Annotated in this window: 53 protein-coding genes and 1 pseudogene; 29 read left to right on the top strand and 25 right to left on the bottom strand. The window is 41.6% G+C overall.

What is annotated here, in order from left to right; translation table 11 throughout:
• Positions 1-59 precede the first annotated feature (59 nt).
• The 5 genes from RMZ95_RS23550 to RMZ95_RS23530 all read left to right on the top strand — a co-directional run bounded on the left by RMZ95_RS23550 (position 60) and on the right by RMZ95_RS23530 (position 3,752).
• Positions 60-518 (top strand): phosphate-starvation-inducible PsiE family protein, encoded by a 459-nt coding sequence (locus RMZ95_RS23550; RefSeq protein WP_322700234.1) that lies wholly within the window; start codon positions 60-62, stop codon positions 516-518.
• A gap of 142 nt (positions 519-660) precedes the next feature.
• Positions 661-1,113: a nitrate reductase associated protein gene (locus RMZ95_RS23545; RefSeq protein ID WP_322700233.1), complete on the top strand. Its 453-nt coding sequence runs from the start codon at positions 661-663 to the stop codon at positions 1,111-1,113.
• Positions 1,114-1,330: 217 nt separating this feature from the next.
• A complete protein-coding gene (locus RMZ95_RS23540) occupies positions 1,331-1,933 on the top strand; it encodes a DJ-1/PfpI family protein (RefSeq protein ID WP_322700232.1) in 603 nt (200 codons plus the stop codon).
• A 187-nt stretch (positions 1,934-2,120) separates the two neighbouring features.
• Positions 2,121-2,246, top strand: coding sequence for a hypothetical protein (locus tag RMZ95_RS23535; protein WP_322690690.1), 126 nt, complete (start codon positions 2,121-2,123; stop codon positions 2,244-2,246).
• A 123-nt stretch (positions 2,247-2,369) separates the two neighbouring features.
• Positions 2,370-3,752 carry a PrsW family glutamic-type intramembrane protease gene (locus RMZ95_RS23530; protein WP_322671513.1) on the top strand — a complete coding sequence of 461 codons (1,383 nt, stop codon included), beginning with the start codon at positions 2,370-2,372 and terminating at the stop codon, positions 3,750-3,752.
• A gap of 334 nt (positions 3,753-4,086) precedes the next feature.
• Here RMZ95_RS23530 and RMZ95_RS23525 read toward each other — a convergent pair whose 3' ends face one another.
• The 4 genes from RMZ95_RS23525 to RMZ95_RS23510 all read right to left on the bottom strand — a co-directional run bounded on the left by RMZ95_RS23525 (position 4,087) and on the right by RMZ95_RS23510 (position 10,070).
• On the bottom strand, positions 4,087-4,734 hold the full coding sequence (locus tag RMZ95_RS23525; RefSeq protein WP_322700231.1) for a hypothetical protein: 648 nt from the start codon (positions 4,732-4,734) through the stop codon (positions 4,087-4,089).
• 146 nt (positions 4,735-4,880) lie between these two features.
• Positions 4,881-6,455 (bottom strand): CHAT domain-containing protein, encoded by a 1,575-nt coding sequence (locus RMZ95_RS23520; protein WP_322671515.1) that lies wholly within the window; start codon positions 6,453-6,455, stop codon positions 4,881-4,883.
• 344 nt (positions 6,456-6,799) lie between these two features.
• Positions 6,800-9,061, bottom strand: a complete 2,262-nt coding sequence (locus tag RMZ95_RS23515) for a protein phosphatase 2C domain-containing protein (protein ID WP_409883587.1) — start codon at positions 9,059-9,061, stop codon at positions 6,800-6,802.
• A gap of 649 nt (positions 9,062-9,710) precedes the next feature.
• On the bottom strand, positions 9,711-10,070 hold the full coding sequence (locus RMZ95_RS23510) for an NAD(P)H-quinone oxidoreductase subunit M (RefSeq protein ID WP_322671517.1): 360 nt from the start codon (positions 10,068-10,070) through the stop codon (positions 9,711-9,713).
• Between the two features lie 866 nt (positions 10,071-10,936).
• On the opposite strand from RMZ95_RS23510, the gene RMZ95_RS23505 reads away from it, so the two are divergent.
• Positions 10,937-11,221 carry an Npun_R1517 family heterocyst differentiation transcriptional regulator gene (locus RMZ95_RS23505; protein WP_094350942.1) on the top strand — a complete coding sequence of 95 codons (285 nt, stop codon included), beginning with the start codon at positions 10,937-10,939 and terminating at the stop codon, positions 11,219-11,221.
• Between the two features lie 635 nt (positions 11,222-11,856).
• Here the strand turns inward: RMZ95_RS23505 and RMZ95_RS23500 are convergent.
• The 4 genes from RMZ95_RS23500 to ctpB form a co-directional block, all read right to left on the bottom strand.
• Positions 11,857-12,552: a response regulator gene (locus RMZ95_RS23500; protein WP_409883585.1), complete on the bottom strand. Its 696-nt coding sequence runs from the start codon at positions 12,550-12,552 to the stop codon at positions 11,857-11,859.
• A 362-nt stretch (positions 12,553-12,914) separates the two neighbouring features.
• Positions 12,915-14,900 (bottom strand): putative bifunctional diguanylate cyclase/phosphodiesterase, encoded by a 1,986-nt coding sequence (locus tag RMZ95_RS23495; RefSeq protein WP_409883583.1) that lies wholly within the window; start codon positions 14,898-14,900, stop codon positions 12,915-12,917.
• A gap of 558 nt (positions 14,901-15,458) precedes the next feature.
• Complete coding sequence (locus RMZ95_RS23490) at positions 15,459-16,448, bottom strand: glycosyltransferase (protein WP_409883581.1); 990 nt, start codon at positions 16,446-16,448, stop codon at positions 15,459-15,461.
• A 148-nt stretch (positions 16,449-16,596) separates the two neighbouring features.
• Entirely contained in the window at positions 16,597-17,937 is a 1,341-nt protein-coding gene (ctpB, locus tag RMZ95_RS23485) for a carboxyl-terminal processing protease CtpB (RefSeq protein WP_322671521.1), read from the bottom strand.
• Between the two features lie 312 nt (positions 17,938-18,249).
• On the opposite strand from ctpB, the gene RMZ95_RS23480 reads away from it, so the two are divergent.
• Positions 18,250-18,948, top strand: coding sequence for a YdcF family protein (locus RMZ95_RS23480; RefSeq protein ID WP_322690863.1), 699 nt, complete (start codon positions 18,250-18,252; stop codon positions 18,946-18,948).
• A gap of 1 nt (position 18,949) precedes the next feature.
• Here RMZ95_RS23480 and RMZ95_RS23475 read toward each other — a convergent pair whose 3' ends face one another.
• Positions 18,950-19,198, bottom strand: a complete 249-nt coding sequence (locus RMZ95_RS23475) for a Txe/YoeB family addiction module toxin (RefSeq protein ID WP_322671560.1) — start codon at positions 19,196-19,198, stop codon at positions 18,950-18,952.
• A gap of 57 nt (positions 19,199-19,255) precedes the next feature.
• The gene (locus RMZ95_RS23470) at positions 19,256-19,498 is read right to left on the bottom strand and encodes a type II toxin-antitoxin system Phd/YefM family antitoxin (protein ID WP_409883614.1); all 243 of its coding nucleotides are present in this window, start codon (positions 19,496-19,498) and stop codon (positions 19,256-19,258) included.
• A 102-nt stretch (positions 19,499-19,600) separates the two neighbouring features.
• Between RMZ95_RS23470 and RMZ95_RS23465 the strand changes: the two genes are divergently transcribed.
• Both RMZ95_RS23465 and RMZ95_RS23460 read left to right on the top strand, forming a co-directional pair.
• Positions 19,601-19,894: a type II toxin-antitoxin system RelE/ParE family toxin gene (locus RMZ95_RS23465; protein ID WP_322701613.1), complete on the top strand. Its 294-nt coding sequence runs from the start codon at positions 19,601-19,603 to the stop codon at positions 19,892-19,894.
• 13 nt (positions 19,895-19,907) lie between these two features.
• On the top strand, positions 19,908-20,213 hold the full coding sequence (locus tag RMZ95_RS23460) for a HigA family addiction module antitoxin (protein ID WP_322690859.1): 306 nt from the start codon (positions 19,908-19,910) through the stop codon (positions 20,211-20,213).
• A gap of 131 nt (positions 20,214-20,344) precedes the next feature.
• Here the strand turns inward: RMZ95_RS23460 and RMZ95_RS23455 are convergent, their stop codons facing one another.
• Complete coding sequence (locus RMZ95_RS23455) at positions 20,345-21,547, bottom strand: 3-dehydroquinate synthase (RefSeq protein WP_409883578.1); 1,203 nt, start codon at positions 21,545-21,547, stop codon at positions 20,345-20,347.
• A 473-nt stretch (positions 21,548-22,020) separates the two neighbouring features.
• Here RMZ95_RS23455 and RMZ95_RS23450 point away from each other — a divergent pair, with 473 nt between their 5' ends.
• The 9 genes and pseudogenes from RMZ95_RS23450 (at position 22,021) to RMZ95_RS23410 (ending at position 31,828) form a co-directional block, all read left to right on the top strand.
• On the top strand, positions 22,021-22,884 hold the full coding sequence (locus RMZ95_RS23450; RefSeq protein WP_409883576.1) for an EboA family metabolite traffic protein: 864 nt from the start codon (positions 22,021-22,023) through the stop codon (positions 22,882-22,884).
• Positions 22,885-22,896: 12 nt separating this feature from the next.
• The gene (locus RMZ95_RS23445; RefSeq protein ID WP_409883573.1) at positions 22,897-23,994 is read left to right on the top strand and encodes a TatD family hydrolase; all 1,098 of its coding nucleotides are present in this window, start codon (positions 22,897-22,899) and stop codon (positions 23,992-23,994) included.
• Between the two features lie 88 nt (positions 23,995-24,082).
• Positions 24,083-25,015, top strand: coding sequence for a UbiA-like protein EboC (gene eboC / locus RMZ95_RS23440; RefSeq protein ID WP_409883571.1), 933 nt, complete (start codon positions 24,083-24,085; stop codon positions 25,013-25,015).
• A 149-nt stretch (positions 25,016-25,164) separates the two neighbouring features.
• Complete coding sequence (eboE, locus tag RMZ95_RS23435; RefSeq protein WP_322701618.1) at positions 25,165-26,391, top strand: metabolite traffic protein EboE; 1,227 nt, start codon at positions 25,165-25,167, stop codon at positions 26,389-26,391.
• Between the two features lie 121 nt (positions 26,392-26,512).
• Positions 26,513-27,886 carry an alkaline phosphatase family protein gene (locus tag RMZ95_RS23430; RefSeq protein WP_322701619.1) on the top strand — a complete coding sequence of 458 codons (1,374 nt, stop codon included), beginning with the start codon at positions 26,513-26,515 and terminating at the stop codon, positions 27,884-27,886.
• A gap of 354 nt (positions 27,887-28,240) precedes the next feature.
• Positions 28,241-29,734 carry a catalase gene (locus RMZ95_RS23425; protein WP_409883568.1) on the top strand — a complete coding sequence of 498 codons (1,494 nt, stop codon included), beginning with the start codon at positions 28,241-28,243 and terminating at the stop codon, positions 29,732-29,734.
• Between the two features lie 464 nt (positions 29,735-30,198).
• Positions 30,199-30,624, top strand: coding sequence for a hypothetical protein (locus RMZ95_RS23420; RefSeq protein WP_322690851.1), 426 nt, complete (start codon positions 30,199-30,201; stop codon positions 30,622-30,624).
• Between the two features lie 197 nt (positions 30,625-30,821).
• A pseudogene (locus tag RMZ95_RS23415) lies at positions 30,822-31,045 on the top strand (DUF433 domain-containing protein).
• A 231-nt stretch (positions 31,046-31,276) separates the two neighbouring features.
• Positions 31,277-31,828 carry an opioid growth factor receptor-related protein gene (locus RMZ95_RS23410; protein ID WP_322701621.1) on the top strand — a complete coding sequence of 184 codons (552 nt, stop codon included), beginning with the start codon at positions 31,277-31,279 and terminating at the stop codon, positions 31,826-31,828.
• A 142-nt stretch (positions 31,829-31,970) separates the two neighbouring features.
• Here RMZ95_RS23410 and crtR read toward each other — a convergent pair whose 3' ends face one another.
• Positions 31,971-32,870 (bottom strand): beta-carotene hydroxylase, encoded by a 900-nt coding sequence (gene crtR, locus RMZ95_RS23405; protein WP_409883566.1) that lies wholly within the window; start codon positions 32,868-32,870, stop codon positions 31,971-31,973.
• 372 nt (positions 32,871-33,242) lie between these two features.
• Here crtR and pyk point away from each other — a divergent pair, with 372 nt between their 5' ends.
• Positions 33,243-35,012 carry a pyruvate kinase gene (gene pyk / locus RMZ95_RS23400; protein WP_322671537.1) on the top strand — a complete coding sequence of 590 codons (1,770 nt, stop codon included), beginning with the start codon at positions 33,243-33,245 and terminating at the stop codon, positions 35,010-35,012.
• A 131-nt stretch (positions 35,013-35,143) separates the two neighbouring features.
• Here the strand turns inward: pyk and RMZ95_RS23395 are convergent, their stop codons facing one another.
• Positions 35,144-36,925, bottom strand: a complete 1,782-nt coding sequence (locus RMZ95_RS23395) for a M61 family metallopeptidase (RefSeq protein WP_409883563.1) — start codon at positions 36,923-36,925, stop codon at positions 35,144-35,146.
• 426 nt (positions 36,926-37,351) lie between these two features.
• Here RMZ95_RS23395 and RMZ95_RS23390 point away from each other — a divergent pair, with 426 nt between their 5' ends.
• Both RMZ95_RS23390 and RMZ95_RS23385 read left to right on the top strand, forming a co-directional pair.
• Positions 37,352-37,822 (top strand): AAA family ATPase, encoded by a 471-nt coding sequence (locus RMZ95_RS23390; RefSeq protein WP_409883561.1) that lies wholly within the window; start codon positions 37,352-37,354, stop codon positions 37,820-37,822.
• A 130-nt stretch (positions 37,823-37,952) separates the two neighbouring features.
• Positions 37,953-38,084: a hypothetical protein gene (locus RMZ95_RS23385; RefSeq protein WP_409883559.1), complete on the top strand. Its 132-nt coding sequence runs from the start codon at positions 37,953-37,955 to the stop codon at positions 38,082-38,084.
• 358 nt (positions 38,085-38,442) lie between these two features.
• On the opposite strand, the gene RMZ95_RS23380 is transcribed toward RMZ95_RS23385, so the two are convergent.
• From RMZ95_RS23380 to RMZ95_RS23355, 6 genes are all read right to left on the bottom strand, one after another.
• Entirely contained in the window at positions 38,443-40,482 is a 2,040-nt protein-coding gene (locus tag RMZ95_RS23380) for a hypothetical protein (RefSeq protein WP_409883557.1), read from the bottom strand.
• Between the two features lie 109 nt (positions 40,483-40,591).
• On the bottom strand, positions 40,592-41,275 hold the full coding sequence (locus tag RMZ95_RS23375; protein WP_322671542.1) for a Crp/Fnr family transcriptional regulator: 684 nt from the start codon (positions 41,273-41,275) through the stop codon (positions 40,592-40,594).
• A 189-nt stretch (positions 41,276-41,464) separates the two neighbouring features.
• Complete coding sequence (locus RMZ95_RS23370) at positions 41,465-42,733, bottom strand: pilus assembly protein PilB (RefSeq protein WP_409883555.1); 1,269 nt, start codon at positions 42,731-42,733, stop codon at positions 41,465-41,467.
• Between the two features lie 275 nt (positions 42,734-43,008).
• Positions 43,009-44,196 carry a HetZ-related protein 2 gene (locus RMZ95_RS23365; protein ID WP_322671544.1) on the bottom strand — a complete coding sequence of 396 codons (1,188 nt, stop codon included), beginning with the start codon at positions 44,194-44,196 and terminating at the stop codon, positions 43,009-43,011.
• A gap of 1,111 nt (positions 44,197-45,307) precedes the next feature.
• Positions 45,308-45,655, bottom strand: coding sequence for a carbon dioxide-concentrating mechanism protein CcmK (locus RMZ95_RS23360; RefSeq protein ID WP_012409276.1), 348 nt, complete (start codon positions 45,653-45,655; stop codon positions 45,308-45,310).
• A gap of 81 nt (positions 45,656-45,736) precedes the next feature.
• Positions 45,737-46,048: a BMC domain-containing protein gene (locus RMZ95_RS23355; protein WP_322690840.1), complete on the bottom strand. Its 312-nt coding sequence runs from the start codon at positions 46,046-46,048 to the stop codon at positions 45,737-45,739.
• Positions 46,049-46,425: 377 nt separating this feature from the next.
• Between RMZ95_RS23355 and RMZ95_RS23350 the strand changes: the two genes are divergently transcribed.
• Positions 46,426-47,319: an alpha/beta fold hydrolase gene (locus RMZ95_RS23350; protein ID WP_409883552.1), complete on the top strand. Its 894-nt coding sequence runs from the start codon at positions 46,426-46,428 to the stop codon at positions 47,317-47,319.
• A 360-nt stretch (positions 47,320-47,679) separates the two neighbouring features.
• On the opposite strand, the gene RMZ95_RS23345 is transcribed toward RMZ95_RS23350, so the two are convergent.
• From RMZ95_RS23345 to RMZ95_RS23335, 3 genes are read right to left on the bottom strand one after another with little or no spacing between them, the layout of a single operon-like run.
• Positions 47,680-48,069 carry a tautomerase family protein gene (locus tag RMZ95_RS23345; RefSeq protein ID WP_409883550.1) on the bottom strand — a complete coding sequence of 130 codons (390 nt, stop codon included), beginning with the start codon at positions 48,067-48,069 and terminating at the stop codon, positions 47,680-47,682.
• A 28-nt stretch (positions 48,070-48,097) separates the two neighbouring features.
• Complete coding sequence (locus RMZ95_RS23340) at positions 48,098-48,739, bottom strand: hypothetical protein (RefSeq protein WP_322671548.1); 642 nt, start codon at positions 48,737-48,739, stop codon at positions 48,098-48,100.
• Between the two features lie 2 nt (positions 48,740-48,741).
• The gene (locus tag RMZ95_RS23335) at positions 48,742-49,374 is read right to left on the bottom strand and encodes a ParA family protein (RefSeq protein WP_322671549.1); all 633 of its coding nucleotides are present in this window, start codon (positions 49,372-49,374) and stop codon (positions 48,742-48,744) included.
• Between RMZ95_RS23335 and RMZ95_RS23330 the strand changes: the two genes are divergently transcribed.
• From RMZ95_RS23330 to RMZ95_RS23315, 4 genes are all read left to right on the top strand, one after another.
• Positions 49,361-49,609 carry a hypothetical protein gene (locus RMZ95_RS23330; protein ID WP_322706638.1) on the top strand — a complete coding sequence of 83 codons (249 nt, stop codon included), beginning with the start codon at positions 49,361-49,363 and terminating at the stop codon, positions 49,607-49,609. The genes RMZ95_RS23335 and RMZ95_RS23330 overlap by 14 nt on opposite strands.
• A 52-nt stretch (positions 49,610-49,661) precedes the next feature.
• Positions 49,662-51,053 carry a cytochrome P450 gene (locus RMZ95_RS23325; protein WP_409883547.1) on the top strand — a complete coding sequence of 464 codons (1,392 nt, stop codon included), beginning with the start codon at positions 49,662-49,664 and terminating at the stop codon, positions 51,051-51,053.
• A 51-nt stretch (positions 51,054-51,104) separates the two neighbouring features.
• A complete protein-coding gene (locus RMZ95_RS23320) occupies positions 51,105-51,878 on the top strand; it encodes a hypothetical protein (protein WP_409883545.1) in 774 nt (257 codons plus the stop codon).
• A 72-nt stretch (positions 51,879-51,950) separates the two neighbouring features.
• Positions 51,951-52,358, top strand: a complete 408-nt coding sequence (locus RMZ95_RS23315) for a type II toxin-antitoxin system HigA family antitoxin (protein ID WP_409883543.1) — start codon at positions 51,951-51,953, stop codon at positions 52,356-52,358.
• A gap of 199 nt (positions 52,359-52,557) precedes the next feature.
• Here the strand turns inward: RMZ95_RS23315 and RMZ95_RS23310 are convergent, their stop codons facing one another.
• Together RMZ95_RS23310 and RMZ95_RS23305 are read right to left on the bottom strand one after the other, a co-directional pair.
• On the bottom strand, positions 52,558-53,250 hold the full coding sequence (locus RMZ95_RS23310) for a PD-(D/E)XK nuclease family protein (RefSeq protein WP_322701625.1): 693 nt from the start codon (positions 53,248-53,250) through the stop codon (positions 52,558-52,560).
• A 200-nt stretch (positions 53,251-53,450) separates the two neighbouring features.
• Entirely contained in the window at positions 53,451-53,624 is a 174-nt protein-coding gene (locus tag RMZ95_RS23305) for a hypothetical protein (protein WP_322701626.1), read from the bottom strand.
• A 169-nt stretch (positions 53,625-53,793) separates the two neighbouring features.
• On the opposite strand from RMZ95_RS23305, the gene fxsT reads away from it, so the two are divergent.
• Positions 53,794-56,439 (top strand): FxSxx-COOH system tetratricopeptide repeat protein, encoded by a 2,646-nt coding sequence (fxsT, locus tag RMZ95_RS23300; protein ID WP_409883541.1) that lies wholly within the window; start codon positions 53,794-53,796, stop codon positions 56,437-56,439.
• 77 nt (positions 56,440-56,516) lie between these two features.
• Here fxsT and RMZ95_RS23295 read toward each other — a convergent pair whose 3' ends face one another.
• A complete protein-coding gene (locus tag RMZ95_RS23295; protein WP_409883539.1) occupies positions 56,517-56,825 on the bottom strand; it encodes a hypothetical protein in 309 nt (102 codons plus the stop codon).
• 34 nt (positions 56,826-56,859) lie between these two features.
• Between RMZ95_RS23295 and RMZ95_RS23290 the strand changes: the two genes are divergently transcribed.
• Positions 56,860-57,114: a hypothetical protein gene (locus RMZ95_RS23290; protein WP_322695856.1), complete on the top strand. Its 255-nt coding sequence runs from the start codon at positions 56,860-56,862 to the stop codon at positions 57,112-57,114.
• A complete protein-coding gene (locus RMZ95_RS23285; protein WP_409883535.1) occupies positions 57,102-57,548 on the top strand; it encodes a type II toxin-antitoxin system VapC family toxin in 447 nt (148 codons plus the stop codon). Before RMZ95_RS23290 ends, RMZ95_RS23285 begins: the two co-directional genes overlap by 13 nt.
• The last annotated feature ends 123 nt before the right edge of the window (positions 57,549-57,671 follow it).

Below are 57,671 nucleotides of genomic sequence, written 5' to 3'. Positions count from 1 at the left end.
TTCCAATCCTTTAGATTTATCTATGGGATTTTCTTTTATTTGAGAATTGGGTGCAGCAGATGAAAAAGCTAATGAAGCGAATTCTAAGAGCTACCACAGATGAGAACTTCATGCACATCATTGAAAATATAGAAGTGCTAGTTTCTAAAGTTCTATCTATTTTTATGGTGGTCGTAATTTTGGTAACGATCGGAGATTTAGGAATTTTTATTTTTAAAGAGTTATTTACAGTTCCTTATGGGAAATTTAACTCAACCTTGTATAAAATTTTCGGTTTATTTTTAAATATTTTAATTGCTTTAGAAATCTTAGAAAATATTACCGCCTATCTCCGACGACATGTTTTTCAGGTTGAATTAGTTATTGTCACTTCTTTAATAGCTGTCGCCAGAAAAATTATTATTCTTGACTTAGAAAAAGTTCCAGGAATTGATATAATTGGCTTAGGTATAGCTATTCTTGCTTTATCAATTAGTTATTTAATAATTCGTCTCAGTAATTCTAAAGATGCAAGCTAAATAAAAAGCCTAACAAACTATAGCGGTTCTCAATTGCGTGGAATACAAACCACTTTTAAAGGTACAGCAATTTTGGGTTTGTTAAGCAACAATATAAATTATTAATTTTGAATGCGTGAATTTTGATTCGGAGCGAAGCGACGTGACAGATTTCTTTCAATTTGAAGCAGACTTTGTTGATTCTCTGCGTTGCATCCCCATGCAGGTGCGTTGTAAATTAGATACTTGTGGCATCAAGCTAAAATTGCCTGATTGGAATCAAATGACGACAGATGAGCGTCAAGCTTTAGTGGAATTACCTTGCACTACAGAAACAGAAATTCACTCTTACCGCGAATATATCGAGCAATTAATCATACAACGCACAGGTGTACCAGCGGCAAAATTGCCCATCGAGCCTCATCCTGCATGGCTAGATTCTGCCACTGTACCAGCTAGCCTTCAGGGAAAAGCTCAAGAAATAGGTGTAACCCTGACACCGCAACGTTGGGCAGCTTTAACACCCTTACAGCGTTTTGCTTTGATTAAACTCAGCCAGCCAGGACATGAAAACAAAAATTTTCCGAGAGCGATCGCAGAATTTAATCTGCTTTAATTTGCGATTCGATCGTAATCGTTGAATTATCGTCGTGTTCCTGTAGAATGTATTAATTTTTGTTAATTTGCAACTCTGAAATGATACATGACACCACAGTGATTGATGTTATGTATCAAAAACTCGTATATAAACTAACCCCGAAAAAAGCTGACTCTAAATTAATATTTACTTTATAAACAACTATTGATGACTAATAGGTAAGGGTAACAAATATATGGCTGCAAAGAAACTTTTGATGCTTGTTGGCGACTATGTAGAAGACTATGAAGTGATGGTTCCTTTCCAGACATTGCAAGTACTGGGACACACTGTCCACGCAGTTTGCCCCGACAAAAAAGCTGGCGATCGGGTGCGGACAGCAGTTCATGATTTTGAAGGAGACCAGACTTACAGCGAAAAACCCGGACACAATTTTACTTTAAATGCAACGTTTGCAGAAGTAGAAGCCACAACCTACGATGCCTTAGTCATTCCTGGAGGAAGGGCACCAGAATATCTCCGCCTCAATCAGCAGGTGCTAGAAATCACTCGTCACTTTGCCCAAGCGAATAAACCGATTGCTGCCATTTGCCACGCCTTGCAGTTATTAGCAGCTGCTGATGTACTGCAAGGCAAGAGATGTACTGGCTACCCTGCTTGTAGCCCAGATATCAAGAGTGCTGGAGGAATCTATGTTGATATCCCTGTCGATCGGGCAATAGTTGATGGTAACTTAGTGACAGCACCAGCTTGGCCTGCTCACCCACATTGGCTAGCAGAATTCCTCATAGTACTTGGAACTAAGATTGAACACCTAGAATTGACTACAGTTGTTTGAGACAAGATACTAGAAATCTTTTGGTTCACTTCATAACAGTTTCTTTCCCTACTCCCTACTCCAAAAGAGCTTTGCCAAAAACAACTGACAACAGACGACTAATAATTATATATTTTTGAAATGGAACTAAATGCAGTAAAAAATACTATTTTTTAATAAATTGCAGTGGGTTTAATTTGCAGCTACGATGTCAAAAGTACAGCATCAAGACAATCTGATTGAGCCGCCAAACAAGCCAGTTTTAGGGCAAACTCTCAGCAGATGGAATACTTCTTTACATGAGATGAAACAATTTGAAATTTTGCACCAATAATTTTAAATTTCTTAGCAGTAAGTGAAGCTATAGTGGATTTAGCAATGCTGCTGCTAATGTGGCTAAGGTTAGTCCTGCTGCCAAATTATGTGAAGAATTAGTTTAGAAACGTACTTCTTATCGATGACAGGCAAAAACGCAAGACATAATGCATTTCTGCGGCTAGTGTCTGGTAATGGGGCAGCTTTGGGAGCAGAATCTCGCTACTCGCTGCCCCCCAGTAAAGAGATGGTAATTGGACGCGACCCCAGCTGCCAAGTTGTCTTGGATGCCATGATGTACCGAATGGTATCTCGTCGTCATGCAGTGGTTCGTCCCCTCTCTCTATCCCCAGATAGCAAATTTAGCTGGGTGCTTTGTGACTTGAATAGTGCTAATGGCACTTATTTGAATGGACAACGTTTATATGAATGTCAGGAATTGCACCCAGGCGATCGCATTTCTCTAGGTGCTGATGGCCCACAATACATTTTTGAATGCGAGTATACCTCACTGACTCCGGCGACGACAGTCAACCAAGTTACACCACTGCCTTCAGCGACGGACTACCACAACCACACGCAATTAAAGCAGCCAGATTCTGTTAGCTTCACCCAGCTTTTTCCAATTATTTCCACTGGTAAAGATTTAACTAGTAAAGCTTACCTCGTACCGGGAATACTGACCGTAATTTTTGTGGTGCTGATGTTCGCTACAGTCGGTCGCCCTCAAGCTAATCAAGTGATCGTCGCAAGTTACATCGCCTTTGCTGCCTACTATTTTGTTTACCAACTTTGCGGAAAACAAAAACCTTGGTGGGTGCTAATGGCTACGTCATTGGGGACAATCCTGATTTTGCTCAGTCCCCTGTTGGATCTATTTATTTTCGTATTTCGCGGCATCCTGCCTGGAAGCTTGCCCACACCCCAAGAATCTATCACCTTCACAGAGTTACTGGTGCGGATGTTTTTTGGCGCGGGGTTGATGGAGGAATTACTCAAGGCATTACCTGTACTAGGGGCTTTTGCCATCGGTAGAATGTTGTCTTCACCTTGGCGAGAACGCATCGGCATCTGGGAACCTCTAGATGGTATTCTCCTGGGTACGGCTTCTGCTGTAGGCTTCACTCTCTTAGAAACCCTCGGTCAGTATGTGCCTGATATAACTCAAAATGTCACGCAACAGGTGGGTATAGGGGCTGCTGGTCAACTTGCAGGTTTACAACTGCTAATTCCGCGAATTTTAGGCTCTGTAGCCGGACACATGGCTTATAGTGGCTACTTGGGTTATTTTATCGGGTTGGCTGTCCTTAAACCGAGTAGAAGTTGGCAAATTCTGTCTATTGGTTATCTGAGTGCTTCTGCGCTTCACGCTCTCTGGAATGCTACAGGGTCAATCAATGCCTTGCTGTTGGTAGTTGTTGGAGTGTTATCTTACGCCTTTTTGATGGCGGCAATTCTCAAGGCACGGGCGCTGTCACCAACGCGATCGCAAAATTTTGCTACCCGATTTCTTGGCCCAAAATAGAAGAAGCAGGGGAGCAGGGGAGCAGGGGAGCAGGGGAGCAGGGGGGAAAATAAGCAATTTGAGTATTTACCTCTTAGGATAGATGTCCTAATTTAAAAATCAGCGTACTGTTAACTTATTATGGGGTAAATATACTTACAAAAATAAAAATCATTAAACTTTTTCTTGCAAAAGTGTTGATTTTCGACTCTACATCTTTGCGTAAGGGAAACCAACATCTTTGCAAAAGACACCTCTTAATAAGGTGAACGCAAAGCGCGGGTTAGACGAACACAACGTGTAATGAAAACTTTTCTTATTCCCTACTCCCTACTCCCTACTCCCCATTCCCCATTCATAGTTCTGGCTGAGACTTGTTAAGTTCAGTAAAAGCATAAGAAGCGATCGCTAAACTAACTTTTGCTTTATCTACTTCTGATAAAGATGTCCACTCGCTATTTTGAAGATTACTGAGTGCGGATGCCGCATTTTGCGATTCGCTACTTCGCATAGCGTAAGCAAAAGGACGAGCCAAAACGATCAGATCCTCTGTTCCCCAAGCTGGTAGTACTGTCTGAACGCACTCAACCAGTTGCTCGCTGATTAATTGGCGAGCAGCAAATATCTCAGCAGCTTTGGTGGCGATGGTGTTGAGCAATATTTGGGGGACACAGACAGAAAAATTTGTACGTAATGTTTCTTGAAGGTTAAGCACTACTGCCTGTTGTCGGTTATAATTGTGGTCAGGTGTCGGAGTAATACTAGACCAAAGTGTATCTAGATGTCCGTAAAAATCTTGCGATCGCCTCATTAGTTCAACACCTTGCAAATCTTCCATTCCGAACTGTTGTTCTAGTTCTTGAAAATAAGCTTCGGAATCTTGATCACTTGGATTCCAGGGATAGTTAGCATCCTCTGGTTCTAGTAACGCTTCTAATAACTCTAAATCTACTTGAGATGGCAAAGATGAGAAAGTGTCTGAGCCATTAATTTTGTGAGCCATATTTTCTTCCCTCATGATTATTTGGTGGTATTGACAGCTACAAGTTCTCAGAGGAGATTTCCGCAAAAAATGTTGATTTTTTCTCCAAAAAAACAGATTTTAAAAGCTAATGCTAAAGACTCAAATTCATTTATGCAATAGCTCTGCTAGGAGTCTTCAATTACAAACTCCCAGGTTTCACCTCTGGCACTTCCAAACTTTAACTGCATCCCCGATTTCAAAGGGACTTCCTCTCGGAGGATTTGTTGCCAGCCATTAGGGCCTAAAAACCAGGTTGTCCCATAGGTGGAAAAATCTTGCAAGTAATAAGTTCGCATCAGTGTAGCATCTGTAAGAGTATTGCGGCAGAAGATTTCGGCGTGGCGTTTGGATACAGATGGTTCGGGGATGACAATATCATTATCTTTCGTGCGGCCGATGCGGGTAACTCCATAACGCAGTAACCAGGTTTTACCTTTTGGAGTCAGCGATCGTAAACTTGCAGTCGGAAGCGAGGAACCGACCTCAGGAATGGCTGTATCTGGAAGTTCGGTAATACCTTCATCCAGATTCTTAATAAGTTCGCCATTAAAATCTGGATGCAGGTAGAGAACAGGCAAAGTCCAAGCAGGTTGATTAAATTTATACAGTGTTAACAACTCTTGCCTAGCTTGTGCTACGGCTTCATCAATTGGCTTGTGCGATCGCAAAGCTTCGGTAAAGGCTTGAATAAAACTGTGGCTTTCATGGTCAGCGATTTCATCGCGCATCCCCAAAACCGCAGGTACACCATGACGAATCAATACTTCTGCTAAACTGCTGGCAGGGATAGCTTGACGATCGACAGCAGCTGGTTGTGCGCCCCAACAGGCGTTGAAAACTGCTAGTTTCACACCTGTACGAGTCAATACTTGCGCCAATTCTATGCCATTGAGGGGCATATCTGGTCGCAAAAACAGTAACCCTCCGTCTGGGTCTGGCAAACCATGTCCAGCGTAAAAGAAAACATTGTATTCTTTGGTTTCTAATTCATCAATCAATTGTTGTGGAGTTGGTTGAATGAGTTTATTCACTACACAAGGCGCATATCTTTGGGAGTTACCAGGCGTATCTGCAAGAGCTTGTTGTAAGATAGCGGCTTCTTGTTCTAGTTGCAGCTTGTCATCATGACCTAAAACCAGCAAAATACTTAAAGCTTGGTCAGTTCGCAAATACGGTAAAGCGTCAACTTCAGTGCTGGTGCGACTAAATAGCAAATCTTGTGAGAGAGACATCGCCGATTGACCAGGCTCACGCTGCATAATTTCCCAAGGGAAAGCGATCAGATCCGGGTCGCGAATTTCTAGTCGAAAGCGCAAACGTGTATGCTGACCCATCGCAATACCGCGACTGCGTTCTAGACTACCAAGAATTTGCCCGTCAAATACCCAGCGCCATAAATTCATTCCCAAGTATTGCATCAGACGACTGCTGTAGGGGCCAGTAGGTTGACCTGAAGGAGGTGAAATCCAATCTATGGGGAATGGGTTGCTCTTTTGAGATGTTGAGTTTGGGGAAATATCTAGGCGACCATGACCAGCAAACATTTGCTGCCATTCTTGCCAGACTTGGGTGAGTTCAACAGGCCATACACAGTCGTGTAAAACGTAGCCACTGGGATATGGAGCCTTGACCACCCAAATGGCGAAGTTGTCAGTGCCAGTATTTACGAGACGGGCGATCGCCAAATTCAGGGATGGCATGGATTCATTAAACTAAAAGCTAAAACAAATAATTTCAAGAGAAGAAAACAGATACGCCAGAATTCAGAATTCAGAATAAATGAGTGAGGGATTTAAACCCGACATTAATTGTGTTGCACCAAATTAGAGAGATGGTAGAGGTTTTGAACTCGGTTATTCATCCACCAGTAGTACATAATTCATTCTGAATTCTGACTCCTGACTCCTGACTCCTGACTCCTGAATTCTGTTTTGATAACAATTCTCCAAGGTGAAAATTTTCTATTTTTTTGACCTTGTAAGTTTTTTACTCTGATTGTTACCTGTTATTATTCCAGGTTTTTACCAGTTTATCGAGTATTTGATTAACTTGGGCTGGTGTCAGATGGTTCGGTAACTGGCGGTTGCGTCACAGTTCTACATGGATTTGGTGCGTCTGATTGTAAAACAACGCCAAAACGGTTGACTTGGGAGGAGTTTAGCAATACTGTTGCTGGCAAAGGTTTTGAATTTGGGGGAACTGAGGTAGTTACAGCTGGGTTTTTAGGATTAGCTGGAGTTTGGGTACTTTTATTGGCACAGACTCGCATAGACACCAAAAAACTGCCAGAAGCAGGATTTGGATTTGATTTTTTCTCAATAACTTCTAAAAAAGTCCCACGGGGGAGTGATTGGTTGTTTCCCAAGGATATGTCATTATTGGTTTTAATTACCCAACCAGAAGAAAGATTAGCTAGCGATCGCGGCGGTGCGGGTGTCGTTTCAATGCCAGGGTTTTGAGTTTGTAAGGGATTGGAAAAAATTGGAGAGGTTCCTCGCAGTTGCTTGACGAACAATCCTAAAAAACCTGCTGCTACCACAAATATTAATGGAACTATCCACTGTAGGGGAAATTGACGAGTTTTAGCCTGTTCAGTGTCTGGAATCACCTGAGTTTTGTGGTTTGGGCTGCCTAAAAGTGTCGCATCTGTCGCCTTGGATGCTAAATCAACAGTTTTGGCAGAATAGCTCTGGGGAATCACTGCTTGGATGGTGATTTCTGGTTCCCAATATTGGACTTGATAGTGAACTAAAGCGACGGTGACATTATCGTGTCCATTTTTAGTATTAGCAATTTCGACTAATCTATCGGCAACAGTTGCTATATTGGCTTCCCCAGCTAAAATCGGCAAAATTTCTGTTTCCCAGTACTCCTCTACGCGATCGAAGTCACTCAAACCATCGGATGTGAGCAGAAAAACGGCATCTTCATCGAGCATAAACCGTCCCGATGTGGGATGCAATGAAGTGCTAGAACCCATCCCCAAAGCTTGGACTAGAGAGCCAGCAGCACTTTGTTGTACTGCCTCGCGGTAAATGGCATAACCTAGCCGCACTTCGCGGGAGGCAACATCATCATCGAGAGTAACTTGATAACAGCCGTGGCGTGTAATCCAGTAGGCACGACTATCGCCGACGTGGGTAATGTACATTTCATGAGCAACAGGCAATGCCATGACTAAAGTCGTGCCCATGCGTTGACGCCCTTGGCGATTTTCGCTGTCATTGCGTTGACTGATTTTGTCATTGGCCATTGCCACTGCCTTATCTAGGTCATTCAGCAGCATTGCAGGGTCTATGTGGTCGTAGGGAACCTTTGTTAGTTGCTGTACCTGCTGCTGGATTGTTTCAATGGCTAAATTTGAAGCGACATTGCCACCCTCGTGTCCACCGATGCCATCACAGACAATTGCTAAGGCTGTTGGCTGGGGTGGTTTGCTCACTGGAGTTCCACTGGGAGGACTACAGGCATCTTCGTTACGTTGACGACTTGGCCCGGTGTCGGTTTTGGTGATAATTTGGATCGTGGGTGTTTGCGATCGCCCTAACCCAGCCAGTCCCCGATCTAAAACTCCGATTAATTGATCGGTTGAATTAATCTCTCCCTGAATTAAAGCCAGGCTAACGCGATTAACAAATTCCGCGATCGCTGGTTTGGCAGTGCTGACCAACTGCTGCCAAAATTCACCTAATTGCGGCAATTCTGGTGATGTGGCGCTGTCAAAACGCAATTCCAATAACCGGACTAACGATCCTTCTACCCGTAATACATTAGAGTCAAGTAAGCTAGAGGCGACACCTTCACTTACTAAAGGTTGCCACAGATGAGCTATTTGCCACAACCAATTTAGTTGGCGCATTGATGTTGCATTACGCCAAGCGGTGGTTAACTCGCTGCCCAAATGAACTTGTTGGATAGTGTCATCTACTAATAGTGGCGGTTTTTCTAAGAGTAATATTTCTCGGTGGAAAGACCCGTCAGCAACAAAAAGCACTCCATATACCTGCGGTACGTGTAAACGGTAGGGAATCAGTCTCAGGTAGGCTTTTAGAGGCTGCAAATTATCTAACTCAGGCGTTAGCGCTAATAAACCAGGCTTCGTATCTAAAAGAACAAATTTATCAACGATTAAATAGCGATCGGCTAATATTTCTCCAGGGCTACCCACGCTTGGGCTATCTACCACAGCCCAGAGATAATTTTTGGGTAGAGGCGTCGAACATCGCTGGCAAAACTTATGAGTCAGGGGGTTGGCAGCCTGACAATTTTCGTTTGGACAGTAGAGCGTTGCCGCGTCATTTTCCATAGTTTTCGCACCGATCAGCGATTGGCAATTTCTTTAATAGCATTAGTAGGGACAATCTAGACCGCTCATCTTTCTTAAACTTGACATACCAAGACTTTAGATGATGATTTTAGCTGGCGGATATCAGCAGGTGCTAATACAAAACTTATCCAAAAAATACGCTCCTAACTCAACCCTACAGCCTAATCATAGCTTCTATTGCCCTGTGACTCTCCATCGCCAAAGCAACTAACTCCAACCCTGTCACCACAGCATAACCCAAGCATAACTGCACGATTTGCTTTTGGTAAATTACCCCATCATCAACAGGCAGATAATGTTGGTATTTATTTAGTTTATAAGTAGGATAGCAAGATTTAACTTTAATTTAATAATTAAGAATAGCAAATATTAATTTTGGCAAAAGTACCCGATCGATGCAGTGACTTTAAATATTTCTTTCGGACTGCTGTTAGTGGCAGGGGGAGGTAGCCAGTGCTGAGTTAAGCAATACAGATAATCGTAGGGGCACAAACATGTTGTGCCCCTAACCATGTACTTCATTTACCTGAAATACGCTGGATGAATTTTTCCACTTTCAGCCGAGACACTTTTAACTCAGCACTCTTTGTAAAGAAGGGTTCAGGCAGCCCGCTACCAACTCATTGGCTTATTGCTTGTCGTCAATGGCAACTTGAGGGATTCCCATGCTGTAATTAGTAACACGGGCAGAAAGATTGTAGCTGACTTCGCCGAGTTGCAGAAGCGATCGCAGATAATGCTCTAAATCTGATCCTACACGGCGCAAGTTATAGTCTGTGAGGTCTGCGCCACTAGATGCTTCTACTAGTTCATCAAATTTTCGATAAATTTTTTGTAGTGCATCTTCATTCCAATTAAATTCGTTATCTGGGTCAACATCTAAGGTTAAGACTTGTTGACTAGGAACTAGATCGCCATCCCGGTCAATTTCACCTGCAAAAATGCGGATATGCCGGGTTGTGGACTTGAGCAGCATCGGGTTATCCATAAAAAGGTGTAAGATTTGCGTGAATTACACTGAAATTATTGTAGACGTTATATCCGAGCTTGAATGCTCTCAATTTAAAAGCTTTGAATGCTGTTTTCAAAGGGTACATTGAATGGTCATAAGTAAAAATATCACCTTTACTGATGAGTTTGCTACTACTGTTATGAGTTGAAGATATATTTAACTGCTAGTACTGACAGTAGTCGAATTATTTTTCTGTAAAAATTAATTGATAAAGTATTTTCATTTAGTCTATAAATCTGACTTACTGCTAAGATTTTTAGATTCAATTAATCCCAAATGGCAGTAAAACAAGGTACTCAGCAGGAATAATTTGATCTGTGTACTTTTTTTATGAAGAACAAAAGTTTTGACATTAATAATTATGCCGAGCAATTTATCCTGAATTTTCTATTGCAAAAAACGTACATCAAGTAATTTCACGCAATAGCGCTACATCGACCGCTGGCTGTAATAAACTCCAAAAATTTCAGCGGTTTTACTTACGTATAAACACTAAAATTTGAGTAACAAGTCAAACTGTTATTGACGTTCACATAAAGTTGATGTAAAAACCTTTAAAAAGGTTGAACAACTTCTTACAGAAACTTTATTGTGTAGAATCTTAAAAACTGAATAATAGTTATGGCTTACCATAAGCTACATCTGGCACAGAAACCTGAAAATCTAGACACTGAAAATCTAGCTTGAAAATACACCACAGGAGAGTGAAATGGAATACAAAGGTGATTGATGAAGAAAAATTCTTAATTCAAGCACTTTGGATTCAAAAGAGATATAAAGAATTTTGCTGGACATCTACCTCCTTACCCTCATGACAACCAAGTAAAGGAATCTCAATAGTTATGAACTCCAAAGCATTACCACGCCAGATAAATAATCTCGAAGTAGGTGTTTATGAGTGTGAAATACATCTCAAATTCCGGTTGATTGAGGAAAAGAGTCTATTGAGCGATCGCGAGCAACTCTTACAGGTGCTACTTGATGCTTTAACCGAAGGTTCTGATGACTTTCTAGAAACGCTACAAGCGTCCGTTAAAGCCCAAGAAGTATCGGAGTTTAAAGCCTCGCCTCAAATGCGACGTCAGCTAATGCGCTTGCGTAATGTCGCGGAAAATTCTCCAACCTAAAGGTGTAATTTCAGTAGTTAAAAACGTGAATTGGGCATCAAATCAAATGTTGATCCCATACCCCCGTTGCCATAAAAACTGAGCAGTCAGTAGATTTCATAAAATATTTTGATTTCTACCTTGTGAAAGTCTTATTTAGCAACAGAAAGTCCCAGGAACAGTTTCCGCTATTAAAAACTTTGTAGCAAAGAATACTGGTAGAATCTGAAAGCAAATTCAGCCGGGTGCATTTTACCGAGTTTTTATCAAAACATTGCAGAATAATAAAACCTTGTGTCTTTACAGATGGGGAATTGGACAACAGGCGCAAATCAAATGAAAACCTAAAAGATAAAAGTAAAAATAATAACCTTTCTTTTAGCTTTTTGCTTAAGCTAAGTGCCTGATTTGCTAAAAGACTTATGTTTTATCTATTACTGGTAATAGGTCACGGTTTAGCAGCCAGTTACCTATTACCGATTACCCAGGAGTAGGGGAGCAGGGGAGCAGGAAAGTGAGGGAGAAGAATTAATAACCAATTACTAATGCCCCATGCCCAATGCCCCATGCCCAATGCCCCATGCCCAATTACGAGATCCACCACCAGGAAATTGGGGTAACAGAATGCCCAATGCCCAATGCCCCATGCCCAATCCCTATTTAGCAAGACCGTGTTCTAGAGCAAAACGAACTAACTCTGTACGGCTATTGGTACCGGTTTTACTAAATAAACGGCTGACGTATTTTTCTACATTGCGGACGCTGGTTTCTAAGCGACGGGCGATTTCTTTGTTCATTAACCCTTCTGCGACCAAATTTAAAACACTTTGTTCTCTGGGAGTCAAATCAATTTTAAAAGGGGCTGGCGATTGGGAAATAGCATTTCTTTGAGTTAACAATGCTTTAATTTGGGAAATCTGATTGGCTAGTTCAGCAAGATCGGGGGTTTCAGCTTCATCTGCCGAACTCGCAGCCTTAGCGGCGCGACGGGCTAGCAAATTTTCGACTATAGCCACTAACTCGTCTGGGTCGAAGGGTTTGGGTAGATAGGCATCAACACCAGCGTGATAGCCTTGAATGCGATCGCCTGTCATACCTTTAGCAGTTAAAAATACTACTGGGAGTGCTTGGAAACGGGGGTCTTCCCGTAGTTGCTTCAGGAATTGATAGCCATCTACTTGAGGCATCATCACATCAGAAATCACTAAATCAGGTGTATTCAGCTGCATCCATTCCCAACCTTCAAGGGCGTTACTGGCGACTTGAACGCTGAAACCGCTCTCTTGCAAATAGTCTTTCACGGCTTCCCGTATCCCTGGTTCATCATCCACCAGTAACAATTGTGCTGACATTTAAAATTCCCTTGAGTTTTCCTTTTTCCAATTTAGCGAAAGTTGGTAAGCATTGAGCAACTTGAATTCACCTCTACCGCCTCAAAAGCTTTTAAAGTTCACAGCTGTGCCTCCATCAACTCTGCTGCTGCATTAACGATTGTGCCTTCATAAGGACGGGGTGTCCGCAAAGTTTTTCAACATTCCCCTATAGCAAGATCCCAACAGTTGATGGTTTCATGTTGGCTACCGCTAAGGAAAGTTGGCTCGTCTTGAATCAAACTAAGCCACCATGTAGTAAGGCAGTCTCTAGTAGCTATGATTCATGATTGCTATGAGAATAAAAAAAGCGTTCTTCTCAATTACGAATTTTTTAATAACCCTTACCATTGAGGATTTTCCATAATTAATGCTTCTGCTGCCGAGCTATTTAACGGAACTGAGAAAAAATGTCCTTGGACATATTGACAGTTTAACTTTCTTAGAACTAATAGTTGCTCTTTTGTCTCTACCCCTTCGGCAAGCACATCCACACCTAGCTTGTGTGCCAAAGTGACAATTATCTCAATAATTTCTAAATTCTTACTATTAGTGCCCATCATGCTGATGAAAGAACGGTCAATTTTCAACACACTAATCGGAAAGTTATAAAGACCACCTAATGAAGAGTAGCCTGTACCAAAGTCATCAATTGATAACTCAATGCCCATCTCTCGAAGTTCTAAAATTGCGGCAGTTACCTTATCGCCATTTTCCACAATTGCCTTTTCAGTAATCTCTAGGATTAGAGTACCAGCATCCAGGCCAGTTGAGTGCAAAATTTGCCCAATCTGCTCTATCAAGTCCGGCTGAGAAAATTGCTTGACGGAGAGATTAACACTAATTTTCTTTAGTAATTTAGAACGATGACATTCCCGCCAAACTTGCATCTGGCGGCAAGCTTCATGCAAAGCCCATTTGCCAATGGAGAAAATTAGTCCAGTTTCCTCTGCTAGGGAAATAAAATCTGCTGGATTAAGTAGACCACGCTCTGGGTGCTGCCAGCGCAATAGAGCCTCAAAACCTAAAATAGAGCCATTAGCGAGCGAAACAATCGGTTGATAATAAACCCGAAATTCTTCGCGTTCAATTGCTCGCCGCAAATCAGTCTCTAACTGCAATCTCGCTAGAGCATCAGCATACATATCTGAGTTGAATAGCTCATAACGCGCTCTGCCTATCATCTTGGCTCGATACATTGCTGTATCTGCATCCCTCAACAGTTCTTCTGGGTGTTGATAGTCTACTGTCGAACTCAACGCAATGCCAATACTTGCCGTGATGAAGACTTCTTGTCCGTCAAGTTCAAAGGGTAATGCCAGTTCCTTCTGAATCCGTTCAGCGACTTTGATAGCATCTGACATATCCTGGATTCCTTCAAGCAGGATTGTAAATTCGTCTCCCCCAAGCCGTGCTGCTGTATCTATGGAGCGTACACATATTTGTAGTCTACTTGCAACAGCAAGCAGCAATTGGTCTCCATTTAGGTGTCCAAGGCTGTCATTGATCACCTTAAACCGATCTAGGTCGATAAATAGTACAGCATATAGATAATCTGAATGCCGTTTTGAATAATTTATCGCATGTTTTAGGCGGTTCATAAATGCAACGCGGTTTGCCAGACCCGTCAGTGTATCGTGAAAAGCAAGGTGCAGTAGTTGTGACTCGACTCTTTTACGTTCTGTAATTTCATTTAGCAATTTCTGATTTGCTTTTACCAGTTCCGCTGTCCGTTCCGCTACCCGTATTTCTAACTCACTGTAAGCTCGGTACAACATTTCTTCAGCTTGTTTGCGTTCACTGATGTTGCACAACAGCCAACGCCACCCAAGGTAATTAAACTCAAGATCGTATACTACAGACGCTTTCACATTAGCAGGGAAAGGCTTTCCTTTCCGTGGCTGTAAGTGAATTTCCCAGTTCAGTATCTCTTGCAAATTGTTTATTTGATAGTTAAAGGACTGGCGGTCTTGTTGAGCAATAAAAAGAATTAATGGTTTACCTACTAAATATTTTTGTTGGACACCGAGCAAAGTTGCTGCTATGTGGTTAGCCTCTTGGATTATTCCGTCAGTATCAGTTACCAAGTAACCATCTGGAGCAAACTCGAACAAATCTTGGTAACGCTGGCGCTCTTTCTCTACTGCCGCTCGTGTTACCTTTAACTCCTCGGAAGCTGTCAATAGTTCTTCCATTGCGGTGTTAAGTTCCTCGAAAGCTTCTGTTATCATCTCCGGTTGTGAGTTCAGCTTAGTTCCATAGCATTTTAATAGTTCCTGTATCTGTGAGTACAATTTATCTATCTGTTGATTAAATCCATCCACTTTCATGTTGCTCAACTCACAAAACTATAAAGCGTAAGTGTGAATGAAGAAAGCAGTGAAAGCAAACTCCATGCTTTCTTCAAGACTTCAGACGCTATTGAGCAGGCAAGGAGAGAAGGTTACTTGAAAGAGCGGACACTCTATAAATAAATATTAAAGAAGTTGGTTTTTTGATTTACTAATTTATCTTTCAATAATCACGAAGCAATCAAATTTGTGCAGCCTCAATCAACTTTTAGCCTTATTTAGTGCCAACCAGCCCTACCTAGTGAAATTTTTATTTTATTAAATACAAGGTACTAAAGTTCAAAGATTAATAACAGCATATTTGCTTTACCTACTTTTGAAAATACTTCTTAAGATACATTCGCTTTTGTGAGCTAAAGAAAGCATAAGGTTCTCAGTCAATGCTTCTAGACTGACAAGAACGTTTTTGCTCAGGTGTTACTGAATTCAGCTATGAAAATGATTTTGCGTAATTTCAAAACCTTTGTAGAGACCAGCAATTGCAACGTCTTTATACCAAAATTTACACATCTAAATCAGCAACGCCTTTTTTCTTAATTACAGTCGAGCAATTATCTTGGCATTCTCTGGTAGCTTGGCCTCTCTTTGTCCAGCAGTACGCGCCCTAGCTGTGAATAAACCAATGGGGGTATTTAATAAATCTACAAGGCTGGCTTGACTAGCGATGCCTGCGACGGGCTTCGCCAAAGCCTTTTTAATATCTCTTGGTACTTCCTTCAATAACCAACGTGCCAAGCGATAGCCGTATTCTCTGGGTGTCATCTCTCGCATTAAATCTACACCGTACAGTTCGTGCAGATAGCGATTTGAACGTCCATAACGCCGCCATTGACTTTGCAGTTCTTGAAGTGTAGCGCGGTGGCGGTGCTGAACGATCGCACTTGGAGCAAATTCCAAACGCCCGATGTTTTCTGCCAAAATCCGCCAACAAATATCAGCATCACCACCAGTAGTTAGATAGGGACGAAATAAACCCACTTTTTCAAAAGCAATGTGCCGAATCGCCAAATTAGCTGTTTGACCATAGGGACGAAAGGAATGGTTAAGGGTATGTTTTTGCGATAAAGTTTCTTGACGGTCTGCGTGTTGTTCTAACAAAGTTGTGCCTGGTAGTGCCAAAATTTCACCAGCAACAATTACTACTTCTGCGTTAACAAAAGGCTGAATTAGTGTGTCTAACCATTGCGGTTGTGGGCGACAATCTGCATCGGTAAAAACCATAATTTCACCCGTAGCGGCGCGAATCCCGGTATTACGAGCAGCGTAAGAGCTTTGAATTTGGGTTTCGCTTAAGGGGCGAATTGTAATTGGGGAATTTTCGGCAGATGTTTTCAGGATGGTGAGAGTGCGATCGCTACTGTTGTTGTCCACCAACAAGTATTCTACCCGGTCTTTTGGGTAAGTTTGAGACAACAGACAATTGATTAACTCTGGTAAATCTGCCTCACCGTTATAAATAGGAACAACCACCGATACCATTGGTAAAAAGCTGGTGGCGGTGGTTGCATCAACTGGTTGATGATTCATAAATCTGAGATTTTGGAGATGGGATTAGTAGTTAGTATTCCCAAACCAAAATCCTGGAACGGCATATCAAGCAGTTTTCATAACTCCAAAAATCTGGATTTGGGAATACTACTATATAAACACCTGGTAACAAATCATTCGCGTCAATTTAAAATTTCAGGTTATCGGCGCGGCTCATGGGTCGAGTCGGTTGATTTGCTGGTGGCTGGGCAAAGTTATTATTTGATAGAATTGCGATCGCTCGAGCATATTGGGGATCGCTCTTAGTTCCAATTAAATTGGGATTAGAAGCCAATTGACGCTCTTGTGCCTCTGTCAAGTCTAGCTTGATATCAGGTGTAATTCCTTTGTGGTTAATATCCGTTCCTGCTGGGGTGTAGTAATGGGCAATGGTGACAGCCAAGCCGGAACCATCTGCGAGTTCATGAACTGACTGGACTAAGGCTTTGCCAAAGGTTTGACCCCCCACGACTACCGCCCGTTTATTATCCTTGAGTGCCCCTGTAAGGATTTCACTAGCACTAGCTGAATTGCCATCCACTAAGACTGCCAAAGGACGATTTGTTAGAGCAGTGCGATTGGCTTTAGTTTCTTCGCTGCTGCCTACACGGTCTATTGTCTTGACAATTCCGCCGTTGTCATACCACATCCGAGCAATTTCAATGCTTGCCTGCAACAAACCGCCAGGATTTCCCCGCAAATCCAAGACATAAGAATCAACTTTCTTAGTGTTCAAATCGCGGATGGCTCGTTGCATTTGGTCTGCGGCGTGGGCGCTAAATTCCCGCAAACGGATATAGCCAACGCGGCGATTCCCTTCTTGTCTGAGGGTATAGCGTACCGTTGGGACTTCAATACTTGCCCTTGTCAGCTTCAAATCAAAGGCATTTTGGCCTGCGCGTCCTAATCTTAGCTTAATCGGAGTACCCGCTTTGCCACGGATGAGCTTAGAAGCATCATCCACTTTCATTTTGAGAGTGGATTTGCCGTCAATTGCTAAAATTTGATCGCCTGCTTTGATTCCAGCTTTCAGCGCCGGAGAGTTTTCTATGGCTTCGACAACGGTGAGCTGCTGAGTTTTTTCGTTCACTTCCATCCGAATGCCGATACCAGAGACTTCCCCAGATGTTTGGCTAGTTAGAGCTTCAAATTGTTGGGGGTCCATGAACCGAGTGTAAGGATCTCCTAACTTTTGTAAAGCTTCGCGGATGGCAGTGTATGCTTCTTCCTTAGAAGAGTAGTCTTTGCTCAACAAGCTTTGCCTGGTTGCTTGCCAATCTTGTTGATTAAATTTGCCATCAACATATTCATGATTTACCAGTTGCCAAACTTGGTCAACTATCACTTTTGGGCTGTCTTGGAGGGCTAGAGCAGCACGGACACCACGAGTCCAAGCGGGGCCGAATACAGACATGGTAGCAGTTGTGGCGATCGCTCCACCAATCAAGGCTACTTGGAGCGGTGAGTAACTTTTCGCAGATTGGTTCATGTATACTTAGCTGGAATAATTGTGTTGTTGACAGTTTAGCAATCAGGCTTTCCAGAAATTTTTAAGTTTTTATACCCCAGAATCAACTATGCTCCTTCATCATTTTTATCCTTAAATGATGCCCAAAATGCCGCATTAGTTATTAACAATCATTTCTCAGTTTGTTAGTCTACTCCGGAAGGCTATACTGAGCGTGTGACACTTTAATTAGCGTCATATTTGCATTCTAGATTACTTTTATAAGATAGCACTTTGCTCACTGAATTGCAGTACTGTTATACAGCAATAAAATCAGTTTTTCTTACTTAAGTCATGAAACGCAAATTTACCAACAAATCATTAATTTCTATTAAAAAAAAATCTGCTAATCTGTGGCAATTGTTACAAAAACTCAGTGGTGGATTGTACGTTGTCCTGGGTGTTTGGCTGATTTTCACTACTATAACCTTAGTTTTTGCTTCTTCGCAGCCAGTAGATGCGTTCTTTGTGCTTGGTGGCAGTATTCGTCGAGAAACTTATGTTGCCCAACTAGCAAAACAATACCCGCAAACCCCAATTTTAATTTCTCATGGTTCCCCAGATCCCTGTATACGGTTAATTTTTGAGGCAGAATTAGCAGAGTTACAAAACGTTTGGTTAGAAAAATGCGCGAATTCTACCTTTGAAAATTTTTATTATGGTATTCCAATTTTGCGCCGTTGGGGAGTGCATAAAGTCATGTTGATTACCTCGCCAAGTCATTTACCCAGAGCTAAATGGATGGCACAGGTTCTTTTTGGCGCTCATGGTATTTGGGTTGAGCCAGAAATTGTTCAGGAGTCGGGTATTCCTGGTAATCGGGAATCTTGGACAAAAACTGGATTAGATGTAACGCGCAGCTTATTTTGGGCGATTTTAAGTCAAATTATTCAACCGCAATGCTCAAATGTGACAAAACTTACTGATGTAGATATGCAAGCTTGGGAGCATCGAGGTTTCCATTGTGAACACCAAGGAGGGTTGAGGAGGTAACTTACTCGTAATGCGTCCACATCCGAATTATCTTGACTACTTGCTCGGATTCAATGACCTCATATACCAATCGATGCTGTATATTTATCCTACGAGAATAAGCACCTGATAAGTCACCAACCAGCTTTTCATAAGGTGGAGGATTTTGAAAAGGATTTTCTTTAAGGACTGCGAGTAATTCCTCGGCCTTTTCCTTTAAGTTACTAGAAGCTAATTTCTTTGCGTCTTTTTGCGCTTGTTTTGTATAAATTCAACCTCCAACTCGCTCCTTCGGGGTTTGCAAGTGGCTCCTCAGAAGCTTGCTGACTCACCAATCTAACTCCCCATCACATTCTTGGATCGGGGTTGCTAGTCCTTCTTTTATAGATTCTCGCATTCCAGGGACAGATAATAAGTAAAGAGTCTCTTGAATTGCAGACCAATCTTTTTCCGCTAGCAGAATTGCATTACCACGATCGCCTCGAATGATCACAGGTTTACCCTGCTCTGCAACTTGGTCGATGATCTCTTGCAAATTATTTTGAGCGTCGTTGACAGGAAGCGAAGACATCATAACTTTTTTAACTCACGATAACTTTAATTTAGTTTACTCATCCTACAAAAAATCACTTTGTTTTTTTGATAGCATGATAACCGTGTCATCATGCTAATTATGATAGTATCATTTAAGGATCGAGGAACCGAAGATATTTTTGATGGCAATGACTCAAAGGAAGCTCGAAAGCAATGTCCTATATACTGTTGGGAAGTTGCACGGAGAAAATTAGATCAAATCAATGCAGCGTTATCTCTAGATGACATGAAAGTTCCACCAGGTAACAGGTTAGAGATACTAAAAGGTGAGCGTAAAGGTCAGCATAGCATTCGGATTAATGACCAATATCGAATTTGCTTTATATGGACACTCCAGGGTGCATCAGAAGTTGAAATAGTCGATTACCATTAGGAGGTAACAACAGATGAGAGTTCCAAAGTATAGACCTCCATCACATCCAGGTGAAATATTACTTAAAGATTTTCTAGACCCAATGGGAATCACCCAAAGAGAACTTGCAGATGCACTTCACGTTCCTTATCAGCGAATAAATGAGCTTGTAAATCAAAAGCGAGGTATTACACCTAGTACGGCAGTAAGGTTATCAAAATTTTTCGGAAATAGCTCAGAGTTTTGGTTAAACCTCCAACAAAATTGGGAACTTTACCACGTTCTCAAGGAAGAAGAAGAGGAACTAAAAAGTATTTTGCAATTTGGAACCACGAAGTAGCGATCGCTTGAAAAATTAAGCAGTATATTTGCATAAAATAATCACAATTAGGCAAAGGTGAAGAAAATCTTACTCTCCACCTCTGAGCTTGTTATTAAACATCGCTTCTGCTGATTGCATCCAATGGAGAATCAATGCAAAAGTTCCCAATCTTGCAGCATCAAAATAGCATCTCTATACAAAGACAAATCTACCTGGTTAACTTCTATTCCCTCTCCGATTCCTTGTAGAAGGGTAATTGTCAATTTTCCTCCCAAATGTTCGCGGAATTCCGTAAGCCCCCTAAATAGACAATGCGGATGGTCTAGTCGATCTAATTGCTCTGTCAATGCCGATATGTACAAAGTAAAGCCTAATTTTTTGAGTGTAGTTAGAACCCTTTGCCACTCTGATTGCAAGAGTTGCCCTGTTAAATATGAATAGGTTGTATCTAAAGCGATGCCGATCGCAACAGCTTCACCGTGACGTAAGCTGTAATTAGTTAAATGCTCCAGTTTGTGAGCAGCCCAGTGTCCAAAGTCTAAAGGACGCGATGAACCCATTTCAAAGGGATCGCCACTACCAGCAATATGCTCTAAGTGCAACTGAGAACAGCGATAGATCAGTCTTTCCATTATGTCCATGTCTCGATTAGCCAATTTATCGGCATTAGTCATAATGAAATCGAAGAAATCTGCATCTTTAATCAACGCTACTTTTACCGCTTCTGCAATACCCGATCGCCAATCTCGATCGTCGAGGCTAGTAAGAAAATCAAAGTCATTCAAGACAGCATAAGGTGGCATGAATGTACCCAAAAAGTTTTTCTTACCAAAGGCATTGATTCCATTTTTTACTCCTACACCCGAATCATTTTGCCCTAATACTGTTGTCGGTACTCGTAGTAGCCGAATTCCTCGGTGAGCTGTTGTTGCTGCGTATCCTGCCATGTCTAGGACAGCTCCACCTCCAATTGCTAAAACGTAGGAGTGACGGCATAATCCAGCTGTATTGATCCGCTGATGAATTTGCTCTATAAATCTAGAATCGTTCTTGACTGCTTCTCCACCTGGAACTACTATCGGCTCACCGCTCAGTGTTAATATATCTTCATAGTATTGGGCATAGGCTGATAATTTTTTTAACAGCCCATCTTGATACTGTAAAAATCCTCCATCTACCACTGCTAGTATTTGTTTTGGGGTTGTCTCCCCATCTGTGGCGATCGCTTGTGCAAGTAAAGGATTATCTAAGTGAAACAGACCTCTAGTGAAGTGAACATCATAATTGAAGCTAACACGAACACATTGGTTAATTGGTTGTAGATTAAGAGTGTTTTTTTGTTGAATAGCCATTTGAATATTATTACTTTCTAAGTAATTGTAAATATATACACTATCGCAATTAAATTAACAGCAATATAAACAGAATAAATCTATCACGTAATTCAAAATTTAAATGAACTACTAAACGAATCTATTTACTAAATTAATCATACTTTTGAAGGATTTCACCTAATAGATAAAATTTAAAATAACATGAATTTACAATTTATATTAATGCCTATCCTTTATATATGAGGTTAGTAATGGAGATCATTATTACATAAAATTCTAATTTTTTTCCGTAAGATAAATTGAGTATTTATCTAATCAAAATGGTATCTTTACAGTATCTTCTTTAAAGTCAGGAGATTTTTATAGATTCAGTGAAGTTATGATCCCAGTAGTATATTACCTAACTGCTTTAAACCCAAAATATCAAGTTTAGTGCTATATTTTATACTTGGTTGTCACAAATAAGTTGGGCAACTTATCCTGAATTTATCATGAGTAAAGTAAACAAATTACTGCATCATTGGCTGTTAAAGTCTGTTTCAGAGAAAGCTTTTACTTGGTTGGAACAGAAGCAAGCACAGATTGCTAGCGGCACTGCTGAGAGAGTGTTTTTTACGGCTTTTAGTGCTGTGCCGCGTTATCTAGGTAAACAGGATTTGCAGCTAACATTCCAAGACTTGGAAGCAGCAGAGGATCTGATCCCCGGCTGGTATCCTGGTAATTGGAGTGTAGATCAAGCGGGTCGCACACTTTTGCTTTTAGCTTTGCCCCACGATGATGCTGAGGTCTATGTGCGATCGCTCGATCGAGTCTTCTCCACTGCCGATATGGGGGAGTTAGTTGCCCTTTATCAAAGTTTGCCGCTACTACCACATCCAGAGTTACATCGCCATCGTACTGCTGAGGGAATTCGCAGCAATATGAGTAATGTATTTCAAGCCATAGCACTACGTAACCCTTATCCAGCGAATTATTTAGATAATGCTGCCTGGAATCAGATGGTTCTGAAGGCTGTGTTTGTCGGCAGTCCGTTGCATTTAATTTGGGGTCTAGATCGGCGTGCTAATCCAGAATTGGCGAGGATGTTGGCAGACTATGCCCATGAACGTTGGGCAGCTAAACGCACAGTTACGCCAGAACTTTGGCGACCTGTAGGACGATTTGCCGATAGCGCCATCATCACAGATTTGGAAAAAGTACTAGCTAATGGGGATATACACGAGCAAGAAGCAGCAGCCTTAGCTTGTGCTGAGTCTCCTTTACCGCAAGCGCAAGCATTACTTTCTCATTACCCAGATTTACAGTCATCCATTCAACAAGGTAATCTGACTTGGAGCAGTTTTAGCCGCAAATGAAGGGAGTGGGGAGTGGGGACTGGGGACTGGGGAAGAAGCAAGGGAGCAGGGGAGAAATCAATTCAAAATTCACGCATTCAAAATTCAAACATTGTAGAACTTCTGCCTCCTGCCTCGTCTTTCCCAATGCCCAATCCCCAATGCCCAATTCCCAATTCCCAATCCCCAATCCCCAATCCCCAATCCCCAATTATTAAAACTATGATGTTTATCGATCCTCACATTCACATGTGTTCCCGTACTACTTACGATTACTTAGTAATGCGGGAATATGGAATTGTTGCCGTTATTGAACCAGCCTTTTGGTTAGGACAACCCCGAACTAACGCTGGCTCATTTAAAGACTACTTCAGTAGTCTTGTGGGCTGGGAACGGTTTCGTGCTAGTCAGTTTGGCATCCAACACTACTGCACAATCGGCCTAAATCCGAAAGAAGCTAACAATGAAGCGCTAGCAGCTGAAGTTATGGAACTGCTACCACTTTATGCCTGTAAAGAAGGAGTTGTTGCCATTGGTGAAATTGGCTATGACGATATGACAGAAGCAGAGGATAAGTACTTTTGTCGACAGTTAGAATTAGCCAAAGAACTCGATACATTAGTACTAATTCATACTCCTCACCGTAATAAAAAGGCGGGTGCTAGTCGGAGTATGGATCGCTGTATTGAATATGGCTTAGATCCTTCACAAGTAGTTATCGATCACAACAACGAAGAAACTGTTGAAGAAGTATTAGGGCGGGGTTTTTGGGCGGCTTTCACGATTTACCCACAGACGAAGATGGGTAACGCCCGAATGGTAGAAGTTGTCCGCAAATATGGATGCGATCGCATCATTGTAGATAGTAGTGCTGATTGGGGTATTAGCGATCCTTTGGCAGTCCCGAAAACGGCTCAGCTGATGTTAGATAGGGGTATCCCTGAAGAACACGTGCGAGCAGTTTGTTATGAAAATGCTCTAGCTGCTTACAGTCAAACTGGGCAGATGAAAGCTTCAGATTGGCTCAATCCTCAATCTATCGATCAACGTCAAATGTTCAGTGGTAATTCTGTGCTACGGGGACAAGAACCAGGAATCAAATCAGTTTCAGATTTTGTATTGATTGAATAGAAAATTGGCAGTGAGGAGTGTATAAATATCTGGTTCATTTGTAATATGCGGTTTATTTTGAGAAATACTTAGGCACGGAGGCAGATAAGTGAATGTTGCAAGCTTAAATTTTCAAAGCTGGCGGGGTTATCTGGAATTGATGCGTCCTGCTAATATTGTTACTGCTTGGGCGGATATTCTTCTAGGCTTTGCTGCTTCTGGTTCTGGAATTATTTTTACCAAATTAATTAATGGCGAAGCAACTTTTGCCATCTTAATTCCATTAGCTTGGTTGTTATTGGCGACAACTGGTTTATACGGTGGCGGGATAGTTTTTAACGATGTTTTCGATGCCGAATTAGATGCCAAAGAGCGACCAAATAGAGCAATTCCTAGTGGTCGCGTATCTCGTCAAAATGCTACTTTCTTGGGGAGTATACTGTTTGCAATTGGGATTATAGCTGCTTTTCAAGTATCGTTGTTGAGTGCTGCGATCGCAACATTTATTACTCTTTCATGCCTCCTTTATAACTCACTCGCCAAACATCATCCTTTTTTCGGCCCTTTAAATATGGGTTTGTGCCGTGGCAGTAACTTATTATTAGGCGTAAGTGCTGTACCAGAAATAATCGGAGAACGTTGGTATTTAGCGCTGATTCCTGTTCTTTATATTGCTGCTATCACGGCAATTAGTCAGGGTGAAGTTCACGGAGGAAAGAAGATTACGGGAGTACTCGCGCTACTTCTAATTGCAATAGTTTTGACAGCAGTTTTAGCTTTAGGATTATTAGAAAAGTATAGAGCGATCGCAGCCCTACCATTCGCTATTTTCTTAGCTATCAGAATCTTGCCTAACTTTATCAAAGCAGCGCGCAAACCGATAGCTGAAAATATCAGAAATGCTGTGAGAATAGGTGTTTTATCTCTAATAGTATTAGATGCAACCGTTGCATCTGGTTTTGCTGGTTTGTATTACGGTTTATTTGTTCTAATTTTGCTACCATTTTCTATGAAGTTAGCAAAGGTATTTGCTGTTACTTAAATTTGAATGTATACACCCAGTAATACCATTAATCGGCTGTAGGGGCGCACATCTATGCGCCCCTACCCATGAATATGTAGCAAGTATTTTGTGAAATAGTTGAAGCCAAAGAAAACAGATTAAAAATATACAAGGCATATAACTAGAAAATGAAAATTACAAAAAACAATAATCTTCACTTAACTTATTGCAGCAATATTCATCCTGGTGAAAGTTGGCTAGAGGTTTTCGCCAATTTAGAGAAGTATATTCCCGAACTAAAATCACGTTTATCGCCTACAGAACCTTTTGGGATTGGCTTGAGGTTAGCAGATGTTGCAGCAAAAGAACTTTTAGAAAATAATAACTTGGCTCAATTCCAAACTTGGCTAACTCAACAAGATTTATATGTTTTCACCTTAAATGGATTTCCTTATGGTGGATTCCATCGACAGGTGGTAAAAGACCAAGTTTATGCACCAGATTGGTCTACACAAGAACGGGTTAATTATACATTAAATTTGGCACACATTTTAGCTAGTCTATTACCCCAAGGACTTGATGGCGGAATTTCTACACTACCATTATCCTATAAACCTTGGTGGATAAAAGACCAAGCAACTTTTGAGACAGTTATAAAAAAGAGTTGTTTGAATATAGCATCAGTTGTTATAGAAATGATTCGCATCCATGAAGAAACAGGCAAGATCCTTCATATTGATTTAGAACCTGAGCCTGATGGTTTAATTGAAAATACTTCGGAAGTAATTGACTTCTATCAAAATTGGTTATTGCCAATAGGTGGTAGTTATTTATCAGACAAGTTAAATATTGAGCAGGATTTAGCAGAGACTAAATTGCTAGAACACGTTCGAATTTGCTATGACACCTGCCATTTTTCCGTTGAATATGAGCAGCCAAACTCTGTATTTGGACGTTTGCAATCGGTAGGAATTAAAATTGGGAAAATTCAAATCAGCGCTGCAATTAAAGTAAAAATCCCTGCTGAGGTTGAAAAGCGTAGTTTGATAGTTGAACGCTTACGTCCTTTTGCAGAATCTACCTATCTTCACCAGGTAATAGAACGTCGTAGCGATGGTACACTCCACCACTATCCTGATTTAATAACTGCATTACCAAATTTAGAGCAATCTCTAGCTGAAGAATGGCGCACTCACTTTCATGTCCCAATTTTTATTCATGATTATCAAATTTTGCAATCTACCCAAGATGATATTGCTACTGTTTTACAGCTACTTCAGACAAATAATGCTTGCTCACATCTAGAAATTGAGACTTACACTTGGGATGTATTGCCATCAGAAATGAAGATAGATTTGCTGACTTCTATTCAGCGTGAATATGAGTGGGTATTAAAAATAATTCGTAATTTGTAATTCGTAATTCGTAATTAATAAATTAAGATTTTCACTGGTTTTTCTGGTTGAAATCTGTAGAGATATACCATAGCGCATCTCTAGTTATTTCTTCAAATTGGTATAAGAGAGAATTGAATGTATGCAGAAAACAGTTGTTTTAAATGTCGTAGGATTAACGCCCAGTTTACTAGGAGAAAATACGCCGTTTTTATCTTCTTGGGCTAATAAAGGACAAGTGGCTCCCATTAAAAAAGTTCTACCTGCTGTAACTTGTTCGGTTCAGGCTACTTATTTAACAGGAAAATTGCCTGATGAACATGGAATTGTCGCTAATGGTTGGTACTTCCGCGATGAGTGTGAAGTGAAGTTTTGGCGACAATCTAATAAACTAGTACAAGCTCCCAAAGTTTGGGAAATAGCTAAATCAATCGATCCAAACTTCACTTGTGCCAACCTTTTTTGGTGGTACAATATGTATTCTTCAGTAGATTATGCGATTACACCGCGCCCAATGTATCCCGCAGATGGGAGAAAATTACCTGATATTTATACCCATCCTAGTGATGTGCGATCGCAAATTCAATCTGATTTAGGAAACTTCCCTCTGTTCGATTTTTGGGGGCCGAAAACTACCATTAGTTCTAGCCAATGGATTGCCAATTCCGCAAAATGGATTGAGGAACGTTATAGCCCGACATTATCACTAGTTTATCTACCACATTTAGATTACTGTCTGCAAAAGTTTGGTAACAATCAAACACAGATTCAAGCTGATTTGCGAGAAATTGATGCTGTTTGTGGCGATTTAATTGAATATTATCAAGCACGAAATACTCAAGTAATTATTCTTTCTGAGTATGGCATTACTCCAGTTTCTAAAGCGGTGGATTTGAACCGCGTACTACGAGAAAATGGTTTAATTGCTGTGCGCGAGGAATTAGGGCGAGAACTACTGGATTTTGGTGCTAGCATTGCCTTTGCTGTTGCCGATCATCAAGTTGCTCATGTATATGTGAACGATCCGGCGTATATCCCGAAAGTGCGATCGCTCCTAGAAGCGACTGAAGGCGTGGCGCAAGTATTGGATGAAGAGGGTAAACAAACGTACCATCTCGATCATCCTAGATCGGGAGAGTTGGTAGCGATCGCTGGGTCTGACGCTTGGTTTACCTATTATTATTGGCTCGATGATGCAAAAGCGCCTGATTTTGCTAGAACCGTAGATATCCACCGCAAGCCTGGTTACGATCCTGTAGAACTTTTCCTCGATCCGCAAATAAAATTTCCTCAAGGAAAAATTGCTCTCAAGTTACTTAAAAAACAACTGGGCTTTCGCTACTTAATGGATGTGATCCCTCTGGATGCTTCGCTGGTGCGTGGCTCTCACGGTAATATCACCACTTCTGTTGCTGAAGGGCCTCTATTTATCACCCATCAAACTCACCTAGTTAATGAACATCAAATTGAGGCGACAGATGTTTGCTCGTTGATTCTCAAACATTTAAATACCTGAAAGGCAGTATAGAGGCGATATATCGTCTCTACATCTTACCAAAATACAAAAAGATTTCTTGTAATTCATAATCATATCGAGTATGCTTTACATATAAACTCGTTATGACTATGAATTAACTTGAGTTCGACAAGTCTTATTTGACCTCTCCCCCAACCCCTCTCCGACACGGAGAGGGGAGCAAAAAGCTGAATTTTTCATTGCTCCTCCCTTTCCGTTTCGGAGAGGGAGGCTGGGAGGGAGAGGTTTATCGAACTCACGTTGAATTAGATTGTTCTATCAGTAGATAGATACCTACTGACTAAAATGTACTGTGGGCAATCTGAGTAACTTACATGGAGAGCTTCTTGAACCATGACTGAACCCCAAAACTTGACAACTGCTGACGGTATTCCTGTTGCTGATAATCAGAACTCACTCACGGCTGGATCGCGTGGGCCTGTATTAATCCAGGATTTTCATCTCTTAGAAAAGCTGGCTCATTTCAACAGAGAACGTATTCCTGAAAGAGTTGTCCACGCTAAAGGTGCGGCTGCTTTCGGTACTTTTACTGTCACCAATGACATCACCCGCTACAGTAAAGCTAAACTTTTTTCTGAAATTGGCAAGAAAACTGAAGTTCTCCTGCGCTTTTCTACAGTCGGGGGAGAAAAAGGTTCAGCAGATGCCGAGCGCGACCCTAGAGGTTTTGCTATCAAGTTCTACACTGAAGAGGGCAACTGGGATATCACAGGCAACAATACCCCGATTTTCTTCATCCGTGACCCCCTGAAGTTTCCTGATTTTATCCATACCCAAAAGCGCAATCCTCAAACTAATTGCAAAGACCATAATGCAAGATGGGATTTTTGGTCACTCAGTCCAGAATCGCTTCACCAAGTGACAATCCTATTTTCAGATCGGGGAATACCCAAAACCTATCGACACATGGATGGTTTTGGTAGCCACACCTTCAGCTTAATTAATGCTCAGGGCGATCGCGTTTGGTGTAAATTTCACTTTAAGACTCTGCAAGGGCATCAAACCTTGACAGAAGAAGAATCGGCTAAGATTAAGGGCGAAGATCCCGATCATGCGACTCACGATTTGTTTGAAGCGATCGCTAACAAAGATTATCCCAAATGGCGGATGTGTATTCAGGTGATGACCGAGGAGCAAGCGGCCAAACATCCTGATAATCCTTTTGACTTGACCAAAGTTTGGAAGCACTCAGATTATCCTTTAATCGAAGTCGGGATATTAGAGCTAAATCGTAACCCTGAGAATTATTTCGCCGAAGTAGAGCAAGCCGCTTTTAGCCCTAGTGCAGTGGTTCCTGGCGTTAGTTTCTCTCCAGACAAAATGCTGCAAGCTCGAATTTTTTCTTACCCAGATGCTCAACGGTATCGCTTGGGTGGTAACTATCAGCAACTACCAGTCAACCAGCCCAAATGTCCAGTGATGCATTATCAGCGAGATGGCTTTATGGCATCGGGGAACAACCACGGTAGCGCTCCTAACTATGAACCGAATAGTGCTGAGGGTACGCCTAAAGAAAATCCAGCTTATGCAGAGCCACCTAACCATTTGGGCGATGTCACAGTCGATCGTTACAGTCATCGTGAAGGAAACGACGATTACACCCAAGCAGGTAATTTGTATCGGTTACTAACTCCTGAGCAGCAAGAGCGTCTTACTCATAATATCGTCGGCAGTCTCTCTCAAGCGAGACAGGATATCCAAATGCGCCAACTTTGCCACTTCTTCCGGGCAGATATTTCTTATGGTCGTCGTGTAGCTGAAGGATTGGGCATTTCAATCGATCCCTCAATGTTTTCTCCAACTGCTCAACCTGTAGGTAATTGGTAGCCTTATCCAAAATTTTGTGGGGTGGGCATCCTGCCCGCCCAGAAATACAAGGGACGGGCTTTTCGGCCCATCCCACAAAACTAGTAAAATCATCCCGCAATTATGCAACGCCCTAAAACGAATTCGTGTAGCGATGCATCTAAATACGCATTAATAACGAATCAGGCGTGGAAGGATTAGGCGATACTTACAAGTAGAAGCACTCCAAGTCACCTACCCGGATGCAGAAGTTCAGTTGTAGCGTGAGGATGAACAGACGCTCGTTACGAAAGTTTATGCTTATGCACTTTGCCAAGTGAGAGTATCTTAATAATGTAAGAGTTTGCATTCATGATATTCAAAAATTTTTTAGACAAAATCATCCAAAGATATGGGTAGTAGGAAATCAAAGCATTTTTGCTACACACAACTGTTCACCTAAGTTGAGAGAAAAATTAAATAATTATTCTGTGGATAAGTAAGATATGAATATTAGTAAACATTCCGATTTAGAAATAGAAATTTTACTTTTGGGAAAATGGCGTTTTAATACTGGTTCGGAAAAAATAACTATTGAATTTAAAGATGATATGACTTATGAGCAAACCAGGATTCAAACATTACTTTTATCTAAACCTAAAGAACTTCTAACAGGTAATAAATTTACTGGAGTATGGTACGTTAGTCAAAAAAAGTTGTATTTAAATGTTAAAACTATGCCAAAATCATTTTTTAATTTTAAGGTTCCATTAGTATTTAAGATTTCTATTGCAGATATGGTAGCTACTTTAGGTTCAGTGTTTGTGGCAGAAATGTATGAGGTTATTAGAATTAATAGCTCTAAATTTCTCATAAAAGATAAAGAGCAATCAATTCTTGGGACAAAAATAAATAATACTAGGAAGTACTAGAGAATCTTGACAAGCGCGAACAGATTCGATGGCATATTTATTTGATAATACATTGTCATACCCTATGTTTAATTGTAATACTAATTATTTATTAAGCTGCGCTAAATAAGGCTTCAAGAATATGGAATATATGCTGAGATTTACGAGAGAATCAAAGCTAGGATCGGAAGGTTATCTGTCGCACGCATACTAACTATATGACATCTACATCGCGTGTTGTTCATAGTGACCCTGATATATTGGGGTAACCCCTGTTTTTGTTGATACTCGTGTGCCGATAAAAACCTTAGTCGATTATCTGGAAGCGGGTGACTCACTGGATGAGTTTTTAGATCGCTTTCCCAGTGTCAGCCGTGAGCAAGCAATCGCCGCTCTCGAATTAGCAAAGGAAATGCTGACTGCCTATGCGAATTCTGCTTGATGAATGTGTTCCACGACCCTTGAGGCGTGAACTCACTGATTATATTGGTATTAGAGCGATGTAAATTTTATGGCTCAACGCTTAGATTTCAGAGTAGATATTGAAGAAGCTATAAAAACGCTAAACCTTTCTTCTGAGTCTATGAATGAAAAGATACAATTTTTATTCTAAGGTCATTGGTAAGGCGATCGCGCCCAAAATCAAGATATTGAGTTGTAAAGGGAATTTGCAATGAATCATCAAAAACAACTCACTGCAATGCTTGTTCCGTTCTACTTAGGCGAGCAACGCGATTCAGAAGGTCGGACAATTCAAGAGATGTGGACTTGGGATTTTGAACAATTGGAGTGTACCCATGATTACATTCAGTGGTTGTTCCCTTTGCCTGAGCGAAGTGCATTCAATTCTAATGCACCCATCGTTGATGAGGAAGTAATTCAAGCATTTCAAAGCAACCCACACCTACGTCAAAATTTGCTGCGTTCCTTCACAGTTATGCTTAAATTTTATGGGTTGCAACGCCACGAGAGTAATGACGGAAAAATACTTATCAGCCAGTCAGAAGACTATCTGAATCGTAAAGGCGAATGGGTGTATATCTTTAACCACAATTATCTTCGCATCACCCGTATTTTAAAGTGTTTAATAACATTTGGATTGGAGAATGAAGCCCAAGCGTTTTATGAATGCTTGCGGCAAATCTACCGTGAGGATAGCGATCGGATTGGGGGAAAAACATTTCAGTATTGGACAATTGCAGTTAAACCCAATGCGACATCTTAAAGTATCTGCCAGCAAGCTAAATCTTGGGCAGGGCAGTATAGGTTATCGATCCAGTCTAATCTGAAAATTCCTTCGGGGCGGATGTTGTCAAAGATAAGTTCTTATACATCAATTTCAATAGCGATCGCTTTATGCAGCAACTCTATTGTTTTTGATGATGAAATCTAATTCCTAAAAAGATGTCGTAAACAAACTCAAAAAAGTCCTTTTTCTGCAACAATCCTGAAGTTTGATAACATCCTTTTTCATCTAAAAGCGGTTTCATTACATAATATGCAGGCTGGTAATTATACCAAGGAATAGAAGGCCACAAATGATGAATTAAGTGGTAATTCTGTCCCATAATCAAGATATTCAGAATCGGGTTAGGATAGACGCGAGCATTTTTCCAGCGATCGCGCTCCGCAAAAGGACGATGGGGCAAATAATCAAAAAATAATCCTAGTGCTATTCCCACCACAAAAGCTGGTATAAACCAAAAATTCAAAATGTAACCTAAAAAGTGGTATTGCACTGAGATATAAACAATCACACCGACAATTAAGCGGCTAATGAACCATTCTAATAACTCATATTTACGCCATAATCGCCGTTGAAAGAAAAACACCTCGTGATACAAAAACCGCACTGCAATCAACCACAACGGCCCGCCTGTAGAGACATAATGATCTGGATCGTCTTTGGGATGATTGACATGACCATGATGCTGTAAATGCACTCGCGTAAATACAGGAAAAGCAAAAGCTAGCATCAGAGCGCTGCCATGCCCTAACATCGCATTTATCACCCGGTTGCGATGGGCAGATTGGTGACAGGCATCATGAATTACGGTTCCAGCACAATGCAAGGCAATAGTGTTAACGATAAAGCATAGCCAGTGCGGCCATTCCCAAAGCCAGTAACCAAAATTAGATAACACCAGCATTGCTACAGCTACCAAAAACAACAGTAGCGTGGGATTAAAATCACCAGGAGGCGCTAAAAATTCCTTTGGCGGGATTGTCAGTGGCTTTTTTGCCTCCGATGCGATCGTCTCCAACATTGTCTCCTTCTTAATCAAACATTACGAATATACGATAAATATTAGGGACAAATAAAGTTTTGTAAACTTTTGTATAGCAAGATTTATCGACAGCTTTGCATATCAGCAGATGAATAACGCTATGATTCCAGACGAAGCCTAGTCTTTACTGATAAGTGGGGTATGACAATCGGCAAGAAGTTGATGCAATAAACTCCTTCGTTGGGAGGATAGATACAAGATTGATGTACTATATCTAGTCTATCCCACAGCCCCCACTCTCCCATAAACCCTCATCTAACTGCTTATATCTAATTGATATAGCAGTGACTGAAAAGGAGATGCCACTTAAGTTACGATGACTTCCCAGATAGCTCCCTAACTTCAGCCCTTATGCAATTACGAGATTCTCTGCGCCGGACAAAAATTGTCGCTACTATTGGGCCCGCCACTAGCAGTCCTGAAATACTCAAGGCGATTATTGAAGCGGGAGCCACGACGCTGCGGCTAAACTTCTCCCACGGAACTCATGCCGACCATCAGCGTAGTATTCGCTTAATTCGGCAAACCGCTTTTGAATTAAATCAGCCAGTGGCTATTCTCCAAGACTTGCAGGGCCCAAAAATTCGCTTGGGGAAGTTTGATAACGGGTCTATAGTTTTAGCAAAAGGCGATCGCTTCACCTTGACAAATCGTCCAGTAGTAGGCACGCAGGAAATTAGTTGCGTCACCTACGATTATTTAGCTGAAGAAGTCCCAGTTGGGGCAAAAATTCTCCTTGACGATGGACGAGTAGAAATGCTGGTGGAGGAAATAAACCGGGACAAAGGTGATTTGCATTGTCGCGTCACCGTACCTGGTAAACTTTCTAACAACAAAGGCGTAAACTTCCCCGGCGTTTACCTGTCAATTAAGGCAATGACCGACAAAGACCGAGAGGATCTAATGTTTGGTCTAGATCAGGGTGTCGATTGGGTGGCACTTTCCTTTGTCCGCAATCCCCAGGACATGATCGAAATTAAAGAACTAATTTCTAGTACAGGCAAGCAAGTGCCGGTGGTTGCCAAAATTGAAAAGCATGAAGCCATCGAACAAATGGAAGCGGTTCTGGCTTTGTGTGATGGCGTGATGGTTGCCAGAGGCGACTTAGGGGTGGAATTGCCAGCAGAAGATGTTCCGGTACTCCAAAAGCGGCTAATTGCGACAGCAAATCGCTTGGGGATTCCCATCATCACTGCTACTCAGATGTTAGATAGCATGGTGAGCAATCCCCGTCCCACTCGCGCTGAAGTTTCGGATGTGGCAAACGCGATTTTAGACGGCACAGACGCGGTGATGCTCTCCAATGAAACCGCTGTGGGTAGCTTCCCTGTAGAAGCAGTGGCGACGATGGCACGAATTGCCGAACGTATGGAGCAGGAAGAAGCCCAACACTTAAACTTACGTTCTTTGAGAGATTCCCGCCGCTCCATTCCCAATGCGATTAGTCAAGCTGTTGGTCAAATTGCCGAGCAACTAGGTGCAGCAGCAATTATGACCCTAACGCAAACTGGGGCAACAGCTCGCAATGTCTCTAAGTTTCGTCCTCACACACCAATTTTGGCAGTGACACCCCATGTAAATGTGGCGCGGCAGCTACAGATGGTGTGGGGAGTCAAACCGCTGTTGGTGCTAGGATTACCTTCTACTGGTCAGACATTTCAAGCTGCGATTAACGTGGCTCAGGAACTTCAGTTACTGTCCCAAGGAGATTTAGTAGTGATGACCGCTGGTACACTCCAGGGAATTTCTGGCTCTACAGATTTGATTAAAGTAGAGGTGGTGACGGCAGTACTAGGTCACGGAATTGGACTAGGACAAGGTTCAGTAAGTGGTCGTGCACGGGTAGCAAGTACTGGCATGGATGTGAGTAACTTTAATCCTGGAGATATTTTGGTTGCACCCCGCACTAGTGCCGATTTTGTTGAGGCAATTCGGAAAGCTGCCGGGATTATTACTGAAGATGAAAGTCTTACAAGTCACGCAGCAGTGATTGGCTTGCGTCTCGGTGTACCAGTCATTGTCGGCGTGAAGCAGGCAACACAGGCGATTCGGGATGGAGCGATTATAACGCTAGATTTGCAACGGGGTTTGATTTACTCTGGGGCGGTGAGAACGGCTTAGAAGTGGCGAAGAAGCAGGGGGCAGGGGAGCAGGGGAGCAGGGGAGCAGGGGAGCAGAGGAGAAGTTCAGTAAGTTTTTCCCCTCTGCCTCTTCTGCCCAATGCCCCATGCCCCATGCCCCATGCCCCTTAATTAAACAGTTGCGATCGCAGCCCCAAGCCATCCAGCAAAGTTTTGTTGCTGGGTGGAGTTAGGATAATCAACAGGCTTCACCTGATATCGAATGGGGCGTGGTAATGCGAGGGTGATGGAATAGGTACGCAGTTCGTCTTGGTGGAAAACTGCTACTTGAATGGTATCGTTTGGTTGGTAATCTTTGAGGCGATCGCTTAAGCTACCCGCAGTTACCTTAATTCCATCAATTGCTAACAACTCATCACCTGCATCAATTCCCCCTACTTGTGCAGGTGAACCAGTTTCCACAAACTTAATCATCTCCCGCCCATTTTCTGTATTTATTCTCACGCCCAGGTAAGGTTCTTCTTGCTGTTCCGCTACCAACTGCAAGCCAAAGGGTTCTAAATACTGATTGAAAGGCAAATCATCAGTACTATCAATGTAGCGTTTAAAGAAATCAGTCAAATCGATTCCAGCAACAGATTCGATAACTTCTTGCAACTGTTCTGGGGTATAGCCAATTTCATCTTGCCCAAATTGCTGCCACATTTTCAGCATCACATCATCAAGGGAGCGCTGATTGTTGTGAGTAGAGCGAATCAGCAAATCTAGCAGCAACGATACCATTTCTCCTTTTAAATAGTAAGAAATTTGGGAATTACCGCTATTGGCATCCGGGCGATAAAGTTTTATCCAAGCATCAAAACTCGACTCGGAAACGGGTTGTACCTTCCGCCCCGGTGTAGTTTCATATCTGGTAATTTCCTTACCCAAGTTATTCAAATACGACTGAACATCAAAAATTCCCGCCCGCAAAGGAATCAACAAGTCGTAGTAACTAGTAGTACCCTCACAAAACCATAATGATGGTGTGTAATTTTCTTGGTCGTAATCAAAAACCTCTAATGCTTTTGGGCGAATTCGCTTCACATTCCACAAGTGAAAAAATTCGTGTGCTACCAATTGCATAAAGCGATCGTATTTTTCCTGAGCGCGAAATCCAAAACGCTGGTAAATTAAGGAGCAAGAGTTTTTATGCTCTAAACCGCCAAAAGCTTGGTTAAATAAATGTAGCAGAAACACATATCGTTGATATGGCAAACCGCCGAACATCTGCGCTTCTACTTGAATAATTTTTTGGATATCAGCAATCATTTGCTGAACTTGGTAATTACCTTGTCCCCAGATTGCCAATTCATGAGGTTTTCCTAATACCTCAAATTTATACAATTGGTGGGAACCAATTTCAAAGGGAGTATCCACCAGAGTATCAAAATCGCTAGCCAAGAAAGTATTTGTTTCCTCGGCAACGGGTGGTAAGGCAGTAGTTACCTGCCATTTTGGCTGTGGTGGTACAATAGTGACGCGAATGGGTTGCTTATCCCAGCCAGGTATTCTAAAAAATAGTGCCGCACCGTTAAAATAACCGTGAGTGATATCTAAGTGATTTGTTCGTACCGATAGCTCATTCGCAAAAATGCGGTAACGTACAGTTAATTCTGAAACATCTATTTTGTCTATCTGCCAATGATTTTTACCAAGCTTACGCCAAGTTAAAGGCTTATTCTCTGCAAAAGCCTCAAAATCTTGTAAATTCTTGGCGTATTCTCGGACTAAATAGGAACCTGGTGTCCAAACGGGCAATTTTAAATCAAGAATCGGTAAGGGATAATCGACAAGGTGTAAAGTCACCTCAAACAGATGGGTTTCTGGTTGAGGCATAGCCACCAGGTAATGAATCATTGGCCCAGTTCCCTCGATGTAGGTATTGGGACGAGTTGCTGTTGCTTCAGTCATCTTGTTTGCTGAGATAATTGTTAATAGGCTACGAGATGCAGTGCGATCGCACTGCATCTCGTAGAAAAGACAGTATTGTAAGTTTTGACTCCACCGATAAATCCGCTTTTTCTCAAATAAAGATTACACTTTATTTCTTTTGCATAACTAATATACTACTTATGCATTGTACATAATTACTACAGGCTATTTGAGTATTTCAGCCATATTTAGCAGTCTGCGATGTCTACAATGAGCTACGCCAACGCACCAAAAATCCTTACTGGCGGAGATTCTCTGATTAGAAAACCTATTTGTAATAAAACACTTTTAAAATCTAGTTTCTAGGTTATACCTGGAAATGCTCAAATATAATACCCGTATCCTTTACTTCTCGTTAGAAGCCGAGGTTCTATCTTCTGAGCTTTGACCGAAAATCGAAAATCCATGACACCTTCCGATCTAAAAGCATATTTAGACAACCTGATCCGTAAAAACTTGCAAATTAGTACGATGATTTGGGGGCCTCCTGGCATTGGCAAATCCAGCATTGTCGGACAGATAGCTCAAGAGTATGATATCGAGTTTGTGGATGTCCGCCTCAGTCAACTTGCGCCCACCGATTTGCGCGGTTTACCTGTTGCCGAAGATGGTATCTCCAAGTGGTATCCACCAGAATTTCTCCCTCGTGACGGTAAAGGCATCTTGTTTTTAGATGAACTAAATATGGCACCGCCAGCAATGCAGGGAGTCGCTCAACAGTTGATTTTAGATCGAAAAGTCGGCTCTTACGTTGTACCATCAGGTTGGTTTGTCTGGGCTGCTGGCAACCGTAAAGAAGACCGTGCAGCTGTATTTGATATGCCTGCACCTTTAGCAAATAGGTTTTTACATCTAGAGGCACAAGCTAGATTTTGACAGCTTCAAAGCTTATGCCTTAGAAACAGGCGTACACGAGCAAATAATAGCCTTTCTTTCCTTCCGTCCTACATTGTTGCACAAAATCGATCCCCAGCAACCCGCTTGGCCTTCACCTCGTTCTTGGGAAATGGCAAGCGTCCTACACCACGCAGAATTAGATATCACTCCGGCGGTGGGGGTTGCTAGTGCGACTGAGTTTCAGGCTTTTATTCAGCTTTACAAAACACTACCGAATCTGACACCTATTACCGTTTTTTGAGAAAGTCGCAGAAAGTTGGGATGGGCAAACTCAAGGCGTTTGTATTTATTTAACAGATGGTTATGGTACTTTTCCTGTTAAAGTACCGGAATTACCTGTGTTGTGAGTGGTAACTCCTGGTGGTTTGACTTTGGCAGAGTTTCCTTTTGGGGAAGCGGTGCGGTTATTGTCGGTTTGAAAAATAAGGGACTTCCAAGAAATAAATTATTTAAATAAACGTAGATGCAGAATGGCTTGCTGTAGGCTACCACAGAGACGCAGAGAACACAGAGAGAAAAGAAATAGAGAGAATTTTTGCCTCAGTTTTGGGATGTTTTTTTATTTGGAAGTCCCTAAATCTTCTGCTGCGAATATAGGATTAAGAGAGATCCTGCAATGTAGCTTTTGCTGCTGCTTGAACCAACTGATTGCCGTCTTTTGCCAGCTGATTGAGGATTTTTTGAGCAGCTTGTGGATTTTGAGCCACAGCTAATCGTTCCAACCAGTAAATAGAAAGGCTTTTTTCCTGTAGTAATTCCTGAGAAATCTGGGGTTGAAGTAGGGCAATAAAACGAACCCAAAAAGACTCGGACTTGGCATAGTAATTGATTACCCTAGCCTTGCTATCAGGATGACGAGATAGAAAATCAGGATTCAGTTTCAAGTAATCTGTTGCATATTCCCCGCAAAGAATACGTTCCACTGCTTCTTTTGGTAAACTGGGATTCACCATTGCCTTTTCATGCACTGCACTAGATGATTTCTCAACCGCTAGTTCTTCTAAAGTCTCAGGCGACAGGTTAATTTTTGAAGCGGTATGCATCCGAACTGTACTATCTTCGTCTCTGGCTAATTTTTCCAAGGCGCTGATTGGTGTATTCGCGTTTTGAGCTACAGCCTGACGCACCTTAACCTCTGTTGCTTCAGTAAGTTGTGCCAATATATGAGCAGGTAAATCAACGCGACGAGCTAAAAACAGACGAGTCGCCTCTCCTCCCTCGCTTACTAATCTCTGCAAAATGGTTTCTAGGTGGCTGGTACTTTCTTCATTTAGGATATTTAAGATACTCTTCACCTGGGGGGAGTGATATTGTTCTCTTGACATTTGATAAGCTATTGTATCGCTTAACGATGCGTCTCTAGCAAATAGCTTAAACAGAAGACTTAATGGTGTATTCGGATTTCGGGCAACCTCCTGCCGAACTGTAGAAGAGTCATCATCAGCCAACTGTTCTAAAATATTCACTGGTGCGTTGGGGTTTTTAGCCACCCATTCACGAACTTGTGAGTTAACGCTTTTGGAGAATTCTAAAAGCAGTTCGGACGGTGTATTTGGGTGTTGGCAGACAGTCTGGGGGTCTTTTTCTGCTAACTTTTCCAACACATGGGGGGGAGTTTTCGGGTTTTTTCTGACTGCTTCAGCAGTATATTCCCCTTGTTGTTCTCCTATTGCTCTAGTAGCAGCCTCAGCAACATTTCTCTCTGTATCGTTTCCTAGATATTGAAGTACAGTTAGGGGTGTGTTGGGATTTTCAGCGACGCTAATACGAACTTTTTTATCTCGATCTTTGCTCAAACTCTCCAAAACATCACTAGGTGTATTTAGATTGCGAGCAAGAAAGATTCGAGGTTCTCCTGCTTCCTGTTTGCTTGCCAATTTTCGTAAAGCTTCTGCGGAAGTATTGGGATTTTGGGCAACTCCATTCCGTGTATAACCATCAGTATGCTTGGCTAAATGTTTGAGAATACTGGCAGAGGTAGCAGGAGAATAAGCAATCCTCCTACACAAATAATGCTCATAGATTGGCTCCCTTACCCAACATTCAACAATAAATTCTGGGATAAAGCAAATTTGAGCGGGGACAACAAGATCGTAAGCAAAAACATTGCGATCGCAAGAGATGGCTCCTTGAATTACCTCTTTAACTTTTTGCTCGTATCCCTCTGTTAATTCACCAGCTAAATTGATGTGTAAACGAGCAGATTCGACAATATAAGAATCGTTGATTTGATTTAACCGATTGAAAACTACTTTTTGAGTTTGGACGTTGTTAACTAGCGCTAGTAGTTGTACTTTGTAATCTGACTTATCTGCTAATTTTTCTAGAATAGACACAGGAACATTTTCTAGCCTAAGAATGCTTCGTAAGGTAGGTAAGGGAATTTCTGCAACTAGATTAAGATTTTCCAAAAGCAGTAATGGGAACACGGGGTTATCTAGCAATTGGGACGGAAATTCTGCTCCCAAACGCAACAGGACATCAACTGGGGTGTTAGGATTACCTGCAACCAACTGACGGGTTTGTTGGTCGCTAGATAATCCTAATTCGCGCAACAGTTCAGGGTCAGTACTAGGTTCTGCTGCTACTAATTGTGCCTGTGTGACGTTTTTTGTCAGGGGTGGAATGGTGTCATCCATTGGACTAATTTCGTGAAGTACCTACACCTCTAATAAGTAAGTCAACCGAAGCATCTTATCGGTTGACTTACTTAATACCAAAATTTGTATCGCTGAATAAATAAAACAATTACACTTTGCCAGCCAAGTTCATCAACTGTTTGAAGTTCACAAGATAAGTGATGTTGTTGGCGCTATCAATTTTGATCCACCCTTTTTCATGCAGCTTTTCCATGATTTTGGTGGTTTCTTCAACGCCGATTTCTGTCACCTCTGCTAAATCTTTAAAGGGAATGTTAAAAATTTCTTTTCCTAAGTCTGATTCCTGACCATAACTTTCGCCTAAACTCACTAGGGTATGGGCGAGTTTGACTGCTGGTGGTGAAGACCGCATTTGTAGGCGCAGGTTAATTTGTCGCAATCGCCGCACCATCAGTTGCAACATCCGGTGATGTAACTGCGGGTCTTTAAACAGTATTTGAATAAACCGCTCTCTGGAGATACTAAGCAATTTCACTGATGAAAGGGCAATGACATCGGTTGAGCGTGGAGATTCATCCAAAATTGCCATTTCTCCAAAAAAATCGCCACGACCAAAAATTGCCAGAGCTACTGAATCGTCCCCGACGGTACGCCGGACTTTGACCCAACCAGAAACCACGAAGTAAACGGCGTTACCCCAGGCATCTTCCATCACAACGGCTCGCCCAGATGGATATTCATGTTCAATTGCAACGTTAAGTAGCCATTCCAATGTCTGTGGATTGGCTGTACTCATTAAGGGGAAAAGTTCACTAAAAACCTCAGTTAGCATGAAATATTTGCAACAATAGGATTCAAGAGCGGGTAACTAACTTTGCTACTATTAAGTTTGTCTAAACCGTAATCTTACTCAGAATACGATCGCAAAATTTGTATTTATTTAGAGATGAATCTCTAAGCTTTATCAGTCTAGGATTCCATTACAACATAACAATTATGTATGCGAACGAAATCAGCGTTTTCACCTACTGACTGATGATTTACTCTTTGTTGGTAGATTGCTATCTAGTGCCAGTATTTTGATCTGTTGGTCTAAATTTTTCACTAATTGATTCAGGGCAACTAAAGCCTCTAATTGCTGAGAATCAAGGCTAGGATTCAGTAAAAGTTGTTCTTGTAGTTCATGTAACTTAATGCTTAGTTGTTGAGAAATTCCTAAAGCATCGCGGCCTATACGCGTCAATTGTTGTTGTTGATAGAATTTTAATGCTGCTCCCCGCAATACTTGGAGTGTTGCCTCTTCGCCGTAGATTCCCGGCATGACTCGCAAGCGTAATAATAAGCGATTTTTTTGATATACGTATTCCTTTTCTACCTGTTTTGGTTCTACAACCGTGGTTACAGGCAGGGAAGCAAACCGCTTTAATTCATTCAGTACTCCTTGAAAAACTGAGAGCGGCAGTTTGTCTAATACAGACTGCAAAACTCCATTGTCACTCCACAATATTCTGCCTTCGTAAGCTTGTCTTTCTAAGTACAGCCGACCAATTCCCCCAGCAAAAATTCGCCCTAGTAATTCTTCTAGTAATTTTTTTGGTGGCAGTGTTGTTAGCAACTCAATCGGATTCAGTAGTTGGGAAGCTTGTGTGGGAAAAACAGGTAAATTGTTTGATGATGTGGGTTCAGAATCCTCTCCCGATTGAGTTCTAGAAATAGGGGTGAAGAACGTCGTAGTTTGAGATGATTGGTCTAGCTCTGGGATAGGAGGCAAGTCTACCCGCTGTCCAGAATTTTGGCGCTTTTGTGTCTGAAACACCGTCAATACTGGTTGTTGATTTGATTCTGAGTCGGCATCTAGAGAAGGACTGGGTATGTCAGTAATCGTAGCTGGGCTATTTGTTGGGGGAAAGTCCACTGTTGGCTGATGCAGTTGTTGGGCATCTAGCTGGGATATATTCTTATGATTGAGGTAGGCTGATAGTATTCTGCGGTGAGCATCGGCTGCGATCGCCTCAATCACCATTGTGCAATTGATATAAGACAAAATGCGACCAACATAATCTAGGGCTTCGCTCTCTTCTGGATAAACCATACCTAGCAAGAGGTTTTTGTCTTCTAATCTAAAGGGTAAAATCTGGTGGTAGAGGCAAGCTTCAAAGGACAAAAGATGATCGATTAGGTGGAACATTTGTTCGCGATCGCCTTCTTGCTCCCACCTAGTTTGAGCGGCAGTTGGCATTTGCTGTCCATTTGCTACGGTATCATTTAGTTCGCCCTTTGAAGACAACATAGATTTGATTCGTTGGTGTTTACTTATATTTTGCCTCTAATTCAATAGGTAGTTAATAAAGATACTTTGTTAAATTGTTAAAATTCCAATTATATATACTTAAGTAAATGTAAGTAAAGTATGAATTTTAGATTAGGGACTGGGGATAATACTGAAGATTGGGCATTGGGCATTGGGCATTGGGCATTGGGCGTTGGGCATTGGGTTTTAATTATTCTCCCCTGTTTCCCTGCTTCCCACTCCCCACTTCCCTATGCTCCATTTTCCACTACAGGCTACTCTTGGGTTCTTAAAGCTTGGGCTGCAAGATAGACTTTCGTCCATTCGCCTAGCACTTGATGGGTTTTGAGTTTTAACTGTTCGGCTATGGCTTCTATTGAATTACCTGCTCTGCGCAAATCTAAGATTTGCCGCCCTAGAGGAGTCAATTTTTCATCAAGTTGCTGCCATTGGTTTTGGGTTAATCCCAAGTTATGTTCTTGCAAGGAAATTGAGAGCCAGTTGTCTACGAGTTCTGGATTGCCTTTGAGGGCAAAAACACGTACAGCATGGTAACTAATTTTTTCTCGCAAACGGTAGACTTCTTTAGTCTGCTTATTCAGTTTTTTGGCGATCTCTTCTTGGGACTTACCTTGTAGATACAACCGTAGCCATTCCACTGCTTCTGTGCCAAGATTTTCTTGTAAATAATTTTCAAATTCTTTTTGTACTGACTGGCGCAGCCCCTGTTGTTCCTCTAGTTGTTGTGCTTCAATATATTCTGCGATCGCCTGACTATCGACTAAGTTAACTCGATTGTCACTGTCGTCTGTAAGAACTTCTTCTGAGACTAGGCGAACCAAATCACGCCCTGGCACTTGGGTTAAACCACCGCGCTGAGTGCGACGCAAATAATTTACAAATCGATAAGCTAATAGGGGTTGATTCCTTACTGGCCGCAAACAATATTCTTCTAAACTAGCAAATAGCAGAGCATCTCCCAATCGTCTATCACTTGTATATTTGGCAATATCAGCCATTTGCTGTTGCATCTGGCTGTCGTTTTGCAGTAACTCTTGGAGTACTTCTTGTAATACATCCATTACACTACGCTGGCGATCGCGGCTGAGGGAAACCCAAGTCTGAATTTTATTCCGTAATGTTACTAAACTCCCCAATCGGGTTATCAAGTTGCGATAAGCACGTTCTCGCCCCAACCCCAAGTAGCGTTGACGTAAAATCCTCCAGCGATATTCCATCGCTTGCTTGGCGATATCTAGTTCTTTAGGATTATACAGATCGAACCGTTTTGAGTCAGATCCCAGCAGCCAGAGAATAATGCTTTGCCTTGCGGCTTCATTTTGGTCTGGACATTCCACAGCCAAGCGCTTTTGCCAATCTAGAGCCAGTTTTTCCACATCTATTGTCATAATGAGATTGCATTCCTCGAAACTCAATTTTGAAGTTTGCATTACAACCCCCATTCGTCCCACCTAATTGTTTAACTGGCAGCTGCCCCAGATTTCATGAGTTTCATGAAAATAGCTCAGTGATTCTACTTTTATTACGTCTAGATTCACTAAAATTATGCAGAAATTTCTACATTGATGTTTTACTTTTACTTTAAAAAGTCCAAACCTACTATGTATCAAGCATTTGGGGCATTCTGCCAATTTAAATTTTTTGTAAAGTTATGTTTTTTTAGTTGAGAACAGAAATCTGCTTAAAGTGTGGAGGATACACCTTTCACAAAATGGATCGGGTAAATCTGACATTTTGTAACAGATCCGAGGAACGAATCTAATTTAACTCAAAGTTGGACGTTATTCCACTAGTATAAGTTTCGACTCTGTACAAACCCTTACGTCATATAATATTTAGTTTAATCTCAATATACTTAGAGGTTGTTTGAAAAGTCGCAAAGTATACTACAAACCCCACTTCCAAACCTCTCCCCGTTGGCGTTAGCCTGCCGTTAGGCAAGCGGAGAGAGGCTTTGAAACCCGCATTCCCTTGTAGGGAAGGGGGGCTAGGGGGGTTAGGTTTCTGAGACTTAAATGTTACCAAAAATACTTTTTAAACATCCTCTTAGTGTTGATGAGATTTTGCCTTGGAAGATTCCCTAATCCCTCTGAAAAAATTGGCTGAATTCCCTACTTTTGAAAGAGGATCGGGCTTTCACTGAATCGTATTAAGTTATGTTTTGTAAAATTTGTTGATTTAATTAAGTGTATATACGGTAATTAGCGCTTCAAAGGATTTTTGGAAATTTGTTGTATAAAATGATAGCAGGGATTTATAAGTAAATTTATCTTTTTTAAACTAGCTTCAGTCACAACTACACCTTTCATATTGGTAAGTTATTCTTAAAGCTTTTATATTTCTAAAAATGAACAGTCAACAGTCAATATTGGTTTTGACTATTGACTCTGACTGTTGCTTTCTTTCTGCTTCAAAATTCAACTTATGCAAAATCTAAAAACAGAAGGAATGTAATCCTCTAAAGTTTTGATAGTCAGAAGCCTGACAAAAAACTTCTCTTTAAATTCATTTATGGGAAGTTTTTGTTTTGAATTCCCCCGCAGGAAGTTAAATCTATCGATTGTTCGATCTAACAATGGGATTTTCTACAGATTCTCGATAACCTTGGACTTGTTCTGTATAAGCAATTGGTAGAACAGCTTCAACGTTTTCATGGGGACGAGGAATAATCACCCAAGATTCAAGTGTACCGCCGTAAACATTTTCTGCGGCTTCAACACCGGCAGCCATAGCGGCTTTTACTTCAGAAACATCACCACGAATATTAACTGTAAAACGAGCGCTACCTACTCTGATATAACCAACAAGGGTAACTCGACCAGCTTTTACCATAGCATCTGCTGCTGCTAGCACCGCAGGAAAACCTTTAGTTTCAAGTGCTCCAACTGCCTGTAATGACATTATTAATCTCCTGTATGAACAAACTGGGGGCTACAAGTTAATTGTACGAAGCTTCGCTACAGATTTTGATAGCAAAATTGCTTAGAAGATGCGGAAAGGTTCTGATTCTTCGGTGAAATGGATTGGTAATATGGTTTCGACATTTTCTGGGGGATTGGGAACGATGTAGTAGGTAATTACTGTACCAGCTTTTACTTCCTCACCCGCTACGATTCCGGCTTCAACAGCTCTATTTACTTCAGAAACCTGTCCCCGGACGGCGACTAACAAGCGAGCGCTTTCCGCTTGACCATAATACACAATTGTAACTGCGGCAGCTTTGACCATTGCATCTGCTGCTGCTAAGACACTCGGAAAACCTAAAGTTTCAATTACGCCAACCGCCATTGGCATGGCATTAGCTCCTGGATTAAGGGATAAGCGATTTTAATTGTACGTGGCTTTAGTCCCAATTTTGACATTTTGGGAAACTTTCTTTGATGCCATATTTTTTGGGGGAGTAGAGACGCGATTAATCATGTCTGTTGGGAGTTAGAATATTTTGATAGTCCCTGCCTTATGTTATATATATATATTACAAATAATACTTCAGCATCTTAGGTTGTGTAACTTTATTGTTTAACAAAATTAGTTATGGGTGGAAGCAAACTAGTACCGCAAGGCAGAATTAAAAATTAAAAATTAAAAATGAATACAGCATAAGCATTTCATTGATTTGGAATGGGTGGTTTATTTCCACCGTGTTGTACTAGTACGATAAACTGAAATTTATGTTTCCGAATTTTCTTCCTACGGCAGTTGGGCAACTTACAGAACCTACTTCGATCGCACTAGCTCGGAGTATTCAAACAACTGCGATCGCTACTCCTTTAACTAATCAAGCAGTTACCACAACATTTGTCAAGCAAGGGTGTGGTGGAACTCCAATTTTATTAATTCACGGCTTTGACAGTTCTGTATTAGAATTTCGGCGGCTTTTGCCACTACTTTCTGAAGATAATGAAACTTGGGCAGTGGATTTGTTGGGTTTTGGATTTACAGATAGACTTTCAGGAATTGCCTATAGCCCAATTGCAATTAAAACCCATCTTTATTATTTCTGGAAAAGCCTAATTAACCAACCTGTAATTTTAGTAGGCGCTTCGATGGGCGGTGCGACGGCGATTGATTTTACGTTGGCTTATCCAGAAGCAGTCAAAAAGCTGGTGTTAATTGATAGTGCGGGGTTAGCGGGTGGTTCGCCATTGAGCAAATTCATGTTTCCCCCGTTGGATTATTTAGCAACTCAGTTTTTGAGTAATATGAAGGTGCGCGATCGCGTTTCTCGCATTGGATATAAAAATCAAACTCTTGCCTCTCTCGATGCGCTATATTGTGGAGCATTACATTTACAAATGCCGAGTTGGCATCAAGCTCTGATTTCTTTCACTAAAAGTGGTGGTTACAGTGCTTTTAGATTCACAGTTATATCAAAAATTGTGCAACAAACACTAATTTTGTGGGGCGATTCTGATAAAATTTTGGGTATTAAGGATGCCATGAGATTTAAAAGGGCAATTCCACACAGTACTCTTAAGTGGATTCAAGATTGTGGTCATCTCCCACACTTGGAACAAGCACAAATAACTGCCCAGCATATTTTAGATTTTCGAGTTGAAAGATAGCCCAACTTTCAATAATTTTTCTCTAACGCCGATTTAGAAAGTTTTTCATCTGTTGCTAATGGCTTCTGTCATAGCTACTATTTTTATCTTTAATTGTGTTATACCAATTCAATTAATGATTGCAACACATCCTTGGGGAAAGACGCGATGAATCGCTTCTCTACAGACGATCTATTTGTCGCATTTTTTTTCAAATTGGTATTACTTTTACAGAATTTTAGGAAACTCTGTAGCTACGATCGCAAACCTGTTTTGTAAAAAGATAGCAGTTTATTACTTAGTAGGTAGACATGAGATTTTTATATGAGTAAATCAGATTAGTATGGGCATCACAATACATGCCTTACAAGCTCAAAAGATTTATACTTGCACTTGGTAATTTAGGTTTAATTCATCTCCTGTTGTTCCCCGGATACCCCAGTTGTGTTTTGGGGTTTCTGTAATCGTGATTTCTATATCTATAGGTGCAATTGCAACTTGTTCAGATAAGCGGGAAAACAACAACCTAATTAGTTTCTTTTTCGTTTCAATAGTGCGTCCCTCAAACATACTAATCTCAATGATGATGTATTTCTCTGAACGTCCTAAAGGGTAGATGAAATCATCGGTTTCTAGAGGAAAGAACCGATGGACACGCTTATCTTGAGGATATACTAGAGCTTCAACAACACAAGAATGAATTGCGTCAGAAATGGCACTGCGATAATGACGGATAAATGAAGCAGTGCCATAGATTTTGATTTGTACCATTAACCTTTAACTGCGTGATGAACTGACTCTAGTCAAGTAACCACATCTCATTAGAACTATCAGGATACTCATTCGGCTGATTTTGTGGTTGATTTTGAGCGAGTGTTTCTGATGACCGATGTGATTTTTTGTAGTTAAGTGGATTGTAGTGGTCTTTTACTGGTCTGATCGCGCTAGTTTCTTTGACAACAAGTTTAGATTTCTCTTGTACTTTTTGTTCTACTTTTGGCTCTGCTTTTTGTTTTAAAGAATTAATTTCTTCTATAAGCAGGGAATTTGCTTCTGCAAGTTGCAGTGCTGTTTTTTTTGTCTCATCAAGTTCTTTTGTTAGCTGTTCTAGTAATGATTTTTGTTCTGATACAAATGTTTTTTGTTTAGATAATTTTGATTGCAAATCAGCGACTTCTTGTTCAAGAGATGCTTCTTTTTTGTGGCTTGTTTCTAGATTACTTGTCAACTCTTTGACATTTGCTTCTAAATCAGCTTTAGTGGGACTTGTGCGCTTAGTAGAAGTTGGCTCAAGTGTTTGTGCTGACGATTCCTCATCAGATGCAGCCTGTTCTTCGGCTATTTTTTCGGCTGTAACCTCGATCGCAGATTCACCTTCTGGGGGTGTAAATTTTTGCGCCTCTTCTTGTAGTAAGTCAGAGAGACTTTGTTTCCTAGCCATTATTATTTTCTCCAATCACGCTGTAATTCATCAGCTGCACGGCGGTAGTCTAATTCCGCCTCCCGTGCATTTCCGCCTCGCCATTGAGTAATCGCTACACCTTCAAGTGCTGCTCGTTCATGAGCTTTATAGGCACGGATGAAGGTATTACAAGTAGGAATACCTAAGCGAGTCAGAGTGTTTTTTGCTTCTTGTGCTTCCCCCAGACTGCGCGTATCGACTTTGGTGAGCAATACCCGATGGGGGGTTCCCACAGGGATGACGGCTTCCTTGACTGTTTCCACGAGGATTGCTAAATCCATTGCAGATGGGGGTGTCGGCAAAACTAGATAATCTGCGATCGCAACTACCGCCACTAATGCTTCAGAGCGTAGCGCGGGAGGTGTATCCACCACTACTAAATCGTAACCTGTTATCTTTGCTAAATCACCTAAAAGTGCGGGATCTGTTTCTTGAGATAAATCAAATCCCATTCCCTGCTGACTGCGCCCAAACCACCAACTGGCAGAACCTTGAATATCTGCATCAATCAGCAGCACCTTTTTTTTCTTCGCAAAGTTTGCAGCCAGATTGACTGCGGTAGTCGTTTTACCGACTCCTCCTTTACCGTTGAGAATAGCGATGATTTTTGGCACTGCTTACTTCCGATGCTGCCTTTTGTTAGCGGTAGCGGGGCGTTTAGCCCGTGCTGAGTTAGGAGTGCTGAGTGCTGAGTTAGGAGTGGAGACGCGATTAATCGCGTCTGTACAAGAGCGATTAATCGCGTCTGTACAAGAGTTATTATTATCCTCTTTATCTTCTTTTTCAGTTCCCAGTTTCCAGTCTCTAGTCCCCAATGATGAATATACCGCTTTCTGTAACCTTAAGTAACATGAAAAGTCGTAACAATAAAATTCAGAAGCCATCAACTCCACAAAATTCTATGACAACAACTTACAATCTGCCCGATGGGCCTCAAATGCCACGCTGGTTACGGATGATCAAGTTTATTACTCAGCCAGTGAAATATGTGGATGATTTTGCCCAAATCTACGGTGACACTTTCACGATCAGGAGTAATCGCTCTGATAACCATCTAGTATATTTTAGTCAACCCCAAGCACTTGAGCAGATTTTTACTGCTGATTCTAGGCATTTTGAGGTTGGCAGGGGGAACATAGGACTAAAATTTTTACTTGGCGATCGCTCCTTTATGTTAGCGGATGGCGATCGCCACCAGAGGCAACGGCAATTATTAGCTCCTCCCTTTCATGGCGAAAGAATGCGGGCTTACGGCGAGGAAATTCGGGAAATAACCCGACAGGTGACTCATGAATGGCAAATTGGCAAGCCTTTTAAGATCCGTGAGTCGATGCAAGAAATTACCTTGCGTGTTATTTTACGGGTTGTATTTGGTTTGAATGATGGAGAACTGTTTGAGGAACTGAGGCGATCGCTAAGTGACTTACTAGACTTCATCACTTCGCCTGTAATGTCCAGCGCCTTCTTCTTCCAGTTCATGCAAAAAGATTTCGGTGCGTGGAGTCCCTGGGGCTGGGTTTTGCAACAACGGCAAAAAATCGATCGCCTGATTTATGCTTTGCTTCGAGAACGTCGGGAGCAAGCCGATCAAAATCGCCAAGATATCCTAAGTTTGATGATGGCGGCTCGTTATGACGATGGTCAAGGGATGTCAGATGAAGAATTACACGACGAGTTAATGACGCTGCTAGTTGCAGGACATGAAACTACCGCTTCGGCATTGACATGGGCTTTTTACTGGATTGATCGTTTACCAGAGGTGCGTGAGAAGTTGTTACAGGAACTCAACACCATTGGAGTTAACCACGATTTGAATAGTGTAGGTAAATTGCCCTATTTGTCAGCAGTTTGCCAAGAGACATTGAGACTTTACCCAATTGTCATGACTGCTTTCCCGCGGATAGTGAAGACCCCAATTACAATTATGGGCTACGAACTGCGAGAGGGAACGGTAATAATCCCCAGTATTTATTTAGCGCATCATCGGGAAGAAGTTTACCCACAATCCAAGCAGTTCAAACCAGAACGCTTTTTAGGAAGACAATATTCACCTTATGAATATTTACCTTTTGGTGGCGGTAATCGTCGCTGTATTGGGATGGCATTTGCTCTGTATGAAATGAAAATTGTCTTGGCAACTGTTTTATCAGAATTTCAAGTTTCGCTAGTGAATAAACGTCCCGTGCGTCCTGTGCGCCGTGGGTTAACTTTAGCTGCACCAGCCGGAATGCGGATGGTTGCAACACCTCAAGTTAAGCGTGCGAATACAATTGCTGCCTCTAGTTTAAGTTGATTTACTTAAGTGAAGCTATATTGAAAGCGATCGCTTTGATTCTCTAACAATATGGACACACGAAATAATAGCTGGGATGACTATTGTGTAAGTTACTTAGCAGCACGGGTAACTGATTTAGCTGATAAAACTCTGAAAAATTTATGGTCTGAGACTGGGCAGCGTTTTTTAAGTGCATCTGAAGAAGATATCAATTGGTTTATCCAAGCACTTAGAGATGAACAACGTAAATTATTTGTTGTCTTCATGGTCAACAAAGTTACTAAATCTGCTCCCAAGCGCCTTAAAGAAAGGCTGTTTTCCCCTCTCATCCGCGCTGCTGTCTATGAAATAAATCCCAGCTTTAATCGTTCATTCGTAGAACCATGTGTTATTGCTTTCGGTCATCGTCTTGTCAATGAAGCTTTGCTAGAATTTGTTGAGCATGGGTCAAATTTCGAGAAAGCAGGGGCGGTAAACGCACTGTATTGGGCACAGGTTCCCTTGCGCTTTGATAGAGAAGTTCCTAGCTTTAGTAAAGAGTACGCAACACCAGAATCACAGGCAGTTTATGATGCCTTAGCTGATATTCAGCTATGCAAGCGCTGCCTGTTTCTTAGAGAGTTCGTTAAAAATTCTAGCATCGAAGTACGCCGCAGTATTATTCCTAGTCTTGTACTAGATCCATTGCTTTATCCCGATGAACTTAGACATCTTATACCAGAAGCAATTGCGATCGCTAAAACTCATCCGGATAGTTATATTCGTCATCGGATAGAGGTGCAGTTAGGAACACAAAGTCTACTCCAGGCATTACCCCCGCGAAATCCCAACTATCAAACCTGAAAATTTACCTTGAATCACTTTCAAGGAGGTTGATTTTATTGTTTATTAGTGAGTTGTTCATAAGAATACAAAATGATCCCTAAAACACCTGTTAATAAAAGGTATATTGAATTACTCAAATCATTTCCTCCTCGTCCCGTAACTTCCGAGGAAGAATTGCTGGCTACGCAAGAAGTCATTGATTCCTTAATTGATAAAGTTGAATTAACACCAGATGAACAAGATTATCTTAATGTTTTAGGTACTCTGGTTTACGAGTACGAACAAAAACATCATTCTATACCTGATATTCATGGCGTAGAATTACTTCAAGCAATGATTGCCGAATTTGGTTTGCGACAGAAAGACTTAATTCCTATCTTTAAAACCGAGTCTATTGTATCTGAAGTCTTGAGTGGACAGCGCAAGCTAACAGTTAATCACATTAGCAAACTTGCAGAGTTTTTTCACATTTCGCCAGCTGCTTTTTTTGAATCATAAGAGGAAAAACTTTACAAATACTCATCGCATTCCGACTTTACAGCAAGGCAACTGATGTAGCAATATGCATTTAAGTTCCTTTCGTCCCACATCTCGAAGTGGGTAGGAGGCAATGCATGATTAGCAGTATTTCTTTAACGATGATCGCAGCAATTTAAATCAAGCCACTTACCGCATCTTTGAACCAGAATCCCACTCATCAACTCCAAACACTTCTGCGTTCCCAATATTCGGCGACTCTTTTTTCCCATTGCTGCCAGTAATCTTTAATTGCTGCTGGTTCAAACCAAAATACCTCAGCTGGCATCTCTGGAATTGCGACTACCAACAAAGCATGATTTAGCTGAATACCATAATCTCGATAATAGTTGTTAATTGCTCCAATGTATGCTGTAAGTTGCAGTGGATGTTCGTATAAATGCTCGATTGAACCTTTAGGTTTGTCTGCTGTTTTCCACTCGCAAATACAAGGGATGCCTCGATAACTGGCAATACAATCAACTTTGCCAGAATAGCTCAAATCGTAATGAAAAACGGAGCCTTCTACGAGTTTCACTGTGTCGATTTCTGCTAAAACTGGCTGAATACTTTCCCAATAAGGGCGACTGGCTTCTGGACAAACAGGATTTTGTCCCAGGAGGTAGCGCTCAATTTGTTTGTGTGTTTGGGTTCCCCGACGACTGGCGTTTGTAGATATGCGGGTGGCTTCTTCTGTTCCAACACGCGCTTTCCAATTTAATAATCTGTCTCTATCTGCTTGGGGTTTGGTGACATTAAGTATTGTGGTGACGCTAGGGAAGCGGTTTCCCTTTGCATCTACATAATATTGTTTACCATTTTCTCTTAGGGATTTACTGTTAATTTGAGGTAGCAGTTGGGTATTAAATTGCATTTGTAATTCGTAATTAATTGCGTTGTTACCTCCCTTAGTCCCCCCTTGTAAAGGGGGGAAACAAGAAAAATCTGGTTCCCTCCCCTTGTAAAAGGGAGGGTTAGGGTGGGGTAAATGTTGCAGGGAAGTGAATAAAACCCTATTCCATTGTAATAAATAGGGCTGAAGATAAGGGTTTGTAACATTGGTAAATGTCACTTTTACTTCAAATTATCCCCTTCTGTTTCCTGTAGTTCCAGCAATTCCCAAATTAGAAAGGCAAATTCTATGAAAATACCCGAACCTGGAATTAACCAGTCTGCAATTAAGGGAATTACAAATAGTAAAACTGTCACCAGCTTTTTAATATTGATAGATTTCGTTGCCTTTTGCATTTGTTTCACCTTGAATACTGAAGCAACGGTAAATTTGGGGTAGTCAGTGAAAGCAAATACAGTTGTTTGTTGGCTGTAATGGGTGAATACCCGGAGATTTGAGTTTGGGGATGCTAGATTAAGTTTGGGGATTCCCGAAACTTTGTCCAAATTTGAGCAAAAGTAACCGATGGCGCGTGTTAGCTATGGTGATGATGTTAAAGCGCGGGTAAGGCAGCTATTAGAAAGGTTGTTGGCTTATGCCAATGGTGAAGTAGAAAACAGTGAGCGTTTTAAAATAGACTTTAATTGGCAAACACCAAAGCAATTACTTGTGAGGACACAGCTAAGAGTTTTGGCGGAACTTGGTGGTTTAGAGAAAGAACAAGTTCGAGAAGCATTAAAAGCACTTGCTAAGTTTTTGGGTATTCTGGAAGATTTGCGCGAACACCAGCGAGGTTCAGAGAACTGGCATTTTAAGCTGACGCTTTGGTGTGACAAAGGCGATAAAGATGGGAACTTAAAGAAATTCGATGAAGAATGGCAACGTCTTAGGGAAGAAAAGCCAGGTGTGCAGCGTGCGGAAGCGAGAAAAGCTAAACCCAAGCCTACGTTTTATGAAAATATTCCCTTAAGTGGGGTGGTGGAGTTTGTTGGACGTGAAGTGGAATTGCAAAATCTCCACCAACTTTTGCAGGAAAACAAACAGGTGGCTATAGCTGCTGTTGCTGGCATGGGTGGAGTTGGTAAAACTGAACTTGCCCTACAATATGCCAGGAATCACCGCGAAACTTACAAGGGTGGAATTTGCTGGTTGTTGGCAAAATCTGGTGATGCAGGCATTCAAGTTGTGCGGTTTGCCAGAACTGTGCTTGATTTAAAGCTACCAGAAGGTTTGGATGTCCTGGCTCAAGTGCAATACTGCTGGCGGCATTGGTGTGAGGGTGATGTGCTGCTAGTGTTAGATGATGTTGGGGAATATCAGCAGGTTAAACCTTATTTACCCTCGTCATCTTCCCGGTTTAAAGTGTTGATTACCACGCGCCAATACTTAGGAGCATCTATTAAGCAATTATCCTTGGATGTATTGCAACCAGAAGCGGCGCTGGAGTTATTAAAGTCATTTTTTAAAGAAACACCACAGCGAATTGAGCAAGAATTAGCTGTGGCAAATCAGTTGTGTGAGTGGTTGGGATATTTGCCTTTGGGTTTGGAATTAGTGGGGCGATATCTCAAGCGGAAACCAGACCTTTCTTTAACAGAAATGTTGCGACGGTTGGAGAAAAAGCGACTTGAACAGCCTGCACTTATTAAACCAGAAGGCGACATGACAGCACAACGGGGTGTGTTAGCAGCCTTTGAGTTGAGTTGGCAAGAATTAAACGACGATGATAAGCAGTTGGGCTGTTTATTGAGTTTATTTGCCGCCGCGCCTATAGCTTGGGATTTGGTAGAACAGTGTTTACCAGAGTCAGACGAGGAAGAGTTAGAGGATATTCGGGATAAGAAGTTATTGAATTTGCATCTGCTCCAGCGCAAAGATGAGGGAATTTACCAATTACATCCACTGTTGCGGGAGTTTTTCCAATATAAGCTTACAGGTTTAGAACAGGCAGAGGAATTAAAGCGATCGCTTTGCCGGGTAATGGTAGCAGTTGCTAAAGATATTCCTGAAACACCCACCCTTGAGCAAATTAATGATGTCACCCCAGCAATACCTCATTTAGCTGAAGTAGCAAATCATCTTATTCAATACCTCAGCAATGATGATTTACACTGGTCTTTTGTCGGTAATGCTTCGTTTTACAATGGTCAGGGATTGTATGAAAAAGCAGTACCTTGGTTAGAGCAGTGTCTAGAAATCACTAAACAACGCTTGAGTGAAGAACATCCAGATGTCGCTGCTAGCCTCAACAACCTCGCGGAACTCTACCGTTCCCAAGGCAGATACAGTGAAGCTGAACCTCTGCACATCCAAGCTTTGGCACTATGGCGCAAGCTGCTGGGAGAAGAACACCCAAATGTCGCCACTAGCCTCAACAACCTAGCGTTACTCTACCAATTCCAAGGCAAATATAGTGAAGCTGAACCCTTGCACATCCAAGCTTTGACATTATGGCGCAAGCTGCTAGGAGAAGAACACCCAGATGTCGCCACTAGCCTCAACACCCTAGCGTTACTCTATGCATCCCAAGGCAAATACAGCAAAGCCGAACCTCTGTACATCCAAGCTTTGACACTCAGATGCAAGCTGCTGGGAGAGGAACACCCATCTGTCGCTACTACTCTCAATAACCTAGGTAACCTCTACTATTTCCAAGGTAGATACAGTGAAGCCGAACCCCTGTACATCAAAACTTTAGCACTCACGCGTCAACTGCTCGGTGAAGAACATTCAAATGTCGCTAGTAGCCTCAACAACCTAGCGTCACTCTACCAATCCCAAGGTAGATACAGTGAAGCCGAACCCCTTTTTATCCAAACTTTGGCACTATGGCGCAAACGGCTGGGAGAGGAACACCCAGATGTTGCCACTAGCCTCAACAACCTAGCGTTACTTTACCAATCCCAAGGTAAATATAGCGAAGCTGAACCCCTTTTTATCCAAGCTTTGGTACTCAAGCGCAAGTTGCTGGGAGAAGAACACCCAGATGTTGCCACTAGTCTCAACAACCTAGCGTATCTCTACAACTTCCAAGGCAAATACAGCAAAGCTGAACCCCTGTACATCCAAGCTTTAGATATTTTGGAGCGACAGTTAAAGGTGAATCATCCCAATACTCTTGCTTGTCGTAAAAATTTAGCAAATTTACGCGATCGCCTCAACTCACAATAGCAAAATTCATCTTCCCAACCTCATCAATCAAGCTTTTATCTCGAAGTTTCGCGTTCCAAACAAGAATCTTCCTGTTTTTAGTGAGAACGTTTCTGTTTCAAATGAAAATGTTTTTGTTCTAAACGAGAACGTTCTTGTTTCAAGTGAAAATGTTCTTGTTCCAAATGAGAACGTTTCTGTTTTAAGTGAGAACGTTCTTGTTCCAAACGAGAATATTCTTGTTTTGAGGTGAAATGAGGGTGTAGGCGTAGCCTGTCAAAGACATCGCTCTTATTTAGATTGTAAACCGAGAAGCGATCGCCTTTGATAGTTGAGAGATAATTGCGATCGCGATCGCTTTTTGAGCCACAATGGATAGAACGATAGGGAGTCCATAGAACAAACAATAGCTAAAAAGAAACCAAATCAGGAGAAGGCTTGATGCAATCAGCATTACGCATTGAAACTAAAGTGTTACCAGGCAACAAAATTGAAATCACCTTGCCTGACGATACACTCTCAACCTCTGTAGGACAAACTATTGAGGTAATTGTCCTGATACCACAAAAAACGACACTAGAAGGACAATCGATTATCCACCTGCTTGAAGAAATCCACAAACAGCGTCCTGTTGGCAGAAGTGTAGAAGAAATCAATCAAGACCTCCAAGCAGAACGAGATGCATGGGACAACTAATTCTGCCAAATGCTGCTCGTGTATACATCGATACGGTAACAGTTATTTACGCCGTCGAACAGACCCCAACTTATGGGGTGTTGCTGAATCCCTTATGGAATAGTCTTCAGGCAAGAACTCTTGAAGTCTTTAGCAGCGAACTAACTCTGATGGAAACCTTAGTTGTGCCACTGAGAAACTCGGATACATTTCTGGTTGATGCCTATGAGCGATTACTGCGATCGCCTCAAATGCAGTTGATTCCAATAAGTCAGATCATTTTGCGTGAAGCAGCAAGGCTACGTGCAAGCACGCCTTCTTTGAGAACACCTGATGCCATTCATATTGCGACTGCTACAACATCTGGCTGTACTCAGTTTCTCACCAACGATCGGCAACTGAGGACAGCCACAAACTTGCCGATTGTGATTCTAGATGAGGTACTAAGATCGTGAGCGATCGCTTTTACAGCAGATTTGAGGTTAATGAGGCACACTAAATATTAGTGCATCAAGAATTACAATGAAACCTTACTCACTTGACCTACGAAAGAAAATAGTAAATGCATACGAAGGAGG

This window comes from Nostoc sp. DedQUE07 (genome assembly GCF_034530975.2).
Classification (GTDB): Bacteria; Cyanobacteriota; Cyanobacteriia; order Cyanobacteriales; family Nostocaceae; genus Nostoc.
Note: the sequence above shows the minus strand (reverse complement) of the source record. Positions and strands in the feature narration are given on the sequence as shown.

What these genes read in the sequence shown, in the direction of transcription:
- RMZ95_RS23550 (WP_322700234.1), top strand. Translation starts at nt 60, where the DNA reads ATGAAAAAGCTAATGAAGCGAATTCTAAGAGCTACCACAGATGAGAAC.
- RMZ95_RS23540 (WP_322700232.1), top strand. Translation starts at nt 1,331, where the DNA reads ATGGCTGCAAAGAAACTTTTGATGCTTGTTGGCGACTATGTAGAAGAC.
- RMZ95_RS23535 (WP_322690690.1), top strand. Translation starts at nt 2,121, where the DNA reads ATGTCAAAAGTACAGCATCAAGACAATCTGATTGAGCCGCCAAACAAG.
- RMZ95_RS23530 (WP_322671513.1), top strand. Translation starts at nt 2,370, where the DNA reads ATGACAGGCAAAAACGCAAGACATAATGCATTTCTGCGGCTAGTGTCT.
- RMZ95_RS23525 (WP_322700231.1), bottom strand. Translation starts at nt 4,734, where the DNA reads ATGGCTCACAAAATTAATGGCTCAGACACTTTCTCATCTTTGCCATCT.
- RMZ95_RS23520 (WP_322671515.1), bottom strand. Translation starts at nt 6,455, where the DNA reads ATGCCATCCCTGAATTTGGCGATCGCCCGTCTCGTAAATACTGGCACT.
- RMZ95_RS23515 (WP_409883587.1), bottom strand. Translation starts at nt 9,061, where the DNA reads ATGGAAAATGACGCGGCAACGCTCTACTGTCCAAACGAAAATTGTCAG.
- RMZ95_RS23510 (WP_322671517.1), bottom strand. Translation starts at nt 10,070, where the DNA reads ATGGATAACCCGATGCTGCTCAAGTCCACAACCCGGCATATCCGCATT.
- RMZ95_RS23505 (WP_094350942.1), top strand. Translation starts at nt 10,937, where the DNA reads ATGAACTCCAAAGCATTACCACGCCAGATAAATAATCTCGAAGTAGGT.
- RMZ95_RS23500 (WP_409883585.1), bottom strand. Translation starts at nt 12,552, where the DNA reads ATGTCAGCACAATTGTTACTGGTGGATGATGAACCAGGGATACGGGAA.
- RMZ95_RS23495 (WP_409883583.1), bottom strand. Translation starts at nt 14,900, where the DNA reads ATGAAAGTGGATGGATTTAATCAACAGATAGATAAATTGTACTCACAG.
- RMZ95_RS23490 (WP_409883581.1), bottom strand. Translation starts at nt 16,448, where the DNA reads ATGAATCATCAACCAGTTGATGCAACCACCGCCACCAGCTTTTTACCA.
- ctpB (WP_322671521.1), bottom strand. Translation starts at nt 17,937, where the DNA reads ATGAACCAATCTGCGAAAAGTTACTCACCGCTCCAAGTAGCCTTGATT.
- RMZ95_RS23480 (WP_322690863.1), top strand. Translation starts at nt 18,250, where the DNA reads ATGAAACGCAAATTTACCAACAAATCATTAATTTCTATTAAAAAAAAA.
- RMZ95_RS23470 (WP_409883614.1), bottom strand. Translation starts at nt 19,498, where the DNA reads ATGTCTTCGCTTCCTGTCAACGACGCTCAAAATAATTTGCAAGAGATC.
- RMZ95_RS23465 (WP_322701613.1), top strand. Translation starts at nt 19,601, where the DNA reads ATGATAGTATCATTTAAGGATCGAGGAACCGAAGATATTTTTGATGGC.
- RMZ95_RS23460 (WP_322690859.1), top strand. Translation starts at nt 19,908, where the DNA reads ATGAGAGTTCCAAAGTATAGACCTCCATCACATCCAGGTGAAATATTA.
- RMZ95_RS23455 (WP_409883578.1), bottom strand. Translation starts at nt 21,547, where the DNA reads ATGGCTATTCAACAAAAAAACACTCTTAATCTACAACCAATTAACCAA.
- RMZ95_RS23450 (WP_409883576.1), top strand. Translation starts at nt 22,021, where the DNA reads ATGAGTAAAGTAAACAAATTACTGCATCATTGGCTGTTAAAGTCTGTT.
- eboE (WP_322701618.1), top strand. Translation starts at nt 25,165, where the DNA reads ATGAAAATTACAAAAAACAATAATCTTCACTTAACTTATTGCAGCAAT.
- RMZ95_RS23430 (WP_322701619.1), top strand. Translation starts at nt 26,513, where the DNA reads ATGCAGAAAACAGTTGTTTTAAATGTCGTAGGATTAACGCCCAGTTTA.
- RMZ95_RS23425 (WP_409883568.1), top strand. Translation starts at nt 28,241, where the DNA reads ATGACTGAACCCCAAAACTTGACAACTGCTGACGGTATTCCTGTTGCT.
- RMZ95_RS23420 (WP_322690851.1), top strand. Translation starts at nt 30,199, where the DNA reads ATGAATATTAGTAAACATTCCGATTTAGAAATAGAAATTTTACTTTTG.
- RMZ95_RS23410 (WP_322701621.1), top strand. Translation starts at nt 31,277, where the DNA reads ATGAATCATCAAAAACAACTCACTGCAATGCTTGTTCCGTTCTACTTA.
- crtR (WP_409883566.1), bottom strand. Translation starts at nt 32,870, where the DNA reads ATGTTGGAGACGATCGCATCGGAGGCAAAAAAGCCACTGACAATCCCG.
- pyk (WP_322671537.1), top strand. Translation starts at nt 33,243, where the DNA reads ATGCAATTACGAGATTCTCTGCGCCGGACAAAAATTGTCGCTACTATT.
- RMZ95_RS23395 (WP_409883563.1), bottom strand. Translation starts at nt 36,925, where the DNA reads ATGACTGAAGCAACAGCAACTCGTCCCAATACCTACATCGAGGGAACT.
- RMZ95_RS23390 (WP_409883561.1), top strand. Translation starts at nt 37,352, where the DNA reads ATGACACCTTCCGATCTAAAAGCATATTTAGACAACCTGATCCGTAAA.
- RMZ95_RS23385 (WP_409883559.1), top strand. Translation starts at nt 37,953, where the DNA reads ATGGCAAGCGTCCTACACCACGCAGAATTAGATATCACTCCGGCGGTG.
- RMZ95_RS23380 (WP_409883557.1), bottom strand. Translation starts at nt 40,482, where the DNA reads ATGGATGACACCATTCCACCCCTGACAAAAAACGTCACACAGGCACAA.
- RMZ95_RS23375 (WP_322671542.1), bottom strand. Translation starts at nt 41,275, where the DNA reads ATGCTAACTGAGGTTTTTAGTGAACTTTTCCCCTTAATGAGTACAGCC.
- RMZ95_RS23370 (WP_409883555.1), bottom strand. Translation starts at nt 42,733, where the DNA reads ATGTTGTCTTCAAAGGGCGAACTAAATGATACCGTAGCAAATGGACAG.
- RMZ95_RS23365 (WP_322671544.1), bottom strand. Translation starts at nt 44,196, where the DNA reads ATGGGGGTTGTAATGCAAACTTCAAAATTGAGTTTCGAGGAATGCAAT.
- RMZ95_RS23360 (WP_012409276.1), bottom strand. Translation starts at nt 45,655, where the DNA reads ATGTCATTACAGGCAGTTGGAGCACTTGAAACTAAAGGTTTTCCTGCG.
- RMZ95_RS23355 (WP_322690840.1), bottom strand. Translation starts at nt 46,048, where the DNA reads ATGCCAATGGCGGTTGGCGTAATTGAAACTTTAGGTTTTCCGAGTGTC.
- RMZ95_RS23350 (WP_409883552.1), top strand. Translation starts at nt 46,426, where the DNA reads ATGTTTCCGAATTTTCTTCCTACGGCAGTTGGGCAACTTACAGAACCT.
- RMZ95_RS23345 (WP_409883550.1), bottom strand. Translation starts at nt 48,069, where the DNA reads ATGGTACAAATCAAAATCTATGGCACTGCTTCATTTATCCGTCATTAT.
- RMZ95_RS23340 (WP_322671548.1), bottom strand. Translation starts at nt 48,739, where the DNA reads ATGGCTAGGAAACAAAGTCTCTCTGACTTACTACAAGAAGAGGCGCAA.
- RMZ95_RS23330 (WP_322706638.1), top strand. Translation starts at nt 49,361, where the DNA reads ATGATTTTTGGCACTGCTTACTTCCGATGCTGCCTTTTGTTAGCGGTA.
- RMZ95_RS23325 (WP_409883547.1), top strand. Translation starts at nt 49,662, where the DNA reads ATGACAACAACTTACAATCTGCCCGATGGGCCTCAAATGCCACGCTGG.
- RMZ95_RS23320 (WP_409883545.1), top strand. Translation starts at nt 51,105, where the DNA reads ATGGACACACGAAATAATAGCTGGGATGACTATTGTGTAAGTTACTTA.
- RMZ95_RS23315 (WP_409883543.1), top strand. Translation starts at nt 51,951, where the DNA reads ATGATCCCTAAAACACCTGTTAATAAAAGGTATATTGAATTACTCAAA.
- RMZ95_RS23310 (WP_322701625.1), bottom strand. Translation starts at nt 53,250, where the DNA reads ATGCAATTTAATACCCAACTGCTACCTCAAATTAACAGTAAATCCCTA.
- RMZ95_RS23305 (WP_322701626.1), bottom strand. Translation starts at nt 53,624, where the DNA reads ATGCAAAAGGCAACGAAATCTATCAATATTAAAAAGCTGGTGACAGTT.
- fxsT (WP_409883541.1), top strand. Translation starts at nt 53,794, where the DNA reads ATGGCGCGTGTTAGCTATGGTGATGATGTTAAAGCGCGGGTAAGGCAG.
- RMZ95_RS23290 (WP_322695856.1), top strand. Translation starts at nt 56,860, where the DNA reads ATGCAATCAGCATTACGCATTGAAACTAAAGTGTTACCAGGCAACAAA.
- RMZ95_RS23285 (WP_409883535.1), top strand. Translation starts at nt 57,102, where the DNA reads ATGGGACAACTAATTCTGCCAAATGCTGCTCGTGTATACATCGATACG.